51 protein-coding genes, 1 tRNA gene and 1 riboswitch (2 of these 53 cut by a window edge) are annotated in these 57,671 nt (G+C 41.4%); of the genes, 26 read left to right on the top strand and 26 right to left on the bottom strand.

Features of this window, described 5'->3' with window-relative positions; genetic code table 11:
• On the top strand, positions 1 to 1,732 hold the 3' end of the coding sequence (gene nifJ, locus AACU33_RS34060; RefSeq protein WP_096594669.1) for a pyruvate:ferredoxin (flavodoxin) oxidoreductase. The gene continues 1,835 nt to the left of window position 1, outside the view; only the last 1,732 of its 3,567 coding nucleotides appear in the window; its start codon lies beyond the left edge, outside the window; the stop codon is at positions 1,730 to 1,732.
• A gap of 203 nt (positions 1,733 to 1,935) precedes the next feature.
• On the opposite strand, the gene pyrE is transcribed toward nifJ, so the two are convergent.
• Entirely contained in the window at positions 1,936 to 2,556 is a 621-nt protein-coding gene (gene pyrE / locus AACU33_RS34055) for an orotate phosphoribosyltransferase (RefSeq protein ID WP_096594668.1), read from the bottom strand.
• Between the two features lie 101 nt (positions 2,557 to 2,657).
• On the opposite strand from pyrE, the gene AACU33_RS34050 reads away from it, so the two are divergent.
• On the top strand, positions 2,658 to 3,071 hold the full coding sequence (locus AACU33_RS34050) for a hypothetical protein (protein ID WP_096594667.1): 414 nt from the start codon (positions 2,658 to 2,660) through the stop codon (positions 3,069 to 3,071).
• Between the two features lie 279 nt (positions 3,072 to 3,350).
• Here AACU33_RS34050 and AACU33_RS34045 read toward each other — a convergent pair.
• Positions 3,351 to 3,423: transfer RNA gene (locus AACU33_RS34045), tRNA-Ile, on the bottom strand.
• A gap of 322 nt (positions 3,424 to 3,745) precedes the next feature.
• Between AACU33_RS34045 and AACU33_RS34040 the strand changes: the two genes are divergently transcribed.
• The gene (locus AACU33_RS34040; protein ID WP_096594666.1) at positions 3,746 to 4,447 is read left to right on the top strand and encodes a hypothetical protein; all 702 of its coding nucleotides are present in this window, start codon (positions 3,746 to 3,748) and stop codon (positions 4,445 to 4,447) included.
• Between the two features lie 295 nt (positions 4,448 to 4,742).
• The gene (locus AACU33_RS34035; RefSeq protein WP_339376439.1) at positions 4,743 to 6,104 is read left to right on the top strand and encodes a hemolysin family protein; all 1,362 of its coding nucleotides are present in this window, start codon (positions 4,743 to 4,745) and stop codon (positions 6,102 to 6,104) included.
• Between the two features lie 153 nt (positions 6,105 to 6,257).
• On the opposite strand, the gene queC is transcribed toward AACU33_RS34035, so the two are convergent.
• Positions 6,258 to 6,935 carry a 7-cyano-7-deazaguanine synthase QueC gene (gene queC, locus AACU33_RS34030; RefSeq protein WP_096594665.1) on the bottom strand — a complete coding sequence of 226 codons (678 nt, stop codon included), beginning with the start codon at positions 6,933 to 6,935 and terminating at the stop codon, positions 6,258 to 6,260.
• Between the two features lie 615 nt (positions 6,936 to 7,550).
• Here queC and AACU33_RS34025 point away from each other — a divergent pair.
• The 6 genes from AACU33_RS34025 (at position 7,551) to rdgB (ending at position 13,798) form a co-directional block, all read left to right on the top strand.
• Complete coding sequence (locus AACU33_RS34025; protein ID WP_096594664.1) at positions 7,551 to 8,633, top strand: Gfo/Idh/MocA family protein; 1,083 nt, start codon at positions 7,551 to 7,553, stop codon at positions 8,631 to 8,633.
• Positions 8,634 to 8,859: 226 nt separating this feature from the next.
• A complete protein-coding gene (locus AACU33_RS34020; RefSeq protein ID WP_096594663.1) occupies positions 8,860 to 9,474 on the top strand; it encodes a DedA family protein in 615 nt (204 codons plus the stop codon).
• A 210-nt stretch (positions 9,475 to 9,684) separates the two neighbouring features.
• Positions 9,685 to 10,833: a ParM/StbA family protein gene (locus AACU33_RS34015; RefSeq protein WP_096594662.1), complete on the top strand. Its 1,149-nt coding sequence runs from the start codon at positions 9,685 to 9,687 to the stop codon at positions 10,831 to 10,833.
• A 5-nt stretch (positions 10,834 to 10,838) separates the two neighbouring features.
• On the top strand, positions 10,839 to 11,336 hold the full coding sequence (locus AACU33_RS34010; RefSeq protein WP_096594661.1) for a plasmid segregation centromere-binding protein ParR: 498 nt from the start codon (positions 10,839 to 10,841) through the stop codon (positions 11,334 to 11,336).
• A 360-nt stretch (positions 11,337 to 11,696) separates the two neighbouring features.
• Positions 11,697 to 13,133 (top strand): phosphoglucomutase/phosphomannomutase family protein, encoded by a 1,437-nt coding sequence (locus AACU33_RS34005; protein ID WP_096594660.1) that lies wholly within the window; start codon positions 11,697 to 11,699, stop codon positions 13,131 to 13,133.
• 80 nt (positions 13,134 to 13,213) lie between these two features.
• Positions 13,214 to 13,798 carry an RdgB/HAM1 family non-canonical purine NTP pyrophosphatase gene (gene rdgB, locus AACU33_RS34000; RefSeq protein WP_096594659.1) on the top strand — a complete coding sequence of 195 codons (585 nt, stop codon included), beginning with the start codon at positions 13,214 to 13,216 and terminating at the stop codon, positions 13,796 to 13,798.
• A gap of 128 nt (positions 13,799 to 13,926) precedes the next feature.
• On the opposite strand, the gene AACU33_RS33995 is transcribed toward rdgB, so the two are convergent.
• The 4 genes from AACU33_RS33995 to AACU33_RS33980 all read right to left on the bottom strand — a co-directional run bounded on the left by AACU33_RS33995 (position 13,927) and on the right by AACU33_RS33980 (position 16,815).
• Positions 13,927 to 14,265 (bottom strand): P-II family nitrogen regulator, encoded by a 339-nt coding sequence (locus AACU33_RS33995; RefSeq protein WP_086686886.1) that lies wholly within the window; start codon positions 14,263 to 14,265, stop codon positions 13,927 to 13,929.
• A gap of 329 nt (positions 14,266 to 14,594) precedes the next feature.
• A complete protein-coding gene (locus AACU33_RS33990) occupies positions 14,595 to 15,209 on the bottom strand; it encodes a hypothetical protein (protein WP_096594658.1) in 615 nt (204 codons plus the stop codon).
• 205 nt (positions 15,210 to 15,414) lie between these two features.
• On the bottom strand, positions 15,415 to 16,248 hold the full coding sequence (gene thiD, locus AACU33_RS33985; protein WP_096594657.1) for a bifunctional hydroxymethylpyrimidine kinase/phosphomethylpyrimidine kinase: 834 nt from the start codon (positions 16,246 to 16,248) through the stop codon (positions 15,415 to 15,417).
• Positions 16,249 to 16,380: 132 nt separating this feature from the next.
• Positions 16,381 to 16,815 carry a hypothetical protein gene (locus tag AACU33_RS33980; protein WP_096594656.1) on the bottom strand — a complete coding sequence of 145 codons (435 nt, stop codon included), beginning with the start codon at positions 16,813 to 16,815 and terminating at the stop codon, positions 16,381 to 16,383.
• 110 nt (positions 16,816 to 16,925) lie between these two features.
• Between AACU33_RS33980 and AACU33_RS33975 the strand changes: the two genes are divergently transcribed.
• Together AACU33_RS33975 and AACU33_RS33970 are read left to right on the top strand one after the other, a co-directional pair.
• On the top strand, positions 16,926 to 18,779 hold the full coding sequence (locus AACU33_RS33975) for a S8 family peptidase (RefSeq protein ID WP_096594655.1): 1,854 nt from the start codon (positions 16,926 to 16,928) through the stop codon (positions 18,777 to 18,779).
• 83 nt (positions 18,780 to 18,862) lie between these two features.
• Positions 18,863 to 19,096: a hypothetical protein gene (locus AACU33_RS33970; RefSeq protein ID WP_096594654.1), complete on the top strand. Its 234-nt coding sequence runs from the start codon at positions 18,863 to 18,865 to the stop codon at positions 19,094 to 19,096.
• Here the strand turns inward: AACU33_RS33970 and AACU33_RS33965 are convergent.
• Positions 19,083 to 19,406, bottom strand: coding sequence for a thioredoxin family protein (locus AACU33_RS33965; protein WP_096594653.1), 324 nt, complete (start codon positions 19,404 to 19,406; stop codon positions 19,083 to 19,085). The genes AACU33_RS33970 and AACU33_RS33965 overlap by 14 nt on opposite strands.
• A 1,442-nt stretch (positions 19,407 to 20,848) precedes the next feature.
• Between AACU33_RS33965 and AACU33_RS33960 the strand changes: the two genes are divergently transcribed.
• From AACU33_RS33960 to AACU33_RS33950, 3 genes are all read left to right on the top strand, one after another.
• A complete protein-coding gene (locus AACU33_RS33960) occupies positions 20,849 to 21,064 on the top strand; it encodes a hypothetical protein (RefSeq protein ID WP_339376438.1) in 216 nt (71 codons plus the stop codon).
• Positions 21,065 to 21,474: 410 nt separating this feature from the next.
• Positions 21,475 to 23,976, top strand: coding sequence for a cell division protein HetF (gene hetF / locus AACU33_RS33955; protein WP_096594652.1), 2,502 nt, complete (start codon positions 21,475 to 21,477; stop codon positions 23,974 to 23,976).
• Between the two features lie 275 nt (positions 23,977 to 24,251).
• Entirely contained in the window at positions 24,252 to 25,049 is a 798-nt protein-coding gene (locus AACU33_RS33950; protein ID WP_339376437.1) for an LmeA family phospholipid-binding protein, read from the top strand.
• Positions 25,050 to 25,134: 85 nt separating this feature from the next.
• Here AACU33_RS33950 and AACU33_RS33945 read toward each other — a convergent pair whose 3' ends face one another.
• The 8 genes from AACU33_RS33945 to AACU33_RS33910 all read right to left on the bottom strand — a co-directional run bounded on the left by AACU33_RS33945 (position 25,135) and on the right by AACU33_RS33910 (position 34,536).
• Positions 25,135 to 26,526 carry a UDP-glucose dehydrogenase family protein gene (locus AACU33_RS33945; RefSeq protein ID WP_096594650.1) on the bottom strand — a complete coding sequence of 464 codons (1,392 nt, stop codon included), beginning with the start codon at positions 26,524 to 26,526 and terminating at the stop codon, positions 25,135 to 25,137.
• A gap of 146 nt (positions 26,527 to 26,672) precedes the next feature.
• The gene (locus AACU33_RS33940) at positions 26,673 to 27,623 is read right to left on the bottom strand and encodes a UDP-glucuronic acid decarboxylase family protein (RefSeq protein ID WP_096594649.1); all 951 of its coding nucleotides are present in this window, start codon (positions 27,621 to 27,623) and stop codon (positions 26,673 to 26,675) included.
• Between the two features lie 370 nt (positions 27,624 to 27,993).
• The gene (locus AACU33_RS33935) at positions 27,994 to 30,129 is read right to left on the bottom strand and encodes a cation:proton antiporter domain-containing protein (RefSeq protein ID WP_096594648.1); all 2,136 of its coding nucleotides are present in this window, start codon (positions 30,127 to 30,129) and stop codon (positions 27,994 to 27,996) included.
• A 142-nt stretch (positions 30,130 to 30,271) separates the two neighbouring features.
• The gene (locus AACU33_RS33930; RefSeq protein ID WP_096594647.1) at positions 30,272 to 30,922 is read right to left on the bottom strand and encodes an HAS-barrel domain-containing protein; all 651 of its coding nucleotides are present in this window, start codon (positions 30,920 to 30,922) and stop codon (positions 30,272 to 30,274) included.
• Between the two features lie 94 nt (positions 30,923 to 31,016).
• Positions 31,017 to 31,211: an NAD(P)H dehydrogenase subunit NdhS gene (locus AACU33_RS33925; RefSeq protein WP_096594646.1), complete on the bottom strand. Its 195-nt coding sequence runs from the start codon at positions 31,209 to 31,211 to the stop codon at positions 31,017 to 31,019.
• A 95-nt stretch (positions 31,212 to 31,306) separates the two neighbouring features.
• Complete coding sequence (rodA, locus tag AACU33_RS33920) at positions 31,307 to 32,623, bottom strand: rod shape-determining protein RodA (RefSeq protein WP_096594645.1); 1,317 nt, start codon at positions 32,621 to 32,623, stop codon at positions 31,307 to 31,309.
• A 101-nt stretch (positions 32,624 to 32,724) separates the two neighbouring features.
• Complete coding sequence (locus tag AACU33_RS33915) at positions 32,725 to 33,795, bottom strand: Mrp/NBP35 family ATP-binding protein (RefSeq protein ID WP_096594644.1); 1,071 nt, start codon at positions 33,793 to 33,795, stop codon at positions 32,725 to 32,727.
• A 216-nt stretch (positions 33,796 to 34,011) separates the two neighbouring features.
• The gene (locus AACU33_RS33910; protein ID WP_096594643.1) at positions 34,012 to 34,536 is read right to left on the bottom strand and encodes a polyketide cyclase / dehydrase and lipid transport; all 525 of its coding nucleotides are present in this window, start codon (positions 34,534 to 34,536) and stop codon (positions 34,012 to 34,014) included.
• A gap of 480 nt (positions 34,537 to 35,016) precedes the next feature.
• Between AACU33_RS33910 and hemF the strand changes: the two genes are divergently transcribed.
• The 3 genes from hemF (at position 35,017) to AACU33_RS33895 (ending at position 37,058) form a co-directional block, all read left to right on the top strand.
• The gene (gene hemF, locus AACU33_RS33905; protein ID WP_096594642.1) at positions 35,017 to 36,060 is read left to right on the top strand and encodes an oxygen-dependent coproporphyrinogen oxidase; all 1,044 of its coding nucleotides are present in this window, start codon (positions 35,017 to 35,019) and stop codon (positions 36,058 to 36,060) included.
• Between the two features lie 410 nt (positions 36,061 to 36,470).
• Positions 36,471 to 36,839, top strand: a complete 369-nt coding sequence (locus tag AACU33_RS33900; RefSeq protein WP_086688946.1) for an STAS domain-containing protein — start codon at positions 36,471 to 36,473, stop codon at positions 36,837 to 36,839.
• 21 nt (positions 36,840 to 36,860) lie between these two features.
• Positions 36,861 to 37,058, top strand: coding sequence for a hypothetical protein (locus AACU33_RS33895; protein WP_339376436.1), 198 nt, complete (start codon positions 36,861 to 36,863; stop codon positions 37,056 to 37,058).
• Here AACU33_RS33895 and AACU33_RS33890 read toward each other — a convergent pair.
• Entirely contained in the window at positions 37,049 to 37,645 is a 597-nt protein-coding gene (locus tag AACU33_RS33890) for a chromophore lyase CpcT/CpeT (protein WP_096594641.1), read from the bottom strand. The genes AACU33_RS33895 and AACU33_RS33890 overlap by 10 nt on opposite strands.
• Positions 37,646 to 37,870: 225 nt before the next feature.
• Here AACU33_RS33890 and psb29 point away from each other — a divergent pair, with 225 nt between their 5' ends.
• Entirely contained in the window at positions 37,871 to 38,578 is a 708-nt protein-coding gene (gene psb29 / locus AACU33_RS33885) for a photosystem II biogenesis protein Psp29 (protein WP_096594640.1), read from the top strand.
• A 95-nt stretch (positions 38,579 to 38,673) separates the two neighbouring features.
• Here the strand turns inward: psb29 and AACU33_RS33880 are convergent, their stop codons facing one another.
• The 5 genes from AACU33_RS33880 to AACU33_RS37700 all read right to left on the bottom strand — a co-directional run bounded on the left by AACU33_RS33880 (position 38,674) and on the right by AACU33_RS37700 (position 41,689).
• Positions 38,674 to 39,039, bottom strand: a complete 366-nt coding sequence (locus AACU33_RS33880) for a phage holin family protein (RefSeq protein WP_096594639.1) — start codon at positions 39,037 to 39,039, stop codon at positions 38,674 to 38,676.
• Positions 39,040 to 39,504: 465 nt separating this feature from the next.
• Positions 39,505 to 40,170 carry an ExbD/TolR family protein gene (locus AACU33_RS33875; protein WP_096594638.1) on the bottom strand — a complete coding sequence of 222 codons (666 nt, stop codon included), beginning with the start codon at positions 40,168 to 40,170 and terminating at the stop codon, positions 39,505 to 39,507.
• Positions 40,171 to 40,220: 50 nt separating this feature from the next.
• Positions 40,221 to 40,973 carry a MotA/TolQ/ExbB proton channel family protein gene (locus AACU33_RS33870; RefSeq protein WP_096594637.1) on the bottom strand — a complete coding sequence of 251 codons (753 nt, stop codon included), beginning with the start codon at positions 40,971 to 40,973 and terminating at the stop codon, positions 40,221 to 40,223.
• A gap of 211 nt (positions 40,974 to 41,184) precedes the next feature.
• Positions 41,185 to 41,448: a sensor histidine kinase gene (locus AACU33_RS37705; protein ID WP_445291777.1), complete on the bottom strand. Its 264-nt coding sequence runs from the start codon at positions 41,446 to 41,448 to the stop codon at positions 41,185 to 41,187.
• On the bottom strand, positions 41,426 to 41,689 hold the full coding sequence (locus tag AACU33_RS37700) for a hypothetical protein (protein ID WP_445291776.1): 264 nt from the start codon (positions 41,687 to 41,689) through the stop codon (positions 41,426 to 41,428). The genes AACU33_RS37705 and AACU33_RS37700 overlap by 23 nt, the downstream gene beginning before the upstream one ends.
• 84 nt (positions 41,690 to 41,773) lie before the next feature.
• Here AACU33_RS37700 and AACU33_RS33860 point away from each other — a divergent pair, with 84 nt between their 5' ends.
• Together AACU33_RS33860 and AACU33_RS33855 are read left to right on the top strand one after the other, a co-directional pair.
• Complete coding sequence (locus AACU33_RS33860; RefSeq protein ID WP_096594636.1) at positions 41,774 to 42,808, top strand: IS701 family transposase; 1,035 nt, start codon at positions 41,774 to 41,776, stop codon at positions 42,806 to 42,808.
• A 498-nt stretch (positions 42,809 to 43,306) separates the two neighbouring features.
• On the top strand, positions 43,307 to 43,618 hold the full coding sequence (locus AACU33_RS33855) for a YkvA family protein (protein WP_096594635.1): 312 nt from the start codon (positions 43,307 to 43,309) through the stop codon (positions 43,616 to 43,618).
• Between the two features lie 374 nt (positions 43,619 to 43,992).
• Here the strand turns inward: AACU33_RS33855 and thiC are convergent, their stop codons facing one another.
• Complete coding sequence (thiC, locus tag AACU33_RS33850; RefSeq protein WP_096594634.1) at positions 43,993 to 45,366, bottom strand: phosphomethylpyrimidine synthase; 1,374 nt, start codon at positions 45,364 to 45,366, stop codon at positions 43,993 to 43,995.
• A gap of 6 nt (positions 45,367 to 45,372) precedes the next feature.
• A riboswitch (TPP riboswitch) is annotated at positions 45,373 to 45,469 on the bottom strand.
• A gap of 477 nt (positions 45,470 to 45,946) precedes the next feature.
• The gene (locus AACU33_RS33845; RefSeq protein ID WP_096594633.1) at positions 45,947 to 46,819 is read right to left on the bottom strand and encodes a phosphodiester glycosidase family protein; all 873 of its coding nucleotides are present in this window, start codon (positions 46,817 to 46,819) and stop codon (positions 45,947 to 45,949) included.
• Between the two features lie 140 nt (positions 46,820 to 46,959).
• Here AACU33_RS33845 and AACU33_RS33840 point away from each other — a divergent pair, with 140 nt between their 5' ends.
• The 4 genes from AACU33_RS33840 (at position 46,960) to AACU33_RS33825 (ending at position 53,343) form a co-directional block, all read left to right on the top strand.
• Complete coding sequence (locus AACU33_RS33840; protein WP_096594632.1) at positions 46,960 to 47,535, top strand: rRNA large subunit pseudouridine synthase E; 576 nt, start codon at positions 46,960 to 46,962, stop codon at positions 47,533 to 47,535.
• A 360-nt stretch (positions 47,536 to 47,895) separates the two neighbouring features.
• Positions 47,896 to 49,626, top strand: a complete 1,731-nt coding sequence (locus AACU33_RS33835; protein WP_096594631.1) for a sensor histidine kinase — start codon at positions 47,896 to 47,898, stop codon at positions 49,624 to 49,626.
• A gap of 336 nt (positions 49,627 to 49,962) precedes the next feature.
• Entirely contained in the window at positions 49,963 to 51,948 is a 1,986-nt protein-coding gene (locus AACU33_RS33830) for a serine/threonine phosphatase (RefSeq protein ID WP_096594629.1), read from the top strand.
• 144 nt (positions 51,949 to 52,092) lie between these two features.
• Positions 52,093 to 53,343 carry an FHA domain-containing serine/threonine-protein kinase gene (locus AACU33_RS33825; RefSeq protein WP_096594628.1) on the top strand — a complete coding sequence of 417 codons (1,251 nt, stop codon included), beginning with the start codon at positions 52,093 to 52,095 and terminating at the stop codon, positions 53,341 to 53,343.
• A gap of 56 nt (positions 53,344 to 53,399) precedes the next feature.
• Here AACU33_RS33825 and AACU33_RS33820 read toward each other — a convergent pair whose 3' ends face one another.
• The gene (locus tag AACU33_RS33820) at positions 53,400 to 53,618 is read right to left on the bottom strand and encodes a DUF4327 family protein (protein WP_096594627.1); all 219 of its coding nucleotides are present in this window, start codon (positions 53,616 to 53,618) and stop codon (positions 53,400 to 53,402) included.
• Positions 53,619 to 54,522: 904 nt separating this feature from the next.
• Here AACU33_RS33820 and AACU33_RS33815 point away from each other — a divergent pair.
• A complete protein-coding gene (locus tag AACU33_RS33815) occupies positions 54,523 to 54,942 on the top strand; it encodes a tetratricopeptide repeat protein (RefSeq protein ID WP_096594626.1) in 420 nt (139 codons plus the stop codon).
• A gap of 161 nt (positions 54,943 to 55,103) precedes the next feature.
• On the opposite strand, the gene AACU33_RS33810 is transcribed toward AACU33_RS33815, so the two are convergent.
• Positions 55,104 to 57,671, bottom strand: partial view of a glycosyltransferase gene (locus AACU33_RS33810; protein WP_096594625.1) — the 3' portion only. 150 nt of this gene lie beyond the right edge of the window; 2,568 of the gene's 2,718 nt are visible here — the last part of the coding sequence; its start codon lies off the right edge, out of view; its stop codon occupies positions 55,104 to 55,106.

Here is a 57,671-nt window from a genome sequence, read left to right as displayed (position 1 = left end):
CACTCTAGCTAATCTACATAAGGTAGACATTCCCCAAATAATTCACCAGCCCAAAACCCTAAACGAAAATACACAACTTGACAGCGCACCAGAATTTGTCCGCGAAGTTCTGGGTAAAATCATGATCTGGGAAGGTGATGATCTACCTGTAAGTAGCCTACCAGCAGACGGTACATTCCCCACAGGTACAACTAAATGGGAAAAGCGCAACGTCGCCCAAGAAATTCCTGTCTGGGATGAAGATGTCTGCGTACAATGTAGTAAGTGCGTGATGGTATGTCCTCACAGCGCCATCCGCGCCAAGGCTTATCAGCCGAGTGAATTGGTTAATGCACCACCCAGCTTTAAGTCAGTTGATGCGAAAGATAGAGACTTCGCCAACCAGAAATTTACCATTCAGGTAGCCCCAGAAGATTGTACAGGCTGCGCTATTTGTGTGAATGTCTGCCCAGCCAAAAATAAAACTGAGCCATTGAAAAAAGCGATTAACATGGCGCAGCAGCTACCTTTGAGAGAACAAGAACGGAAAAACTGGGATTTCTTCTTAAGTTTGCCTCATCCCGACCGCAGACCACTCAAACTCAACCAAATTCGCCAACAACAACTGCAAGAACCATTATTTGAATTTTCTGGTGCTTGTGCTGGTTGTGGCGAGACACCCTATTTAAAATTATTAACCCAATTGTTTGGCGATCGCTCCGTGATTGCCAACGCAACCGGTTGTTCTTCCATCTACGGCGGAAATTTACCCACAACTCCTTGGACAACCAACGCCGAAGGAAGAGGCCCAGCTTGGTCGAATAGCTTATTTGAAGATAACGCCGAATTTGGTTTTGGCTTCCGCCTTTCCTTAGATAAGCAAGCCGAATTTGCGGCGGAATTGCTGCAACAATTCCGTGGTGAAATTGATGATAACCTCATTAACTCCATCCTCAACGCCACGCAAAACACCGAAGCTGATATTTGGGAACAACGGGAACGGGTAGAATTGCTGAAGAAACGACTAGATGAAATCAGCAATTGCGTATCCGACCCCAATCTTATATCCCAACTCCAAAATCTCAAATCTCTTGCAGATTACCTAGTCAGAAAAAGCGTCTGGATTGTCGGCGGTGACGGCTGGGCGTATGATATTGACTTTGGCGGTATCGACCATGTTTTAGCCAGCGATCGCAATGTGAATATCCTGGTGATGGATACAGAAGTATATTCCAACACAGGCGGACAATCATCAAAAGCCACCCCCAAAGCCGCCGTCGCTAAATTTGCCGCTAGTGGTAAGCCTGCACCGAAAAAAGACCTAGGCTTAATCGCCATGACCTACGGAAATGTCTACGTAGCGAGTGTAGCTTTAGGCGCAAGAGATGAACATACTCTGAGAGCATTTTTAGAAGCCGAAGCCTTCAACGGCCCATCCTTGATTATTGCTTACAGCCATTGCATCGCCCACGGCATCAATATGACCACAGGCATGAATCACCAAAAATCCTTGATAGAATCAGGGCGTTGGCTGCTTTATCGGTATAATCCTGAATTGCAGAAACAGGGTAAGAATCCCTTGCAATTGGATATGAAAGCACCGAAGCAATCGGTAGAACAATCAATGTATCAAGAAAATCGCTTCAAAATGCTTGCTAAGAGTAAGCCGGAAGTTTCAAAACAACTGCTAGAACAAGCACAAGCCGAAGTAAATTCGCGTTGGCAGATGTATGAATATTTAGCAAATAGATAATGGGTTTTCAACTACAGCAGATTGCAACTTGATCAGGTAAAGATTACCGTAGACGAAATCTATCTAGCAGTCGAATTAGATAGTATTCATGAGCGAACTTGCTGAGAACAGCAAATTATGGTTCACAGTACTTAGTTATATCTTTGTAGGTGAAATGAAGAGGAATGCGTACACTGAAGGTGTACGCATCTTTCAATACCTAACTATTTTCCTAATTCCCGATACCGCTTTTGAATCTCCTCAATCGAAAATAACGCTTCAAAATTTAATCCAGCAGATTGATATAACTCTCCACCTCCTTGCAAACGGTCTACTAGTGCAATTACTCTATCTACGGTATAACCTGCTTCTTGTAGACGGTTAACTGCCTTAAGAGCAGATTGTCCTGTCGTGACCACATCTTCCAAAACTACAACCTTTGCGCCTTCTGGCAAACTAGGCCCTTCAATATAAGCCCTGGTTCCATAACCTTTAGCTTCTTTACGAATAATCAGCGCTGGAATCGGTCGATTTTCATAGACAGAAACCACGCTGACTGCGGTCACAATTGGGTCAGCACCTAGCGTTAAACCAGCTACCGCTTGGGTATCAGCAGGTAACAGAGGGAAAAGTAAACGTCCTACAGCTAAAGCGCCTTGGGGATGTAGCGTTACCTGTGTCTTGTTAACGTAATAAGTGCTACGTAACCCGGACGAAAGAACAAAATCACCCTCTTGATAAGCAAGTTGACAAAATAAATCCAGTAACTTACTACGCAGGGTGGACAAATCAGCAGTAGCTGCCCAAATATCTGATTGATTGAGGGTTTCAGTAGAATAAGTCATTACAAGACGTTAAAAATTGTGCTACACCAAAGGTTGAACCGATCGGAGTTCTGAATTTAAGCATAAATTAAGATTCGCCCAAAAGTTGAGGAGTAATGAATATGGGTATAAACCTTAAACCCCTGAGTGTTTTCTGGGTATTGCTAGCTACTGGTATCGCTTTTCCTTCTGTAGGTAACGCCCAAACGGCAACACCTAATTATGAAGCCCCAAATGATGCTATTGAGCGTGCTTTTTTTCGACACGATCCAAATTTCTATGAAAATCGCAGTTTGAAGCGTCAGCTAGACTCTTTTCTGGGCGCTGGGTCGTTTTCAAATTCTTTTCCTGAAAATGAAATTGCCCGCGATGGTGAATTGGTAAACGGTGTTTATCGGGATATGCTGACTCAGCAAGCTACCAACGATCCGTATCTTCGCACCCCAGATTTACCTAATCCTTACGGCACATCACTACTGATGTCTCCCCGTGTCAATGCTGAACAGATGAAAGTGGGTACTGAGTTCCGCTTTTAAAATTCACTACCATAGTAAGAGTGCTGAGTAATGAGCGATCGTCTCACTCATTGATGCTGTTTCGGTGAAAAGGTTGATACAAGGTGGAGTTAGGTGGCTAGAATAAACTACCTAGTCTCTCATAGCTAGTCTCTCGAACCTTTTCCAGGATTATTTAGCTCCAACCGATATCAGAATTATTAGTAACTCATGACTCAGCAACGCCAGTTCGCTCAAGTCGGGAGACCCGCCCACGCGACTGGCTCCTTAAACTTCATATTTAACTTAATATTTTTTTAATCCAGGGTGCAGGAGTTGAACCTGCCTTGGGCGAATTATGAGTTCGCTGCCTCAACCGCTCGGCCAACCCTGGTCGAATTTTATTGTAGCTTGATTTTACTAGCTCGTATACCCTCGAAGCTAGTTTACCAGATTTTTTTACTACATAATTTGATTATGAGATAGTGCAGACTAATATTGATTAAGTTCTTATAAGGATTGAGGTTCACAAATTTTAGTTTTGGGTTAACCCCACCGATCAATGAAGGGGACTTGAGGATACGTAGATACGCTAACTTTGAACTTGTTTCACCCACGGTTGGGTGAGGCATAAACCAAAAAAACTAAACTTGACACAGTCAATAGCCTAAATACGTTTAAATAAACTAGCCTGATTCCGCAATAGCTCAAGAGCGATGAAATTAAATTCCACTGTACTTCTTACGTTAATTTTGTTAACCCTGATGTTGGGAGCAGGGTCTGTCAGCGCATTTTGGGGCTTCACTTTAGGGAGTTCAGCACTCAAAGGCGTCAGCACACCAGATGGCCGTCCCACAAGTAAATTTACTAGCAGTAAGTCCTCTAACTCACAATCGGGAAACTTAGCGTTATTAAAAGAAGAAGAAATCCTCAAAATTGTCAAGGCACGAATTGAGGGTAAGACCAAGGCCGCTAAGTCCGAAAAGCTAGATGAAGATGATGAGGATACCAACACTAATAAGCAGAAGCCTGAAGAAAAGCCTACAGAAGTGGCTGAAGAAAAACTCCAAAAAGGATTTCCTGTCACTGCTGAAAATAAAGGGGTAACTTTTTCTGTGCAATCTGCTCGCTATTCGGGTGGAGATTTACTACTGAAAGTGAAAATGCAGAATAAAGGTGCTGATTCTGTACGCTTCCTTTATAGTTTTTTGGATGTCACCGATGACAAAGGACGAACTCTCAGTGCTAGTACAGAGGGTTTACCAGCAGAATTACCAGCTAATGGCCCAGCTTTTTCCGGTACAGTAAGTATTCCTACAGCTCTACTCGATGATGTCAAAAAGGTTTCTCTGGCGCTGACAGATTATCCTGCTCAACAATTAAAGTTGGAAGTGACGAATATTCCTGTAGAAAAATAGGTGAGGCAATTGTGAATTGTGGGTTTTGAAATTTTAGATGAGATCTAAAGAAGCAAAAGCTAGTAGTTGGATTAGCTTCCTTTATCAAGCAGAACTCGCTGCGAAGCATTCGTGAGATACTGGCACTGCGAAGGCTTCCGCGAACAATTTGCTCTCGTTAAACAATCCAGCTACGCAAATCCCTACCGTAGTTGAATACGGGGACTGGGGAAAAATTGCAACCACTATCCCTAATTCCCGAATCCAAAATTGTAAATCTAAGAGTGGGTGCATAAGTTGTACACGAGCTTTAGCCGTGAGTGGTTTTCCTAGCTTAATTTGGACAGATGTGGGGCTGCGATTGTTATCAGTGCTGCTACTGATTGCCATCAATGCTTTTTTTGTCACAGCTGAGTTTTCAATGGTGACAGTGCGGCGATCGCGTATCCATCAGTTAGTCCAAGCTGGTGATATTCCTGCGATCGCCGTAGAAATGTTGCAACGTAGTATTGACCGACTGCTCTCTACCACCCAGTTAGGCATTACGCTTTCTAGTTTGGCACTGGGATGGATTGGCGAAAGCTCGATTGTTGTCTTAGTGGATGCATGGCTAAAATCCTGGCCTTTACCTAGAGAAATGAGCCTATTTATCGCTCATTCTCTATCGGTTCCTATCACCTTTTTTTTGATTGCCTATCTGCAAATTGTTTTAGGAGAACTTTGCCCCAAATCAGTAGCAATGCTGTACTCAGAACAGCTAGCCAGATTTTTGGGGCCGTCAGTCAAAGCGATCGTGCGTTTTTTTAGCCCTTTCATCTGGATTCTTAACCAATCCAATCGCTGGCTTTTAAGACTGTTTGGCATTGAATACACAGGACAAGGTTGGAGACCACCTGTAACTCCAGAAGAATTGCAGTTAATTATTTCTACAGAACGAGAATCAACTGGTTTACAGCTTTCAGAGCGAGAACTATTAAATAACGTTTTTGAATTTGGGGATGTGATGGTACAAGAAGTCATGATTCCCCGCACTAGCATTGTCGCTTTGCCCAAAGATGCTAACTTTCAGAGATTTCTCAAAGAAATGTCTGCTAGCGGTCATTCCCGCTATCCAATTATTGGCGAATCTTTAGACGACATTCGTGGCATAGTTTACTTTAAAGATTTGGCACAATCTTTGGCTGTAGGGAAGCTGACTTTAGAATCGCTCATTCAACCTTGGATGCGTCCGGCGCGCTTTGTTCCAGAACACACTCCCTTGAGCGAACTATTACCAATGATGCAGCAGGAAAAACCAGCGATGGTGATGGTGGTGAATGAATTTGGCGGTATCGTGGGCTTGGTAACGCTGCACGATGTAATTGCCGAAATCATTGGCGATGCAGGCGTACTGGACAGCGCTGAAGATTTACTCATCCAGATGTTAGACGAGCAGACATTTCTGGTACAAGCGCAAATCAACTTAGAAGACCTCAACGAAGTTTTAGACCTGAATTTGCCTTTGACTAAGGAATATCAAACATTAGGCGGCTTCCTGCTATACAATCTTCAGAAACTTCCCGCCAAAGGTGAAACTTTCTTGTTTGAAAATCTCGAATTTACTGTAGTTTCAGTCATTGGGCCCCGGTTGCACCAAGTCCAACTCCGACGCCTAAAAGCAGACACGACAACGGAATAATTGGGGCATTTGTCAAAGGTCAAAAGTCCACAGTCAAGGGTCAAGTGTCAAAAGGCAATAGTCATGAATGATTTCTTCTCATCTCTCTTGTCTCCTCTATCTTCCTTGTCCCCTTTCTCCCCACACTCACCACACTCCCTCATCTCCACCACTCTACTGGGCATAGAGAATAGGATCTTTTAATCCTAATTCTGCAAAAGCTGCTAACCTTAAGCGACAAGAATCACAAACACCACAGGCGACATCAGCACCTGCATAACAAGACCATGTGAGTTCCCAAGGAACACCCAGTTGATTACCTAGCTGGATAATTTCGGTTTTTTTCAGGTTAATCAAGGGTGCAGCGATAGTAATAGGTTCTCCCTCCCGTCCTTGTTTTGTTCCTAAACGAAAAACTTCTTGCATCGCCTGGATATAGTCTGGGCGGCAATCAGGATAACCAGAGTAATCTAAGGCATTAACGCCGATGTAGACCCGCTGTGCAGCGATCGCTTCTGAGTAGGCGAGGGCAAAACTTAAAAAAATAGTATTTCGGGCAGGTACATAGGTTACAGGTATGTTTTGAGACATTTCATCTAGAGAACGCTCCTCTGGTAAATCAATGCGATCGTCTGTGAGTGCCGAACCACCCCATTGTCGTAAGTCGAAATTCACTACTTGATGTTTTGCCACCCCAGCTTTTTGCGCTACCAACAAGGCAGACTGTAACTCCCGCTGATGTCGCTGCCGATAATCAAAGGAAAGGGCGTGACACTCATAGCCCTCAGCTTTAGCTTGGTACAAGATTGTGGAAGAGTCCAATCCCCCAGATAAGAGAATTACAGCTTTCATTGTGGTTGTAAATTTTGGATTTCTAATCGCTAAATCTGATTCCTAGAGGCTTTGTAGACCTGTTGGCGATCGTAGTCTCAATGACTTCCTAAAATCGGTAAGCTCAATATTTTAGTGTGTTCTAAAAATTGCACAGCACAATCTGCAAGAATTGCGGTTAATTATGTAAAAATTATTAAAGTGTATCAGTGGCGATCGTTATTCATAAATTCTTAAAATTTTCATGCAGACAAATCTCAGTATGACGTTTTTACTTTTCTGTATTTTTACACACAAAAAAATTGATAAATTCTAATTTTATCAATCAGATATCGATCCAGGTAATTAATTACTTAAATACCATCTGGCTAATTTCCTCTTAAGTATTACTTAGATTCTTAAGTTAATAAGAAGACATATTAGATTTTCTGTAAAGTGTAAAAAATTAAGCAATGGCGAAGTGAATATACAAAACATACTCAGATTACGGGAACCCATAACAAACTTTGAAATTCTTCATAAATAGAACCTCTATGTTACCATCTGGATGGTTTTAGACGGATCGTAACTGGCAGTTAAGTATAAAGGCCAACGACCGTAGCGTCTCTAAATTTGGTGGTTGAGGAGAGAATCATAGTGCAAGATAGCATGTCAGTGGCAGAACCAAATCTATATACACAGCGCAACCAACCACGACCAATTCGCATAGGCGTAATTGGAGTGGGTAACATGGGGCAACATCATACCCGAGTCTTGAGTTCAATGAAAGATGTTGAACTGGTCGGTGTTTCAGATATTAACGTCGAGAGAGGATTAGAAACAGCTAGCAAATATAAGGTCAAATTCTTTGAAGATTATTGTGACCTACTCCCCCATGTGGAAGCAGTTTGCATTGCTGTTCCGACTCGTCTGCATTATGCCGTCGGTATCAACTGTCTACTCGCAGGAATTCACGTTTTAATTGAAAAACCAATTGCTGCCAGTATTTCTGAGGCAGAATCCCTAGTTAACGCCGCAGCCGAATCTCAGTGTATTCTTCAAGTAGGTCATATTGAGCGCTTCAATCCAGCATTTCGTGAATTAAGCAAAGTGCTAAAAACTGAGGAATTGTTGGCAATAGAAGCCCATCGGATGAGTCCTTATTCAGATCGGGCTAACGATGTTTCTGTCGTACTTGATTTAATGATCCATGACATTGACCTACTTCTAGAATTAGCTGCCTCCCCAGTAGTAAAGTTGACTGCTAGCGGTAGCCGGGCACTAGACTCTGGTTATTTAGATTACGTAACTGCCACCTTAGGATTCGCTAATGGGATTGTAGCAACTTTAACTGCCAGCAAAGTTACCCATAGAAAAATTCGTCGGATTGTTGCCCATTGTAAAAATTCATTCACTGAAGCGGATTTTCTCAAAAATGAGATTTTGATTCATCGACAAATGAATGCCAATTCTCTAAACGATCATCGGCAAGTACTTTATCGCCAAGATGGTTTGATTGAGAAAGTTTATACAACTAATATTCAACCTCTAAGTGCAGAGTTAGAACATTTTGTCAACTGCGTCCACGGTGGCAATCAACCATCAGTCGGTGGCGAACAAGCCCTTAAAGCTTTAAGATTAGCAAGTTTAATTGAGCAGATGGCTTTAGAAGATCGGGTTTGGAACCCATTAGATTGGCAATCGGAATCAAGAGTGCAATCATTAACCCCAACAGTCTAGATACGTAGGGGAAGATAGAAATCAAAAGGCAAAAGTCAAAAGAATTTTTGATTTTTGCCTTTTCTCATGAGCCTTAGATCTTTTGCGCCTAATTTCTTCAGTGTAATTGGCACTGTTATTCACGCCAAATTATTTTGGCTCCAGTCAGCGCAGAAAATTAAATTTTGAAAAAGCTAACGCCAAATTTAGCCAGCAAATTAATTTAGCAGTTACAAGGAATTGACTGATGCTTGAATGGATAGTTCACACCATCAACTCCCTAGGATATTGGGGTATTGCTCTGTTGATGTTTTTAGAGAATCTGTTTCCCCCGATTCCATCAGAGCTAATTATGCCACTGGCAGGATTTACTGCGAGGGCAACTCCAGAAAAATTAAATATTTTTGGCGTATTTTTCGCCGGACTTTTCGGTTCTGTATTAGGTGCCCTCATCTGGTACTACCCAGGAAAGTTTTTAGGTGAAAAGCGTTTGAAAACTTGGGCTGACAAATATGGTAAATGGATTGCTATATCTAGTAAAGATATTATCAAAGCAAAGCACTGGTTTAATAAAAAAGGTAGTAAAGCTGTACTTATAGGGCGTCTGGTACCAGGAATCCGTACTTTAATTTCTGTTCCGGCAGGTATTAGCAATATGCCCTTGCTTCCTTTCCTAATTTACACTACGCTGGGTAGCGCTGCTTGGGTATGTTTGCTAACATACTCAGGATACTTGTTGGGTAGTCAGTATGAACTTGTGGACAAGTACCTTGCTCCCGTATCAAAAATCGTTCTTGGGAGCCTGGTTCTGGCATTTGCTGTTTGGGTGTTCAAACGCAAGCGTAAAAGCACTAGAAAATAAAATACATAGGCTTTTGGCGGCAAAATAGGTGTTAAATATACATAATATTGGCCTAAACTATCCCCAATAATGCTAGATTCGCGATCGCCTGACTTAATTTTTTGCGTATTTCTAGCTACACTTGACGCAGCCTGAAATTTCTGGTAATTCCCATTTTTGTACGATTGAGCAGGATAACTTTTTACAGTTAAGTTAGGACTAGGAGCTTTTATGACAGACCAACCTTCCGCCGCCACCCCAATTAATGCCGCTGCGATACCCATGAATAGGGTATCAGCATCCACCCCGATCAATGCTCCTACTACTCCCAAGCCAAGTACCTTTTCCGGTAAGGCTATTCTCAGCGTTGATTTAGGCAGAACTTCTACCAAAACTTGTGTCAGCCGCGAACCAAATAATGTAGTGTTCGTACCTGCAAACGTTAAGCAAATGTCAATAGAACAGGTACGTGGAGGTGTTTTTGAAGCTAGAGCTACCGATCCTTTAATGGATTTATGGTTGGAATATCAAGGTAGTGGTTATGCCGTCGGTCAGTTAGCAGCAGACTTTGGGGCTAATCTAGGAGTCGGTCAATCTAAAGTAGAGGATGCACTAGTAAAGGTATTAGCATGTGCCGGCTATTTTAAACTCAAAGACGATATCTCCGTCGTACTGGGTCTACCTTTTCTGTCTTTAGAACAGTTTGAAAAAGAAAAAGCACAGTTGATTAGTGCAGTCACTGGCCCCCATGTTTTAAACTTCCGCGGCGAATCTGTAAACTTAAATATCAATAAAGTTTGGGTAATGCCAGAAGGCTATGGTAGCCTGCTCTGGTCGGAAGCTCAACCTCAAAAAGGTGCAGCTGTTCCCGATTTTACGAAAATCTCAGTTGCGATCGTCGATATTGGACATCAAACCATCGATCTTTTGATGGTAGATAACTTCCGCTTTGCCCGAGGCGCTTCTAAGAGTGAAGATTTCGGGATGAATAAGTTTTATGAACTCGTAGCCGCTGAAATCGAGGGGGCTGATAGCCAATCTCTAGCATTGATTTCTGCTGTCAATAAACCAAAAGGCGAAAGATTCTACCGTCCCAAAGGTGCAAGTAAGCCTACTAATCTAGATGATTTTCTCCCTAACCTTACAGAGATGTTTTCTAGAGAAATTTGTAGTCGCGTACTAGCATGGTTGCCAGAGCGCGTTACTGATGTGATTATCACCGGAGGGGGTGGTCAATTCTTCTGGGAAGATGTACAACGTCTGCTAAAGGAAGCTAAAATTAACGCTTATTTAGCTGCGCCTACCAGACAAGCTAATGCCTTGGGGCAGTATATTTATGGAGAGGCGCAATTATCAGCCGTTCGCTCTTCTAGGGCTTAAAACTGATGTTCCAATGGTCAAAAAAAGTAGTGAAATCGGTCACGTTCAATCCAGGGGTTGCTGATGAAAGCTTGTTGGCTCTTGTAGAAAGCTATTTGGAGAAACAAGTCGATAAAACTTTCAGCGACCTCTGCAAAGAGGCTCTATGGCAATCTCTATGTGTACCGGAATCAGTAAAACCTGGTCCGCAAACAGCATCAACAGAAGCGGTTGAACAACAAATCGGTAAACTGCAAAATCAACTGGCTGACCTTGAGGAACGCTTTTTTGCCAAGGAATCTCATCGTTTGGAGTCAATGGAACACCAGATTCTACAACTGACTCAACAGGTTGCTCATTTGGCTATCATGGTCGCTGAACGACCAGTAGTGATTCAGTCTCCAACCCCAGCAACATCAGTACCAGAAGTAGTCCATAATACGACTTATTCTGCGCCTCCCCCTCCTCCTCAAGAGGTTGACCCGGTGATTAGCCGACTTAGTCAGTTTCTCGATGATTTTTAAGGAAAAATCAGGGTGTTGAGCATCTTTTGCTCCTACGTACAATCCTTAATAGCTAACACTATTAAGGATTATTAATATTTATATATTTCCCAGTAGGCGTAATTTGATCTGGAGTCGATATTATTACTGATATTTGAGATAATTCTAATCAAGCTGTTTTAGGGCATATTTCTTAAAATTATTCAGCAAAAACAAGAGTAATACAAAGTTTTACTAGCACTTAGCTGAATCTAAAAGCAAATTTGTTCGCTTAGATTTTGTAACTGCTGAGTAGCAATTATACCCATAACACTATATTCTTTTTTACACAGGCTACTGTATAAATGGTAGAATCCTCAGGTAAAAATTTAGGAAACCTCCATGCCAGTTGTAGCGAACTCCATCAAATTTGGTACAGACGGCTGGCGAGGTGTGATTGGTGATGAATTCACCTTTGAACGCCTAGCCTTGGTTGCCCCAGTCGCCGCAAAAGTATTATATGATACTTATTTTTCTATTGTAGGTAGCCGGAAAATTATTGTCGGTTACGATCGCCGATTTATGGCGGAAGACTTTGCCCGTACTGTGGCAAATGCTGTCACCGCCGTAGGATTTGATGTGCTACTCAGTGAAAGCTATGCACCCACTCCCGCTTTTAGCTGGGCGGCGAAACAACTCAATGCTTTGGGGGCGCTGGTAATTACCGCTAGCCATAATCCGGGTGCATATCTAGGCTTAAAAGTCAAGGGATATTTTGGGGGTTCGGTATCGCCAGAAGTTACCAAAGAAATAGAAACACTGTTACCTGAAGGAGTAGCAGAGGCAGCTACACCAGGGAAGTTAGAGAAGTTTGACCCCTGGCCCAGTTATACCGCAGGCTTAGAAGGCAAAGTTGATATTGCTAAAATTCGCGATGCCATAGCTGCTGGTAAACTGACTGTCTTTGCTGATGTGATGCATGGGGCAGCGGCTAGCGGATTGGCAAGACTATTAGGCGATCGCATTCATGAAATCAACAGCGATCGCGATCCTTTATTTGGTGGTGGTGCGCCAGAACCCTTGCCTAAATATCTGTCACAGCTATTTACAGTCATCAAAAATCACCGAGAAAGCAATAAAACTGATTTAGCGGTGGGGTTAGTATTTGATGGAGACTGCGATCGTATAGCAGCCGTCGATGGCAACGCCAACTTCTTGAGTTCGCAAGTCTTAATCCCGATATTAATTGACCATTTGACCTTACGGCGTGGTTTTACTGGTGAAATTGTCAAAACAGTCAGTGGTTCTGACTTAATTCCGCTTGTAGCAGCACTACATCACCTGTCAGTGTATGAGACACCTGTTGGTTACAAATACATTGCTGACAGAATGTTAGCAGCAGAGGTATTGCTAGGCGGTGAAGAGTCAGGCGGAATCGGCTATGGTAGCCATATTCCCGAACGGGACGCACTGCTATCGGCATTGTATGTACTAGAAGCTATTGTCGAATCTGGCTTAGATTTAGGTGAATATTACCAGCACTTACAGCAGCAAACAGGGTTCACTTCCGCATACGATCGCATCGATTTGCCGCTAGCGAGTATGGAAGTGCGATCGCGTCTTTTACAACAGATGCAAACTCAACCTTTAACGGAAATTGCTGGACAAGCTGTAATTGATTGCCAAACTATTGACGGCTATAAATTCCGGCTGGCTGACAAAAGCTGGTTAATGATCCGTTTTAGCGGTACTGAACCAGTTTTACGCCTTTACTGCGAAGCCACCACACTCGATCGCGTACATCAAACTCTTGCGTGGGCGAAACAGTGGGCAGAGTAAAATTAGTCAATAGTCTAGAGTCAATAGTCAAAAAACAAATGACTAATGACAAATGACCAATGCCCAATGACAAATGACCAATGACTAAACTACTTGTAGTAGCCACAGGAAACCCAGGTAAGTTACGAGAAATGCAAGCTTATCTGGCTAATTCTGGTTGGGAATTAACCCTGAAACCAGACGAATTAGAAATTGAAGAGACAGGCGACACATTTGCCGCCAACGCTTGTTTGAAAGCCTCCCAAATTGCTCAAGCTACAGGAAACTGGGCAATAGCAGATGACTCTGGCTTACAAGTAGATGCTTTAAATGGCGCACCAGGGGTGTATTCTGCCCGTTACGGTAAAACTGATTCAGAACGCATTGCTAGGGTGCTAAACGAATTAGGCCCCGAAGTAAACCGACAAGCACAATTTGTTTGTGTCGTAGCGATCGCTAGTCCTGATGGTAAGATTGTTCTCCAAACCGAAGGTATTTGTCGGGGCACAATTCTTCATGCGCCTCGCGGTAATGGTGGTTTTGGCTACGACCCGATTTTTTACATTCCTGAAAAACAATTGACCTTTGCTGAGATGACACCACAGTTGAAGAGGTCGCTTAGTCATCGAGGTAAGGCTTTTACAGCTTTAATCCCACAACTGGAAGTGCTGAGTTTTGAGCTTTGAGTCAATCAACTCTTTTCTCTTACCACTCAGCAAAGCCAATTGCTACAAATATGGGTCAGCATGACGCCAGTCACCTGCAACGGTAAAGCCGTCTTTAGTGCTGGCTCCTCACACCTCAGCTTTTAGTTTTAAACTGCTTCTGTATTCTTTTCTCCGGTGCGAATCCGAACAACTTGTTCGACAGGGGAGATGAAGATTTTACCATCACCAATTTCACCAGTGCGGGCGGCAGCAATAATTTTGTCTACCACCATATCAACTTGGTTATCGTCAACGACGATTTCTACTTTGAGTTTTTGTAGAAACTCTACGGTGTATTCAGAACCGCGATAGCGTTCTGTTTGGCCTTTTTGTCTGCCAAAGCCTCGAACTTCAGAAACAGTCATGCCAACAATACCCGCATTGACTAAAGCAATTTTTACTTCATCAAGCTTAAACGGACGGATAATAGCTTCTACTTTTTTCATGTATTGGACTCCTTGCATCTACTAGCTTTGTTTATTTATCTAACCAGATCCCTTGTCAGACACTTTAACTAGTAGAACTATTTTAAAAACATATGTAATAATTTACGATTTTAAATGACCTGTTGTAACAGTTGTGAAGCGGATAGCGGCAAGTCTTTAAAATTCGATAGTATTCGAGGTTATGACATGAAAAAACAATCCTCAATTTTACATGAGAATATGTATTTTTGATGATAAAAAATAGGTAAATTCCCTGATTGAGTTTAGGATTTTGAGAGCAAAATTTTTTGAGAATCTTTAATTTATAGCCAAAACATAGAGTTTTTTAACTAACGACTCTGATGTTCAAACAGGGGTCGTACAACCAAATATCCAGCACTAAAAGCGGCTAGCATGATTAATAAAATGGTAATGACCAACCACCAACCACTAACTTCCTTTGGTTCAGACTCAGTAGAACCATAAGATTTCACCTCCTGTTCTTCTATGAATACAGGTCGCGGGATCGGAGGCATCATTTCCACTACAGGCACAGAGGCTGAAGAACGGCGGCTTTTACTCTCTAGAACTTCAGAAACAGCAGGTGGACGCGGACGCGAAACTTGCTGGCGCGGACGTGCTTCTGTAGCAACCTGAGATGCATTTTTGGTATTTGGAGCAGTATGGGCTGCTGGACTGCTAGGTGCATTAGGCGGCGCGGCTGGAAAATCCACCAACTTTTGCAACCGCAAACAAGATTGAATAAGCTTAGTCATTTCTTGACGTAGCAGTTGATTTTCTTGTGTTAGTTGCTGATTTTTCGTAGTCAACGCATCTAACCTTGCCTGTGCTGTTTGTAACTCAGTTGCTAATTCCCGGTACACAGAAAGCGGGACAGATGGGGGATAGGCTGGAGCCTTTGGTGTAGGCGGATGGTTGTAAATGGGATTTGTGCTTGCTTGCATAGCTGGCTTGGTATGAAAAATAAAAGTAACTTATTGTTTTAGAGATAGTAACAGAGATAGTCAACCGTGAAACTATGCCCAAGAATAATAGAAAAATCCCTACAGGGCAAAGATTTTTTATTTACATTATGGAATAAGTACATATAGCTAACCTACAACAGCATTGCCATTGGAGTTTAGGAGTCAGTTATTTGATAAAAGATACTTACAGACTAGATTTATTCTCTAGCAAAGGAAAGAAGTGTCCCACAGGGCCTTGTCCTTGACCAATATCAAGGGCGTAAGTAAGTGCAGTTGTAACATAGTCTTTTGCTTGCTGCACTGCTGTTAAGAAGTCTTTTTTCTGAGCTAGATTGGCAGCGATCGCAGCTGATAAAGTACAACCAGTACCGTGGGTATTTTTTGTATCTACTAGCTTGGTTGCCAAAGTAGTCAACTTTTGCCCATCAAACCAGATATCAATACCACGCAAATTTCCCTGCATACCTCCACCTTTAACTAAAACAGCTTTAGCCCCTAATTTCTGATGAATAATTTGGGCTGCTGCTTGCATATCATCAAGGGAATTAATCGATAATCCACTCATAATTTGAGCTTCATAGCGGTTTGGCGTCACTATAGTTGCCAATGGGATTAAAGCATGGCACAAAGTTTGTATTGCGTCATCATCAATCAATTGTGCTCCTGTACGTGACACCATTACTGGATCGACTACTAAATTATCGATTTTCCCAGCCTCTACTTGCTGCGCCACAGCCGAGATAATTTCTTGGTTGAGTAACATTCCTGTTTTGGCAGCTTGTACGCCAATATCCTCAACTACCGCTTGAATTTGCGCCACCACAGCCTCAGGTGGTATCGCATCTACTCGCGTTACTCCCAAAGTATTTTGCGCCGTGATGCAGGTAATAGCACTAGTTCCGTGAACACAGTGAAAGACAAAGGTACGTAAATCAGTTTGAATCCCCGCACCACCACCACTATCTGAGCCAGCAATAGTTAAGGCAACAGGTATCCGTGTTTCTGTAACAGCATTCATAATGAATTATCTGATAGCTGGGCTGATTGTTAATAATTACCACAATCAACAGCCATCTTGGGATAATGACTCAAGAGTCAAGAGTCCAGAAAATTTCTTACTTTTGAATTTTTTGTCCTCCTTGTCCCCTCATTATCCCTTTCCCTGAGAAGCCAGGCTTTGCAATACTCCCTGCAAATACTTACCCCATTCATCTGCTAAAGGAATCTCTGTAAAAGGAACACGAACTGAGTTAGCAGGTTCGGGAAAGATAAATTCTAATTCAATCTTCCGAGCTTTCTCTGGTGAATTTCCTATTTCTACTAATTTGTCATCTACTAAAAGATTTATTTTTTGAACATCAAGCAAAGAAAAAGTTTCTAGTTTAACAGGCCCTTTTGGTGTGGGTTTTCCCCAGGTTATATTGTTACCTTTTTGACCCAAAACTGCATAAATATCATACTTAGCCCTTTCAAATTGCTCTGCCCAAGCGCGGTAAGCTTCAACTTTTTGATACTCCTTTGAGCCTTGCCAAGCTAACCAGAAAAACATAACTAATAGAGGCAACCACAAAAGACCACGTTCCATAGTTTCAACAGTCCTGAGTGAAAGTTTTAACTAAAGTGCAAATTACACCAATCAGAGGCTCAGATAAGTTATGGTAGTGAGCAACTGGCAAAAAGCGGTGATGAGTTTATATGAGAAGGCTTATATTATTTTGCTTGTTTGTCATTGGGCTAGGGGCTGCTGTATTTGGGTTTGTTAATTTTCAGGGACTAGCAGCCAAAGGTGAATTTGAGACGATTCTGCTTGATTTTCGGGAAGATATACCCAAAGAGATAGTAGAGAAAGATTTGCAAGCGATCGCTCAACAATACCAGGTTACACCCCAATTGGATAATAAATTTTCGGCGAAAGATAATGTGTATATTATCAAAGGCGATCGCCAACGGCTGAAAGAACTGCAAAAATCGCAATTTAAATCAGCTACAGAATTTATTGAGCCGAATTATATTTACAAAAAAATTCCCCAACCGGGTGAAGTTGCTTTTTTGGGAGAATTTTTAAAACCCAACGCAGATGAAGACGAAGTTACCCCTTCATTAACTGGCCCCAACGACCAGTATTACAGCAAGCAGTGGAACTTCCACAACATCAACATTGAAGGCGCATGGAGTCAAACTAAAGGCAGTGGCATTACGGTTGCTGTCATCGACACTGGTATTACTCGCGTACGGGACTTGTATGAGACGAAATTTGTCAAAGGCTACGATTTCGTTAACGATCGGGAAGAAGCCACGGATGATAACGGGCATGGCACCCATGTCGCAGGTACTATAGCTCAAGCTACCAATAACAAATATGGTGTAGCTGGCATTGCATATGAAGCCAATCTCATGCCATTGAAAGTCCTAAATGATTATGGGGGTGGTACTATTGCCGATATTGCCGAAGCCATCAAATTTGCTGCCGATAAAGGCGCAGATGTAATTAATATGAGCTTGGGTGGTGGCGGTGAAAGTCAGTTAATGAAGGAAGCCATTAACTATGCCCACAATAAAGGTGTTGTGATTGTGGCAGCAGCTGGCAATGAAAACGCTAATGGGGCCAGCTATCCAGCCCGTTATCCTCATGTCATCGGCGTTTCGGCATTTGGCCCCGATGGAGAAAAAGCTCCTTACTCTAACTTTGGTGCTGGGGTAGATATCTCCGCTCCTGGTGGTAGTGATGCTGGCAAGATTCTGCAAGAGACAATCAACGAAAAGGGTGAAGGAGTGTTTCTTGGCTTCCAAGGTACAAGTATGGCATCTCCCCATGTTGCTGGTGTCGCTGCACTCATCAAAGCTAAGGGGATCAACGACCCTGATGAAGTGTTGAAAGTCCTCAAACAATCTTCCAGAGTTATCCAAGATGATGGTTTGAATTACTATGGCGCTGGACAACTCAATGCCGAAGCAGCAGTGAAACTTGCCACTGAAGGTCAAATTAGTTTCTCTGACTTCTTCCGCTGGTTAAGAGATAATGGCTATCTCAACCCTGGATTTTGGATTGATGGCGGTGCTGTAGCACTATTACCAAAGATTTTGATGGTACTAGGTTCCTATCTCCTAGCTTGGTTTTTACGGGTTTACTTTCCCTTTACTTGGAGTTGGTCTTTATCCAGTGGTTTAATTGCTGGCAGTTCTGGACTATTCTTCCTTAAGGGATTCTATATTTTTGACCTTCCCCAGTGGCCTTTCCGGCTTTTGGGTAGTTCTATTCCCGAATTGGGTAACACTATCCAAGGAACCGATGCTTTAAATCCTTTATTTGCCAGTGTACTGATTCCTATTGTTCTGGTTGCATTCTTCCTGGGACATCCTAGTGGCAAATGGTTTGCAATAGGTTCTACCCTTGGTGTGGCTGCGTGTTTGACGGTGAGTGCAGTTTACGATCCTATGGTTTGGGGATTAGGCAGTAGTTATTTGGCGCGTGTCTTTCTCATTGCTAATGCCCTACTCTGTTATGGATTAGCTCGTTTAGCGTTGAAAAATGAAAGGCAAGTAGCTTAAGTTAAGAGGGAAACTAGGGAGAGTAATTGAAAAATATTGCTCTTCCTCGCAATCTTTTATCTCCTCAACGATCGGCAATAATTATGAGTATTACAGTTACTGGCACTATCCAACACCGCGATCTTGGTACTGGTGCATGGGCACTAGTTACCGATGATGGTGTTACTTATGAATTACCTAGAAGTGCAGACAAAAAACTCCTCAAAGCAGGGCAAAAAGCTAAAGTTACAGGAAAGGTGCGTGAAGATGTCATGACTACTGCCATGATTGGCCCCGTCCTGGAAGTAAAATCTTTTGAGGTAATTAGTTCTGACTAGCTGTGGAATTTAGCACTTCTTGTAGACGACTTCTAAACTCGCCTTTGGGATGACCCCCTTTGACCTCACCGATAATCTGAAACTCTCCTTCGGGAGAATCACAGAGAATATAAGTAGGCCATCCCATTTCTGATTTATCGGGATACTGAGTTAACAAAATCTTGCGATACTTGCGGTAAGTAGCTGTATCCTGCATTTTTACATCAATAAATTGCAAACCCAGTTCTTCAGCTACCTTTTTGTCATAAAAAGACATTTTGTGACAAATGCCACATTCTTCTGAGGAGAACTTAATTACCGCTAAATTCATCTGACTTTGCGACTCTTTGGATATAAGCAAACTACATCTAGTATAAAACATTCAAGATCTGCATAGAGAAAATTAGCAACGCAAATGTTGCTAGACCAGAGAAGGTATGTAAAACTGGGAGAATATTTATTCGCAGATGTTGTTGAAGAAGGAACATACCTAACAAAGTAACGTCCGATCGCGCTTAAAGCTCCTTCTAACTATAAGATGGAACAATGTTGGAGTAATTCACCAAGAAAAATTATAGAGAAATAATTAAAAATTTTTAGCAAGTATACAATGGAATAACTATTGCATAAGCCTTCTAGCAGATACAAATGTAAAAGTTAGTCAGAGACTGCACATCGAGAGCTAACAAAATAATGATAAGATATACTTAATTAAAATAACTGCTAGTTAGGCGATTGCTCGGCTGCAAGATAAAATAATTGATTTAGATCGTGGCAAGAGTGGTGACAGCAGATTTGTTGTGTTAGAATAATGCCCTTACTACCTAACTAGTGGGCAGCTAGGGGCAAACTATCCTCCTCAAAAAAAGCCCCCTGTAAATTGCTAACCTACTAGGGGAGTTAGTTATCAGGGTGCATCTACCAATTCATTGTTCTCAGGTTAAATACGATCTTCCGGATAGATTTATCTTCAGGAATATTGTTATTTTTTACAACATAAAAAACCCTAGTAGGTGTTAGCCTACCAGGGGAGTTAGTTATCAGGGTGCATCTACCAATTCATTGTTCTCAGGTTAAATACAATCTTCCGGATAGATTTATCTCTAAGGAATATTGTTATTTTGTGCATCATAAAAAACCCCAGTAGGTGTTAGCCTACCAGGGGAGTTAGTTATCAGGGTGCATCTACCAATTCATTGTTCTTAAAAAAATCGATCCGCTCCGGATAAAATTGTCACAAACGGGATGAATATTCGCTAAATGGATAAAACACCTAATCGTGGTAACTATCCAGGGGAATTGAGGATGGGGGTGCATCTACTAACTTCTGTATTCTCCACCCCGTTTTGAAAATCTGGACAAAATTATCACTTAGAGGTAGCTAGTGGTTAATGAAAAACCCCTAGCAGTCTGAACCAACTAGGGGAGCAAATTATCAGGGTACACTTATTACTTAATCATTCGCAGGGCAACTACCATCATCTGGATAAAATTATGACATTGGGAATGACTATAAAAAACCCCTAATTGGTGGCAGCCAACCAGGGGAGTTAGTTATTAGGGTGCATCTACCACTTAACTATTCTCGGTGCGACTACTATAATCCGGATAAATTTCTTGTAGAGGTGTGTGTTACTAGTAACAATAAAAAAATCCCCTAATGGGTACCAACCAGCTAGGGGAGTTAGTTATCAGGGTGCATCTACCATTTAATTGTTCTACAGAAAATAAGTAAGCTCCGGATAAAATGGTCACAATCGCGATTATAAATTTGTGTCAAACCAAAAAAATTCCCCAGTAGGTGGTAGCCTACCAGGGGAGTTAGTTATCAGGGTGCATCTACCATTTAACTGTTCTCCAGGTAACTTCTATAATCCGGAGAAATTTCCTTATGTATTGAGTTCGTTAGGGTCTAGCAAGCATAAAAAAGCCCCCAGTTGGTTTGAGCCAACTAGGGGAGTTAGTTATCAGGGTGCATCTACCATTTAACTGTTCTGAGGTGAACTACCATCCTCCGGATAAATTTACTAAGATGTGTATTTTAGTTTCGTGCCAAAACATCTAAATGGATTCTAGCTGCTAAGGAAACGATGCTGGGGTGTTTAACTCCATACCTCACTTGAGAATGCCTGAATTAGTATTGCTATTTGCCAGCATAAAAAAATCCCCAAGTCAGCATTCGCTAGCTTGGGGAGTCGAAGATCAAGGTGCATCTACCAATAAAGTGTTCTACTCCAATGCCAGTAAATCCGGATAAACTTGTAAAAGCTAAAAAAGTAAAATAACGAGAAATCAGAAACATTCAGTGGCAAGATGCATCTAAGGTATCAGAAGAAGCGAAAAATCGACTTGAAACTTTCGCGTTTCAAACCAGATTTAGGAGGCGAATAGGAAAAGTTGTGACCCAGGAATTTCACATTTCCGTAACCCCAGTAGGGCAAAGTGACTACTTGGTGCGGACGGAACAAGTCGCGCCTGGGGTGCCATTGGCAGAAGAACTGGTGACTTGGCCTGTAGGTGATTGGTTGGCGGCTGCTGGACATCTGATGAATGACCCGTTGAAGTCAGTATTGCAAGGAGATGCGTTCGCAAGAAACTCTGTAAACCTAGTGGCGTTGGGTCAGCAACTTTATAATGCACTGTTTCAAGGCACTCTCAGAGATAGTTGGATTACAGCACAAGGTATCGCCCAGAACCACCAACAGGTACTGCGTTTACGTTTAGGGCTAAAAGACACGAGGTTAGCGCGTCTGCCTTGGGAAGTAATGCATGCAGGAGATCGTCCGCTAGCCACCGGGCCTTATGTCGCTTTTTCTCGCTACCAAACTGGAATTCTGCCACCTTCTCGTTTGCCATCGAAAAACATACCCCAACCATTAGAAGAAGGCGGTGTCAAAGTATTGATGGTGATAGCCTCTCCTACAGATCAAGCTCGTCTCGATCTACTCAAACATGAGGCCATCAAACTCCAAGCTGAACTTAACCGCCATGTACCAAGAGTTGCTGAAAGCGGCAATTATGTTCCAGATATAGAACTAACTCTGCTAGACCAACCAGGTCGAGAAGAATTAACGCAGGCGCTAGAACAAGGGCGATATCATGTTCTGCACTACTCTGGTCACAGTAACCTAGGTGCTAATGGTGGGGAAATTTATCTGGTCAGTAGCAGAACTGGTTTAACGGAAACCTTAAGTGGCGACGATCTGGCAGGCTTGCTAGTCAACAATAATATCCAAATGGCAGTGTTTAACTCCTGTTTGGGAGCATACAGAGCTAACTCGGATACTACTGAAGAAACAGGAGAACGTAACCTCACAGAAAGTTTGGTGAAACGCGGTATCAGAAGTGTGTTAGCTATGTCAGAGCGAATTCCTGATGAAGTAGCGCTAACACTTACACAACTGTTTTACCGCAACCTAAATCAGGGTTATCCTGTAGATTTGTGCGTAAGTCGAGTCCGCCAGGGATTAATTTCTGCCTACGGTTCTCACCAGATGTACTGGGCGTTACCAATTCTCTATCTGCAACCGGAATTTGATGGTTTTCTCAGCCCAGAAATTTCTGAAAGTCCAGAACATTTGAATGATTACAATCCAGCTTTAAGAGCAAATCAAACTGCGATGTACTCTGCTGTAGCAGATGAGTCGGAGATGCCTTTAGCACTGGAAGATATGATTCCTTCGGGTTTACCAAGGGAATCTTCAGGGCTGGATTGGCTAGGAGAGGAAACTTGGGGCGATCTCGTTGATGAAATTGAGTATGATGACCCAACTTATGCAGAAGATTCAGCTTTAGTTTCAGATTTGTTCCGCCAGCTAGATCGTCAAAATGAAATATCCGAGCAATCTCCGATGACTGCGGAACTTGTGCAACAAGTGAATGAGGGTAGTCTGCGGTCAAGACAAGTTTCTCAAGAGATGAATTTTACGGAGCAAGAAGCCAGCTTTTGGGAAGAAGATCCGATCGCATCAACTGAAACCTCGACAAATTTTGCAGGCGATTGGCATGATTCTGCTTCTGGACGATCGCAACAATTCTCGTCAAAACGACGCCAGCGACGTCAGATTTGGCCGATTGTCGGTATGGTGGGAGCAAGTGCGATCGTAGTAATTTTAGGTCTAAATTGGTGGCAAAATTACCAAGTTTCCAGATTACCTAATATCCCAGCAATTCCTACCCAGTCACTTACAGCCGAAAATCATCCCCCCATCGATTTGAAGACGGCTACAACAGGAATTGTCAGCGCTACTGCTACGGAAAAATTGAGCCAAGGTGACTTGCAAAGTGGATTAGAGGCTGTGGAAGAACTACTTAACCGTGGCGTACTTCCGGCTGCGCAAGCAGCTTTAAATCTTATCCCGCAAAAGCAAGCTAATAATCCTGCTGTCAACTTCTTTAAAGGAAGATTAGCTTGGCAATCAGTCCAACTTAAAGAAGTTAAAGATAAAAAATATAGTATTGATGATGCTCGGCGTTACTGGGAAAGCGCTGTCAAAGCTGACCCAGATTCATTTTTATATAACAATGCTTTGGGATTTGCTTACTACGCCGAAGAAAATTTAAATCGAGCTAATGACTCTTGGTTTAAAGCTTTAAATTTAGCTTTGAAACAACAGAATATTGCTAGTGCTACACCAGTAACTATCAAATCAGCGGCAATACCTAAGGATGCTTTAACTTCCTATGCTGGCTTGGCTCTAGGGCTATATAAATCTGCATCTAAACAACCGAATGATAAACAATCTCAATATTTGAATGAAGCTATCAAACTTCGCCAAATGGTGATCCAGGACGATCCGGTAAATTTCCAAGTAGATAAATTAAGTAATAATTGGTTGTGGACGGAGAAAGCAATTGCCGATTGGCGATCGCTTCTTCAAGAAAAAAGTCAGCAACAGTAAATAGTTTATTGATTTAAATTATTTAAGTTTTTTATCGCCTCTATGAGAAACTTCAATAGCAAAGAGGTGTTTTAGGGTAATTTTTGCTCGTCCTCAGGTGGTAATAATAGATTGATAGCTAATTTTATTGAATAAAAAGTATCATTAAATACAGTTGGGTATTACCCATCAGTTATTTTACCCCTAGCTATCAGCACAATTAATAGGGGATCGCTTGCTGTATTGTTCACATTTTGTTACAAAAGTACAAAGAACTTCTAGAGACCCAAAACCTCATGTTCGGCGGACTTACTGGTTTAACAGATCCTAAAGGCACAGATTGGGGAGAGCGAATGCTCAACACAGTCGCCAGCCAAACGATTCGCCACCTGTTTACCCAAAGCGAGTCAGTAGAAGTCTTTGTGCGCTGCTATCCCTCCAGCAAACTGTTGCAAGGCAGCATTGATAGTTTCAAAATGAGTGGACGTGGCTTAGTCATCCGTAGAGAATTCGCGGTAGAGGAGATGTCCTTTGAAACGGATGCAGTGGCCATTGATTTCGGCTCGGTTTTAAGTGGCAAATTAACTCTCAAACAACCCACCCAAGCGATCGCCCAAGTAATATTATCAGAAGCAGGTATTAATCAAGCTTTTAACGCCGAACTGGTGAAAAAGCGGTTAGTAAACCTTTCTCTACCTGCCTTAACAGCGTTATCTGGCGGTAAACCAGTTTCTTTCCCAGAAATTCAAGTACAACTATTGCCAGAAAATCGCCTACGGATTTTGGCAAAGGCAGATTTAGATAATGGCGAACTCGTACCCCTGAATATGACTGTCAGCCTAGCTGTGGAAAGGCGGCGACGGGTTTCTTTCCAAAATCCCCAAATTGAACTTGACCTTGTACCAGAAGCACAACGGGAAATCTCAAGAACCTTGAGTTTAGCACTGGTAGAAATTTTAGATAATATGGTTGATTTAGATCGCTTCGATCTAGATGGAGTAAAAATGCGACTTAACCGTTTAGAAACTGAGGGTCAAAAATTAATTTTCAGTGGATATGCGGAGATTGAGCGTATACCTAAGAGTTCTTCATAACTAGAAAATCAATTAAAAGCTGCCTAGAATAATCTAGACAGCTTCATGATTAACTCATTGAGAATTTGAAATTAAAAACTATTTTCTATCGACCAATACCTACATATTGGAAACCAGCTCTTACCATTGTTTCAGGGTCAAGGAAGTTACGACCATCAATAATCACTGGATTATTCATTAATGTTGCCATCTTTGCATAGTCCAGAGTATTAAATTGCTGCCATTCTGTCACTAATACCAAAGCATCGCAGCCGTCGGCTAGTCTTTGAGCATCGGTTTCTACTAACACACCGGAAAGACCGTGACGTAGACCTGTTTGAGAAACAATTGGGTCGTAGGCCTTAACTTTAGCTCCCAATCGATTCAACTGTTCAATCAGGTTAAGTGCTGGAGCATCGCGTAAATCATCGGTATCAGGCTTAAAGGTCAAACCAAGTAGACCTACAGTTTTGCCTTTGAGGATTTTTAAGACTTGTTGGAGTTTTTCTAAAGCAATCAGCCGTTGGCGTTCGTTGACGCTAACAGCAGATTTCAGTAGCTGGGCTTCATAGCCATAGTCATCAGCAGTATGAATCAGCGCTGCAACATCTTTGGGGAAACAAGAACCACCCCAACCAATACCAGCTTGTAAGAATTTGTTACCAATGCGAGAGTCTAAACCGATACCTTTTGCTACTTGGGTGACATCAGCACCGACGCGATCGCAAATGTTAGCAACTTCGTTAATAAAACTGATTTTGGTTGCTAAAAACGCATTAGCAGCATATTTAATCATTTCTGCTGAACTAAGATCTGTCACCAACACTGATACAGGTGGTAAAGATTTATCCTCGGCAAACTGACGTTCAACAATCGGAGTATACAGTTCTTTCATTAAAGCGATCGCTTTTTGGCTATTGCCTCCTAACACAATGCGATCGGGGTTAAAAGTATCGTAGACTGCCGATCCTTCACGCAAAAACTCTGGATTGCTAACTACATCAAAATGAGATGCAATCTCTGGCAATTTATCCTCAGTTGCAACGCCACCTGCTGGTACTAGTGTTTTTTGGCGTTCAGCAATGCCATCCAAAACAATCATTCTTACCCAATCACCAGAGCCAATAGGCACCGTAGATTTATTCACGATTACTTTATAACCACCGTTGAGATGATTGCCGATACCACGCGCCACAGCTTCTACATAACGTGTATCGCTTTCGCCAGTTGGTAAAGGAGGTGTGCCTACAGCAATAAACAGAATTTCACCGTGGGCAACTCCAGCCCCCAGATCTGTAGTAAATTCAATTTTGCCGCTATTGATAGCAGTTTGCATAATTTCCGAGAGTCCCGGCTCGAAAATTGGCGACTGCCCAGACTTCATTAACTTGACTTTTTCTTCGTTATTATCAACACAAATAACATCATGCCCAATATGAGCCAAGCAAGCGCCTGTAACTAAACCAACGTAACCAGTACCAATTACGCAAACACGCATTCTTTTTAACTCCTCGTTTTTTCTATTTATTTTTGAGTTCGGAAGTTTTCCGCATAATATCTAAGTACAGGTAAAAAACACCACAATAGGATCAACTATATAAGGGGTCAACCTGCACGAAAGTTCTGAGTGATGCTTGGCACCGATCAGGAAACTAGCTGCTTTTGCTCAGTTTTGATCCGATTGCGGAAATCTTCTATTGTCAGTTTTAACCCTTGTTGTAGCGGAACGGTAGGTTCCCAATTTAACAAGGTTCTGGCCTTTGTAATATCTGGACGGCGGCGGCGTGGATCGTCAGAAGGTAGTGGTTCAAATTTAATCTTGGCATCTGGATTAATCTGATTTTGCACTGCTTGTGCCAATTCTAAAATCGTGTATTCATCAGGATTTCCCAGATTTACCGGCCCAACATAATCGCTATTCATGAGCCGGATAAAGCCTTCTACTAAGTCAGATACGTAGCAGAAACTACGGGTTTGCGAACCATCACCGTAGACGGTTAAAGGTTCACCTCGTAAAGCTTGAACTATAAAGTTGCTGACTACCCGGCCATCGTTTTCTAACATCCGAGGACCATAGGTATTGAAAATACGCACAACTCTAATATCAACTTTATTTTGTCTGTAATAGTCAAAAGCTAAAGTTTCAGCAATGCGTTTGCCTTCGTCGTAGCAAGAACGCAGTCCAATTGGATTAACATTACCTCTATACTCTTCGGTTTGGGGATGAACTTCCGGATCGCCATAAACTTCACTGGTTGAGGCTAAGAAAAATCTGGCTTTCACACGTTTAGCCAGTCCCAACATATTTAGTGTCCCCATCACATTAGTTTTGACAGTTTTGACGGGATTGTACTGATAGTGGACTGGAGAAGCAGGACAAGCTAAATGATAAATTTGATCTACTTCTAACCTAATGGGTTCGGTGATATCGTGGCGGATGAGTTCAAAGTGTGGATGATCCCTCCATTTCAAGATGTTTTGCTTGTTACCTGTATAAAAGTTATCCAAGCAAATTATTTCATGCCCATCACCTATTAAGCGGTCGATGAGATGGGAACCAATAAACCCGGCACCGCCCGTCACTAAAATTCTCATAGTTTCCCAAATAATTACAGATAATTTCAGCAGTTATCACCTGTATATTTTAATACCTGTATTTAGGTAAAAAATACTTCAGAAGAATATGGTTAGCTCAACGATGTTGTGAGATTTACCAAATTTTCTACCGATATAATTTTGTTACAGGTTGTTTCAATTTTTGAACAATTACATTAGCAAAATAACAAACATCGTCTGAAGATTGTAGCTTCAGAGTCTAGAATTCATCAAATCTTCAACAATATTAAGTATTTTTAGAATTAAGTATCTCACCTGTTATAGCTCAGAAAAAAGGTGATTTGGCAATATCTCTCAGGATAGGCAAGAGATGGATCTAAATAAATTAAGTGTAATTTTTTAAGTAACTTTACTGTGTAGATGTGGTACTAGGAACTCCGGTTGGGAGAGCTACTGTTTGCATCCGCTGCGGTTCTCCAAGCATGACGATAGAGCATGTAAGTTGGCTAGCTAACTGTGTTGTTACATCACTAATAGCTAAACCACCAGGGCTTGTACGATTGCGTATAAAGGGTAACACTACTAAATCATATAATCTTGCTGCTTGTAAAATGGCTTGGGCAACATTCTCATGGGCAATAATTTGAATTTCTGGTGGATTGGGCAAAGCCAATTTAGCCACTAATAGAGCAAGATGCGATCGCCTAGCAGCTATTTTGCTAGAACTTGTACGTCGCTCGCAGACATTCAGTACAGTCACTTGAGCTTGGTTAGAGTCTGCTAACATTTGGGCAAAATGCACAGGCTGTAGCGTTGGTGCCATTAAATTTTCGATTGGCACTAAGATCCGTTGGATTTTTTTAGGAGAGTCTACTAAACGAGTCACCGCTACAGGACAGTGGGATGCCCAAAGAACGTTATCGATGACGTTACCAAATAAACGCGCTCTTAACCCAGTACGTTTACCCCAACCCATAACAATCAAACTAGCCTTTTGTTCGCGAGCTGCTCTGCTAATTCCCTGAGCAAAAGCATCATCAATGCGTAGCAGGGGTTCGGCTGCGACACCCAAGACTCGGCTTTGTGCTGTAGCTTTTGCTAGCAACCGTTCGCTTCGCTGCAAAGAAGCCTCTAACTGTGGTGCATCCATATGCGCAGCAGCAGTAGCGATCGCCAAAGGTACAATTCTTCCCTTGGTTTGGCGTGCTAATAATGTCGCCAATTCAATCAGATACTGCTGAGTTTGGGGATTGTAGATGGGTACAACAATAGTAAAAGCAGTATCCGTGTCTTCGATTTTTTGCTCGGGTTGTGTTGTTGGTGCTGGCTCTGGAGTAGCTGATGAAGCCAAACCCACAGCTACCCGACTGGTAACTAATGGCCCTAGCGTTGAAGTCACGAGCATGACAGCAACAACGCTATTTAATACTTCCGATGACAACAATCCAATCTGATACCCTACTAATGTTACGGCTAATGTTGTCCCTACCTGAGGAAGCGATAGCGACCACATTGTTAACATTTCCTGCCAATTGTAGCGGCATAACAGTTTCGTTAACAATGCTGCAATCAATTTGCTGGTAATTAAACCAAACACAAACAGCAGGGTTAATTGGAGATTGGTAGTATTTTTGGTAAAAGCAGGTAAATCGATCAGTAAACCAAGATTAATAAAGAAAATGGGAATAAATAGCACGCTACCAACAAACACCACCTTTTCTTTAACTGGCCCTTCGCCCAAAACTTCATTGACTGCCAAACCTGCTAAAAAGGCTCCAATTATTTTTTCTACGCCAATCAATTGAGCGCCTACAGCAGCGAGAAACACCGTCAGCAGTACAAATAAGAATTGGTTGCCCTCTTCACCTCCCGATCGCCGGAAAAATTCTTTACCTATCCAATCAAATCCGACTAAGACAACAACAGAGTAAATTGTTAACCACCCCAACAAAGTAAGTAACTTTGCTAAGGTGAATCCTCCAGCATTAGTGGATGCTACACATAAAGTTAATATCAACAGAGCGCCAATATCTGTAAAAATCTTGGCTCCAATAGTGATAGTAACTGCTTCATTCTTCATTACTCTCAGGCGATTAATAATTGGATATGCCAGGAGAGTGTAGGAAACAAATAATGAGCCAATTAATATTGATGTTACCCAACTAAAGCCGAATATCTGCCCTAACAAACTTCCCATGACTAGGGAAATAATTAAGCTGAAGCTGCCAAACCCTAAGGAGCGATTTTTCTGACGATAGAACTGTTCTAGGTCAACTTCTAATCCTGCTACAAACATTAAGTAAACTAGCCCAATATCTGCTAGCAGGTTTATAATCGCTGATTCTGTTTGGAATAAATTCCAGCCTGACGGGCCAAGTACTACCCCAGAGAACACCAAACCTACTAATCCCGGTAGTCTGAGCCTCTCAAACAGAATCGGCACTACTAGGATAACTATCAGCAAAACAGCAAAGGGAACAATAGGTTCCTTGCCCAGAAGTTGGGAGGTTGGTTCCAGTGCCAGAACTTGTAAGATGAGTTCCATAGGTAGAACTTGAAAGGGCGATAATTAAAGCTGCGATTACCTCAAAGGCAATCGCCCGCTCAATATAACTGCAAAAACCACCTTGAGAAAAAATTCAAAAAAACTTAACTTAGCAAGACTTAGAAAATTGTCTAAAAACTACCTATGGATGAACCTGACTCAAAATAAACCGTAAGCGATCGTAGTCATCTTTCAGCAGCAAGTTGAGGGTGCGTCCAGCTTTGACTAACCATTGGCGATCGGCTTTTCGTAACTGATAAACCTCTCGAATGGCAGCTGCGGTCAAAGACTCTATCGGCGCACCTTTGAGAGCAAGTAGTGTCTGCAAAAAATTCAGTTCTTCAGTAAATTTAACGATTGTTTCTGGTTCACAACGATAAACTGCTTGATGAATTTGTGGCGGACGGGGCGGTAAATATTGATATACTCTTGGGATTTGGGCATGAGAAGGCTCTTCAAACCCCACGATCGCAGCACGAAATTCAGTTTTGAGCATGGCAAATATCTGGGGTTGTTCCTCTCGCAAGTCTTGCAAAGACAACCCTAAAGCTACTGCACGGTGTACGGAATCTATAGGCATTGTTGTGGCGTAATATACCACTGCATAAATTTGGTTGCCCGATTCTTCATCAATAGAACGCACCCAACTACCAAAAGCAGGCATCGGGGGAAAACTTAAGTCTTCCGGTTCCAAACACTGTGCCAGGAATTCGGTAGTACTGGTTTCGATCACCTCAGCAATATGGTTAGGATGGCGATCGCTAGTAGCAAACTGTGGTAAAGGAAGGCGCATAGTATTAAGAGTCAAAGGTCAAGGGTCAAAGCTTAAGGGTTAACAGTCAAGAACCTTTGGACTATTGACTATGGACTCTTGACTCTTAACTAAGTTATTTGCCTTTTTTCTTGCCTGTGGTCTCTACAGCTTCCAATTCGCTTAAGCGAAAGGTAATTAATTTATCCCAGTTACCACCTTCAAACAATACCGCTACCTTGCCATCACTCACTCGTTGTACGAGTCCTTCATAGCGATAATAGGTATCTGCGGGATTTTTAACCCGAACAGTTGCTCCAGGCAGGATCATGATTTTTATCCTCGCTTATTTCCTGTTATATAGCTTAATACTTCTTAGGAGTCCAAAGTCAAAAGTACACAGTTGAGACACACTTGAATGTTGACTTAGAAATAATACTTCTGCCGTTGGCGAAAGTTTGCTACCGATTCTACTATTCCTAAGGAAATGAAATTAGTCAACATTGCAGAGCGACCGTAACTCATCCAGGGTAGGGGAATTCCAGCTACAGGTGCTAAACCTACTGTCATGCCAACATTCACAATTAGCTGAAATACAATCATCGACAAAACACCAATAGCCAATAAAGAACCAAAATTATCTTTGGCAGTTTGAGCTACATGCAGTAGGCGTAAGCAAATTAAACAGAAGACAAAAAGTACCACCAAACAACCAACAAAACCAAATTCTTCACCGACGGCTGAAAAAATAAAGTCTGTATGCTGTTCGGGCACAAAGTTCAGCTGAGTCATTGGGCCTTTGAATAGACCCCATCCCCAAATTTCACCTGCACCAATGGCAATCCGAGATTGGATGAGATGATATCCAGCACCTAGGGGGTCGTGTTCGGGGTTGATAAATACGCTAAGTCTATCTTTTTGATATTCTTTGAGTACATGATTCCAAGCAAAAACACCTAGTTCACCACCAAGCATATTGAGAATCCATGCACCTATAGCTCCCAGTCCAAATTTTCGCCACGGTAGAGTCTGCCAACCAACAATAGCCATCGCTCCCGCCCAAAATAATCCTAATGGACTGAAGGATAATTCTTTCAACAAAACTATTGGTTCTGATAAGGGCCAAGCGATACTAAATAAAATAGCGGCAACTATAGGAGAAATCATTAATATCAACCAACCTGGGTTGGCATTTGCCCAATAAAGCATCCCTAAGACGATCGCACCAAAGACCAATGATGTTGCCAAGTCCGGTTGCAAAAACACTAATCCCCAAGGAATAGCAGTAATTGCTAAGGCTCGAAAAACACTCTCAATGGTGGACGCTGTGCGTTTGTGTAGCAACGCCGCTAGGGTAATAATGATACCTATTTTGGCAAACTCTGAAGGTTGGACGTTAAAACCTGCAATACTAATCCACCGCTGTGCCCCTTTAGCGCTTGTACCAGCGAGCATTACGGCAATGAGGCTAAAGTTTGTCAATCCATAAGTTACCCAGTGCCATTGCAGCAGATTTTCGTAACGGATACGAGCCAAAAATAATGCAATCACTACACCAATACTAGCTACCAGCCAGTGCCACCACCAGTCAGTTACTGGCTGTTTTAATTCCGTACTGAGAATCATGACGCCGCCAAAGATACTAACGGCAATAGGCAAACAAAATAATAACCAATCTACTTGTTGCCAAGGTTTTACCCAATACTTCCAGCGAATTTTGGGGAGCGAACGTTTTAATAACATTGTGTGAGTTGAGACTTTAACTTGTAAATTTTAAATTTAGTGACTACTAAAAATCTGTATTCCTAGGCTGTGGCCTAGGAACCAGATAGAATTGGAATTTCTTATGTCAAGGCTGCAACTGATACTTTACCAGCAATGGCCAAGGCGATCGCAGTTAATGCTTTGGCGGAAGCGGAATCTGGGTCAGCTACGACTATTGGTACACCGCTGTCACCACCAACTCTTGTAGAAATCTCTAGGGGTACGCGCCCCAACAACGGGACTCCCAGTTCAGCCGCTGTTTTTTCACCACCACCAGAACCAAAGATATCGTACTGCTTATCTGGCATATCTGGGGGGATAAAATAGCTCATATTTTCCACGATTCCTAATACTGGGACGCTCATCTGCTGGAACATCCGCAATCCCTTACGGGAATCTAGTAGAGCTACGTTTTGGGGTGTAGTGACAATTACGGCTCCTGCCATCGGTACTGCTTGGGTTAAAGTTAACTGGGCATCCCCCGTTCCGGGTGGCATATCGACAATTAGATAGTCCAGTTCTCCCCATTGCACTTGATAGAGAAATTGACGAATTACGCCATTTAACATTGGCCCCCGCCAAATTACTGGCTGATCTCGCTCAATCAAAAAGCCCATTGAGACTAATTTCACGCCGTGATTAAAAGCCGGTTCGAGTATTTCACCTTTGTCACTAGGGCGTACTGTGATTTGGGCATCAGTCAGTCCTAGCATGGTGGGATCGTTGGGGCCGTAAATATCGGCATCAAGTAAACCGACTTTTGCACCTGTCTGCGCTAAAGCAACTGCGACATTGACTGCTACAGTACTCTTACCCACACCACCTTTGCCACTGGAAACTGCAATGATATTTTTCACACCAATAACGCCAGTGCGATCGGGTAAGCTTTTTTGTTGGGGTGTTTCTGCTGTCACCTCAACGCTGACATCTGTCACACCTGGCAGCTGTTTCACTGCTTTTTGACAGTCTTCAACAATAAATTCCCTTAAAGGACAGGCGGGTGTAGTCAACACTAAAGTGAAACTCACCTTGCCACCATCAATTTTGACGTTGCGAATCATATTCAGTTCGACCAGACTTTTCTGGAGTTCTGGATCTTGTACTGGTCGCAACACTTCTAGAACCGAGCGAGAATCGAGAACATCGTACATAAAAATTCAAACTTCAAATTTCAAAAACAAGAAATGCATTTGTGGCAAGTAACTTAACTACTAACTGGATACTTTCTTGTGCCGCGATCGCTGTAATAAAACTTAAAAAAAATACATATTTAATCTATGGTAAATATTCAGTTTTTTGATGGAGTTGTCAAGAATCCAGAGTCAATAGTCAAAATTAAATCCTCATCTTCCCCATCCGCCTATACCTTAAAAATCAAAACAGCTGTCATTGAGATTTTTTTTCTGGTTGGGAACTGCTTGCAATGCGGCTTTTTCTACTGCTTCTACTAGGGAACGAGCCACGCGATCGACGTAAGGACGAGACAAGGACCAAATTAAGGGTGACAACCAACCCCTTAGGGTGACAGAGTAGGATAAACAAGTACCACAAACTGTGGACTCTACTCGGTAAGTGATCCGTTCCTCAATTCCAGGAATCGCCAGCACTCTGATACTTAACATTTCTTGAGGATTAACACGCTCCACAAAAATCCGAATGGGAATTGGCGAAAAGCGCGTTACTGCTTGAAAAATTAATCCGGGTTTAGGTACTAATCCATAAGGTACGTTAGTACTCTTGAGTAATGGGTGCCAAGAAACGTCTGTGAAGTTTACCACCTGTTGCCAGAGTTCATCTACAGAAGCAGAACTAATTTCTCGATATGTTCGCACCAGAGAAGCGCAAAATCGGCGACGTTTACGTTGAATAAATTTTGATAAACAACCTCGCATTTGCCTAATCCTCCTAGCTAAACACTTTCTGGGAACTCTGGTATGGTGGGCAATAATACTCAGCCCTCAAATCGAACTTTCTCAAAATTGCCCTAACTATAGCAAGCCCCTTAGGTTGCAAAGACTAGTACGATTATTGGGAGTTGACAAGCCCCGAATTGTGGAAAACTATCCTGGTTCAGGTGTTAAATTCTTCAGGAGTTTAATCAAAACCTTGAAATCTCAAGGTTAAGAGTGCGAGTAACTCATCCGCCAGAGTCTGGTACAAATACCAAAATATTTCCATCAAGAAATTAAAAAAAAACTTCGTTCAATATACAAGCCTATACGCATTTGAGGGAAAATAACTCTAGTCTTGCTAATCAATCGTATAAATGCTTGACAAGTAAGAAAAAACGAATTTTACCTCGAATTTGGTCAGAAATTTTTTAATTAAAAATTTCTGATTTTTTGGAAACTGTAATTTAGGTTCGGGAATCTATGTTGATCAACTCGCAAACCCCAACTCTGGACGTAGAATCATCTAAGTTTCTACCAGCAACTGACGCTAAACAAAGAGTCAGTCAGTTCATGAAACAGTTACAAGACGAAATTACTCAAGCTTTGATGGATTTGGATAGTGTTGGTAAGTTTCATGAAGATAGTTGGGAACGGCCAGAAGGTGGTGGAGGGCGATCGCGTGTTCTGCGTGATGGCGCAATCTTTGAACAAGCTGGTGTAAACTTTTCTGAAGTTTGGGGTTCCCATTTACCAGCGTCAATTTTAACCCAACGTCCAGAAGCAGCCGGACACGGTTTTTATGCCACGGGTACTTCATTGGTGTTACACCCGCGTAATCCCTACGTACCTACCGTGCATTTAAACTATCGCTACTTTGAAGCTGGGCCAGTTTGGTGGTTTGGCGGCGGTGCGGATTTAACACCTTACTACCCATTTGCTGAAGATGCCAAACATTTCCATCAAACACTCAAGCAAGCGTGCGATCGACATCACTCAGAGTATTACCCAGTATTCAAGCGCTGGTGTGACGAATATTTTTACCTCAAGCATCGCGGTGAAACTAGGGGTGTGGGCGGTCTATTTTTAGATTACCAAGATGGTCAAGGTGCTATCTATCGCGGCCCAGACCCGAATGGAGAAGCAGCTAAATATAGCAACCAGGTCGGAACAATACCTCAAAGAACTTGGGAAGAATTGTTTGCTTTGGTGCAAGACTGCGGTCGCGCCTTTTTGCCAGCTTACGTACCAATTGTAGAACGGCGTAATGGAATAAATTATGGCGATCGCGAACGGAATTTCCAACTGTATCGCCGAGGAAGGTACGTAGAATTTAACTTGGTTTATGACCGGGGTACAATTTTTGGTCTGCAAACCAACGGACGTACAGAATCGATTCTTATGTCCCTACCACCTTTAGTGCGTTGGGAATACGGGTATCAACCAGAAGCTAATACCCCAGAAGCCGAACTGTATGAAACTTTCTTGAAGCCTCAAGATTGGATAAATTGGACACCGACTAAATAATGCTGAATGAGCGTTGACAAGTATGGAGTTCGGCGTAAAACATCACAAAACAATCCCATAAAGAAAAATAGGAATTTTTCTGTTCTTTGCTTTGCATCTCTATAGTTCGCTAGCATTTTCTTTGATTCTTGACTCAGCACTTACCTGGGCACTCACCCTTGTGTTAGTGAGTTAAACTACTAAAGAAAGCACCTAGTAAAAAAAGGTGACATTTTTAGCTGTAGCTTGTTAATCTCAAGTATCAGCACTAAATTGTTCTGTTAGTGGTGGGTCAATTAATTTACTAAGTTACTGGATTTCATCCTAGTCACAGGAGCATTGAAATTTCCAGACAAGCAAGTCTTTTGACTCACCACTAACAGCCTTAAATACAGTAGTTAACTTTGACAGGACTGCCGCAGGGAGGCTCAGTGATTCAAATAGAGCAAAAAACCCACATCACCCAAGATGGTAATACCGTTATTGTCTTGGCACCGACAGGGCGCTTAGACATCACCACCGCTTGGCAATTTCGGCTGAAGTTACAGGAATGTATTTCCAAACTCAGTCGCCACGTAGTTGTGAATCTTAGCCAGGTAAACTTTATTGATAGTTCTGGTCTTACTTCTTTAGTAGCGGGGATGCGTGACGCCGATAAACTCAAGGGTAGCTTCCGGATATGTAATGTGCATACAGAAGCAAAACTTGTGTTTGAAGTCACAATGATGGATACAGTATTTGAAATCTTTGAAACTGAAGAGGAAGCTTTAGAAGGTGTACCTCGGAGCATCGCCAGCTAAAACTGTTCTGAGTTGTAAGTTTTGAGAAGCCAGCGTCTTCCTTTGGTTGCCAAAGTTATAGTCACTGGTATTGCTGAATTGGAAGAATTAAGAAAAGGTAAAAAATATAACAGTATAGATAGTAGCTATTTTCTGCAACTTCGTACTCAGCGAGAAGTTGCAAGGAGGGTTTCCCTCCGGGCAAACTTCGGTGACTCAACACTCAAAACTCAGAACTGATTTCGCTTAGTGTAGCGATAAGGGCCTAAAACAGCGCCCCAAGTAGCTTTGCCAGTTTCTCTATCAATACCTTTATCGTAGCTGTGAAATTCTGCGGCAGAGGCTTCAAAACCTAAAGAAACTTGCACAGTGTTACCTAAATAAGTAAAAGTACAACTAGTATCTGGTAGAGGAGTGGCGACAAACTTATAGCCGTGAGGCGCTATTTTTTGCTGGGTGACAGTAAGTACGCAACCTGGTAATAACTCTAATTGGTCAGGAGTCAAAGTATCGAGTAAAGCTGGATTGCGACCTGCACCTTGTAAACTGCCTGGATCTTTAGGCATATAATATTGAATTTGCAGGGGTGCTTCAATGTCAGACCCTGCCTTTAACCGCATAATTCTCTGGCGGTAAGGATTCTCTAGGTTAATAATATTAGCTTGTTCGGCAAACAAAGTCATACTGTCTTCGGAAAACAAATTAACTGGCCTGTGCCATAGGCGCAAGTGAACGTACCAAACAGGATCGGCGATCGCTTGTTCTTTATTGTCAAATTCACCAGCCAGGTATTCAGCTAGATCTGTTAGCTGTGAAGGTAAGCTCATAGATTTAGATGCACAATTTATCAATAGTCCAGAGTCCAGAGTCAATAGTTATAAGTTATTTAGCTAATGACTATTGACAGCCTCAACTAGACCGCAAGATATGCAGCTTTAGAGGGTGTTTGAGTGAAAATATTGTAAACCGCCCACTCACAAGTTGAAACCCGAACTTGGCAAAGTAGCCCTTAAGCGAGACAATAAAAATACGTCGCCCTTAACATTTTCTTTGTGAATAACGTCCGTACTGTTTCTGATACAAAGCGAACTTTCTACACGCTTCACACCCGTCCAATCAATACGATTTATCGTCGGGTAGTGGAAGAATTGATGGTGGAAATGCATCTGCTGTCAGTAAATGCCGATTTTAGCTACAATCCGATTTATGGCTTGGGCGTCGTCACTACCTTTGACCGCTTCATGCAAGGCTATCAACCGGAACGGGATAAGGAATCGATTTTTAGTGCCTTATGTCAGGCTGTAGAGCAGGATGAGCAACGCTACAAGCAGGATGCTGAAAGATTACGAGAATTGGCTAAAAGTTTGCCAGTTAACGATCTAATTGCGTGGCTCAGTCAAAGCACGAGCTTAAATCGAGATGCTGACTTGCAAGACCAATTACAAGCGATCGCCAATAATCCTAACTTTAAATACAGCCGCTTGTTTGCAATTGGGTTATTTTCTTTATTAGAACTGTCAGATCCAGAATTAGTAAAAGACGAAAAACAACGCAACGAAGCTCTAAAAAATATAGCTAGTGGCTTGCATCTGTCTGATGAAAAATTAAGTAAAGATTTGGATCTGTATCGCTCAAACCTAGACAAAATAGCACAAGCACTAGTAGTGATGGCAGATATGCTCTCCGCCGATCGCAAAAAACGCGAACAGCGCAAACAACAATCAACTACTTCAGTTGCTCCTCCAGGTGCTAATGAATAGTTAATAGGCAATAGTCCATAGTCAATAGTAAGGAGCTTTATACTATCAACTGTGGACTATTTACTTTGGACTTGAGAGTGGTTTTTATTTAAAATTTATACACCTAATAAACGATAGATCAAATTGTTGATAATGGTGAGTGCAAACGCTCCTAAGACAGCACTCCAAATACCGAAACGTAAGCGAAAGCCTTCTACTAACCAAGCCGCAATACTAAAACAAACAACGGCAATCATAAAGGTGAATAAGCCGGATAATAAGTTAAAGGTCAACAAACTTGGTACTGCAAATAAAAGACGCAGAATTGGCCTTACTAATGTCGTGACAATGCCAAGCACGGCGGCTGATAGGAAAGCTTTATTAGGAGTATCAATTTCTACTCCTAAAGGTAGCTTGCTAATAATTAACAAGCTAATAGATGTTACCAGCCAAACAATTATAACTGTCCAAATTTCATTCATTGCCACAACCCCTGAAACGTGAATGGCGAACAGCGTAGAAACTAAGGCAGGAGATATCGAAGAAAAACTTTGGAAATTAACTAATTACTTGTAAATTAGCAGATTTTTTTTATTTATTCAAAATTTATTTTGGTTATCTTTAGGTTTTAGAGCAGATAACAAAAATATCTCCAGTCATTGCGAGCGAAGCGAAATAAAGCAATTAAATTGTGTATTAATTCTGCTTGAATAGTTACCAATTACAAAAATGATTGCATCAGATGGATTGACACAACTCAGATGCAGACTGCAATTCTCACTACACAATCTCAAAGCCAAAATGGTATTACAAGGAGGTTAGCTTGCCAAATACGCAGGAGTAGCGCCTATACAAGAAAATAGGTTTTTCCTCCTTGTCTTTCCATCTTTATTTGTGTAGAAGCTTCTAGGGTAAGGGTTACTTTCTCTGTTGAGTCAGTATAACCTTTAAGGAGTAGAGTTATTTTTTCCTGGTGCTACAGGCTGGTTGGGAACTCTAGGAGCAATCTCTGGATTAACAGGATTAAGATTACGCCCTGTTTGAGGTTGATTAGGGTTAATGGGAAAGTTGGGATTAATGTTACCTTGGGGATTGATTCCTGGTACAGGTGCGTTATTTGGTACAGGATTAGTACCAGGATTAATGGGGAAAGATGGAATCACTGGCTGAGTTGAAGAAGATGTTTGAGATGGCCCCGGTATAATTCCCAAAGATACGCGATCGCCTCCTACTTGTCGCAGTAAATCCAATGTCTCAATTACATCGTTGTATGTTGCTGTCCGCGACGCATTCAGCACCAAAACACCATTGGGGTTTTCTTGAACATACTTCTTTAAAATATCTGCCAATTGATCTCGTCTGACCATTTGTTTTTCCACGTAAGTTTGACCAACAGCATCAATAGTCACAGGTAATATATTGCTAGTACCCTGTAAACTAGCTGTGGGTGAGGTGCCAGTGTTGGCTTTAGGCAAATCAATATTTATTGCTTGTTGGCGAGTGAATTGCAAAGCTGCTAACAGAAAAAATGTCAGGATACAAAAAACGACATCAATTAAGGGAATGAGTTGAATTTGGAAATCTTCAACCGGAGTATGCAAATTAACTTTCATTGTCTTACTCTTATGTGTGTTTGGTTCCAGGATAAAATTCTTAAAAATAGTTAAGAATCTAAAGAATCAGTTCCATCGGAAATTTCTGGTGAATCAGAAAATTTGTTTCTACCTCGTTTTCGGGGTGGGGTAAAATTTTCCCGTGAAGGTTCCCGCGTAATTATTGATGGGCTATTGCTAAAGTCAGGTGGCGACTGACGGTAGAGTAGCTCCAGATCGTTCCCAGCTTTCCGAAAAACTTTTACCTGGTTGACGACAAAACTTTGAAATAGGCGGTAAAATACCAAACTTACAATAGCCACAATTAGACCAGTTGCTGTACTAATTAGGGATTCACCAATACCTGTAGTCACCCCAGCTGTAGATTCAGTTCCCAAGTCGCCAATCCGAATTGCGCGTAAAGAACGGATTAAGCCTAAAACCGTACCTAACAAACCTAACAGTGGTGCGAGAGCAATTACAGCTTCTAAAAGTTTTTCACCTCGCCGCATTCCCGCTAACTCATCTTCTGCGGTGGCTTCCAATGCTAATCGAAAAGTCTCTGGATCGGGTTTCAATAAGCGTAAGGGAGCGAAGAGAAACCTACCGATGGGTTGATTAGTTGCTTGTTTGGCAATGTCCGCGGCTGTTTCCCAATTATCAGCAGCAGCATCCAGAACGCGATCGACTATTTCTTTTTCTTGAGTAAGAATTCGCAGCCAGAACCACAAACGCTCAAAAATTACGCTTAAAGCTAAAATCGATAGCGCTAGCAAAGGCCACATTGCTGGGCCGCCCTTGTAAAACAAATCTAAAATATCCACTGTTTCAATCTCCTCCCGCCATATCTAGAGCAAATTTGCTAAAGCATTTTAATTCTAGAGATTAATGCAAAATGAGGGGCTTCCAAAAAATAAATTTCTCGAAAAACTGAAAAGGTAATGTGGGCTAGAGAATTGTGCTTAGTAAGTTAGAGGCAAGAATATCAGGATTTGAGAGTTAGTTTAGCTGTAAAAGTTTTAATAAAAAATGGCGTTAAGTCCTTGAGGCTGCTGTGCTAACTTGCTGCTGGATAGGCAATTGAATGACAAATTCAGTTCCTTCACCCAGGATAGAAAAACACAACAATTTGCCTTGATGTTTTTCGTTAATAATTTGATAGCCGATTGCCATGCCCATACCTGTGCCTTTACCCACGGGTTTAGTGGTGAAGAAGGGATTGAAGATGCGGTTTTTCACGTCTTCTGGCATTCCTAAGGCGTTATCAGCGATGCCTTCAGCGGGGCTTCGCCAACGCAATTTCCACCCATTGCGAATCGTTAACTGAGGTGCGAATGGTAATTTGCCTGGGATTTTCTTCTATCTCTAGATCGGTGCGCTTGAGATTTAATTCGTCTAAAGCATTTATGGCATTCACCCAAATATTCATCAAAACTTGATTGAGTTGTCCGGGATAGCATTCTACTTGGAGCAAGTGACCGTAATCGCGAATGACGGCAATTGCTGGACGTTCTAGTTTGTCTTTGAGACGGTGTTGCAAAATCAACAGCGTACTTTCATCCCTCTTTTGTTACTACGGGAGGAGTATAATCAGGAAGGAAATCGGAAACAGTAATTGAAGGGGATGGTTACGCCACGCAGACAGGCAGCAAGCACAGTCGCATTCATCGATAACTACTGTCAACACTATGATTCATTATTTGAGGATGTAAGAAATTTTGAAGCATTCAAATATTTACACTTGGGAATGCTCTCAGAAATCCGGAATAAATCGCTACCAGAGATAGCGAAAATAGCAGAGTTAAAAGACGGTCAATCACTACATCATTTTTTGAGAGATGCACTGTGGGATGTCAAAAAGTTAAGAGAAATTAGGCTGTGGTTAACAAAAATATTGATTGGAGAAAGAGAAATAATTTTATGTATTGACGAAACAGGAGACAAGAAAAAGGGGAAAGCAACAGATTATGTAACTCGCCAATATATTGGAAATTTAGGCAAGACAGAGAATGGAATAGTATCAGTAAATGCTTATGGGGTAGTAGATGGGATTACTTATCCATTAATGTTTAAAATATTTAAGCCTAAAAACCGCATGAAATCAGGAGATGAATATAAGAGTAAACCCCAAATAGCAATAGAGATTATTCAAGAGTTGAAAGAATGGGGATTTAAAATCAAGTTAGTTTTAGCGGATAGTTTGTACGGAGAAAGTGGAGCTGTAATCAGCTATCTAGAAAAGTTAGAACTGGAGTTTATCGTTGCAATTCGCTCCTGGGCTGATTTCCGCCTAACTGATTATGCTAGTATTGAACGGTGGTGGGAAATTATTTTTAGTGCCTATCTATTAGTCAGTATTCAAGCCAGTTACTTCCAATTTCATCAGCAATCAAGCACAACATCTACTGTGGGAGTATCAACTTGTACAGACTCTAATCTTGCTGTATATAGCAAACATCCTTACTGGGAATCCGGCACTACATGGAAGAGTGCCTTAAATAACCTAAGATTGATTATTCAACCATATATTTTTTACTGTTTGATTCAACCTTGGCTCACAGTCTTTAACATTCCTGGCATGAAACGTTGCTTTTTGAAATTAATTGGTTTCATGAATGATTTTCGTGCTTCTCCAATCAGTTTCCCCATCGCCAGTTGAATTTCTGACTATTTTTCTTTCCCTGAAGTAACAAAAGCGTCTGAGGAAAGCAATCGCATTCCCAATGGATGTAAAGAAACATTTCTGTTTCTTAGAAGAGGGATAAGTCGTTGACAGCTTTTTGTCCATTCATTAAATGACAAGTAGCTTACTAAATCCATTGCTGCAAAGATTTGCAAGACAAACGGCATAATGAGAACCATCTGTAGAGGAAACGTTTTAAATATGCCGAAATCATGCTTGTTCATCGTTAAGTTACGTTTTTCTCTAGCTTAAATTAAGTAAATTTACGCTCAATAAGCAAAATAAATACTTAGGTTGTTAGTATTCTCACATAAGATATTCATACAATATTTGTGAAAAATTTTACGTTAAAAAAGAACAGCCATATTTCCTGAAAGATGAGTGTCGCATCTTCCAGACTAAGTTGGGCGGTTATTCCCACCAGGATTTTTAAGAATAATTTGTCAAAATTAAAGGTAACTGGAGGTTAAAAACATGAAATTTTCAATCCAATCAGTTTACACTTGGTATCGCGATCTGCTTCGGAATCCAAAGTACCGTTGGTGGGTAATTTTAGGAACTATTGTTTATATTCTCAGTCCTATTGATATCGCCCCAGATTTTATACCCATTGTGGGAGAAGTTGATGATGTTTTACTGTTGACCCTGTTAGTTACTGAGGTGTCTGGATTAGTTATTGAAGGCTGGAAAGCCCGTAAGGGTATCAACGTTGATAACCCAAACACTTCTGAGGATTCTACCTCCACCGCAAGCACTATCGATGTTGATGCTGTCTCTGTTAAGTAGTTTTACAAAAGATATAAAATTCACTAAACCCCCTACCTTGAATGGGGTAGGGGATATTTTTTTATGTCAAAGTAGGAAAAGCCTATCGGTGAAAGTCTTTTGGAGCTTGAATTTTCCGTTTTTGGCTAGAAATTTTAGTTTTTATTAGCAAATAAAAGTTCAATGCTTGATTAAATCAAGATTCCAATGTTTAACTAAGATTATTGTTTTGCGAAAATGACAGAACAGGGATATCTCAAGAGAGGGTTTAATGTTCAAAAAAAGTGAGTAGGATTTATTTTACCGCTTGATATCAAAGCAATTTTTGACGTTGCATTATTGTGGAACATGAAAATTAGTAGTAGGGTCGGCAACGCCCACCCTACTTGAGTAATTTAAGATTGGGTAACAGCTTCTTTTGCCAAGAATTTTTCTAACTCTGTCAATGCATCAGCATCAACTTTAGTTTGCATTGGACAGAACTTAGGCCCGCACATCGAACAGAACTCAGCAGTTTTATAAATATCTGCTGGTAAAGTTTCGTCGTGGTATTCTTTAGCTCTTTCTGGGTCGAGTGCTAATTCAAACTGACGGTTCCAGTCAAAGTTATAACGGGCTTTGGAGAGTTCATCATCTCTATCCCTAGCCCCTGGGCGATGTCTTGCGATATCAGCCGCGTGTGCAGCTATCTTATAAGCTATTAACCCATTACGGACATCTTCGGCATTCGGCAATCCTAGGTGTTCTTTAGGTGTGACATAGCATAGCATTGCTGTACCGTACCAACCAGCCATTGCTGCGCCTATAGCTGAGGTAATGTGGTCATAACCAGGAGCAATATCTGTCACCAATGGCCCCAGCACGTAGAAAGGCGCTTCAGAACACTCTTCCATTTGCTTGCGGACGTTAAACTCAATTTGATCCATTGGTACGTGTCCAGGGCCTTCTACCATCACCTGTACGTTATCTTCCCAGGCTCTACGGGTGAGCTGTCCAAGGGTTTTCAATTCTGCTAATTGCGCAGCATCTGAGGCATCATGAGTGCAGCCAGGGCGTAGGGAATCACCTAAACTAAAGGAGACATCATACTTCTTGAAAATTTCAATAATGTCCCGGAAGTGGGTGTATAGAGGATTTTGTTTGTGATGATATAACATCCACCTTGCCAAAATACCACCGCCACGAGAGACAATTCCAGTGATGCGGCTTCTCACCAAGGGCAAATGCTCTAACAAAATTCCCGCGTGGATAGTTTGGTAGTCTACTCCTTGCTGGGCGTGTTTTTCGATGACATGAAGAAAGTCATCAGGGGTAAGTTTTTCAATAGTGCCGTGGACGCTTTCTAAAGCCTGGTAAACTGGTACTGTCCCAATCGGGACAGGTGAGGCGTTGATAATAGCGGTACGAATTTCATCCAAATTACCGCCGCCTGTGGATAAGTCCATCACAGTATCAGCACCATACTTCACTGCTAGTTTCAGCTTATCTACTTCTTCTTGAAGATTGGAAGAGTTGGGTGAAGCTCCAATATTGGCATTTACTTTACATTTAGAAGCAATGCCAATGCACATTGGCTCTAGGTTAGTGTGATTAATATTAGCTGGGATAATCATCCTTCCCCGCGCCACTTCCTCACGAATGAGATCGGCGGGAAGATTTTCCCTCTGGGCGACATAGTGCATTTCTTCAGTGATAACACCCTGACGCGCGTAGTGCATTTGAGTCACATTGCTCTGCCCACGCCGCTTGGCAACCCATTCTGTCCGCATATTGAATTCCTCGATAAACAGCTTCCCTCCGCTGGTATTACCCAGACTCAGGTGTTAAGGGTGTGATCTCAGCCTTGTTATTCCGGCACCCCTAGCATGGATGTAGATTGTACCATTTTGCTTACGGCTAGGAGCAAGGGGGTTAACAAATCCTGAGGTGAGTGGGTCGCCTATCCCTTCCATGTTGAGAATGAGCAAGCTGCCATCGGCAAGCAGATCATCCTTAGACCTCACATTTTCTTCACATTTATCTGTTAAAAAAATAATGTCTAAAAATAAGACGGAATTAGAATATTACCCCGATTGCCCGATCGGGGTTTTTATTTTGATAGAAATATCTGGTTGCTCATCAATCCTCAGATTTTCTTCATTTTTACTTGGTACAAAGAATACAGGTATACATTGAACCTACACGATATTCCCCGACTCTTGGGTCGGGGTTTTTTCTTATCATAGAAGAGACGACTGCTGTTGATTAAATGTCATCAGGTTCAATCCCCAACTGACGCAACTTTTGAGGCCAGCGTTCAGCCTTTTGCTGTTATTGTTTTTGCTGCGATCGCAATCTTGTACCTCTAAGTTAACCACCAGCGAGTGCCGAGCGATTGCCTTTTTGAAACCTGACCCATGCTTGTTGTAAAGTTCTTGGCGCAGGATTCTTAGTATCATAGACCACAATTACATTCGTCAGTGGCCTTCCAGCAGGGACTAAAATTTTACCATTGGCAGCTAAAGCTTTCGATGCACCACCATCTAAATTCATTGCTTCATAACAGCCAATGGCTTTCATCGCTTGCGCTTCTTGCTGCAAATTTAAGGCAATATCAAAATTTACCAAAAACAGCTTTTTTCCATCAACAGGAAACCCAATTGCTGTCCGCGCACCAGTGCCTAAAACAGCAGGATCTTTGAAGCCTTCAATAGTTGGTTGCAGCCAAATCTCTCCTTGGCGTAAAAGTCTAGGGCCGCAGGTGATTGAAAACCAATGTTGATGCCATTGAGGTTTACCATCAACTCTTGCTGTCACCATTTCTGGTTGATTCCCGACTCGCAACCCTAAGGTTGTACCAAAGTTTTCCCACTGGCTGTATTTCAGAAATCTACCTTCTGCCACCATATTACCCATGACTGTTTTTTGGGCATTTTTCGCAAAAAAAGTACCATTAGCAATGACAGCAGCACGATGACGGGCTACTAGGTTGTTAAATTCTTCATCACCACTGGTTTTCTGCATAGTGTTAGCAAAAGTTGCATTATTTGCTAATCCAATAGTCATGAAAGTATTGGGATCAGTGAGATCGATAATTGTTTGATAAAAAGAAATACCGTTAACCTTACCCTTCTTCACTTGTACAGGTTGAGCTGTAACTGGTAGTGCTAGTGTTAATCCGTATGCCAAGGCAGCACCTCCCAAAAACAAGAAAGACCGCCGACAGATTTTGGAACTTGGCATCATTCACCCTTGACTGTATTCTTGTTCTTAGAATGCCCAAGCTCTTGCTTAATTCTGTCAGTCGGCGCGGGGTGTGGGAAATAGGGAAGATAGGGAGAACAAGGAAGCAAAGGAACAAATAACAAAATGACCAATGCCCTATGTCCAAATACAGATATATTATTTTTCACAAACCCTATGGCGTTCTGAGCCAATTTACGCAGGAAACTCCCAAACACCGTACCCTGAAAGACTATATTCCCGTGCCTGATGTGTATCCTGTAGGGCGTTTAGATTGGGATAGTGAAGGGTTACTACTGTTGACGAACAATGGACAATTGCAACATCGTCTTGCCAATCCTCGATTTGGGCACGAACGTACTTATTGGGCGCAGGTAGAACGAATTCCGGATGCCGAGGCTATCAATAAATTGCAAACAGGTATAAAAATTCAAGATTACCGCACTCGACCAGCAAAAGTCCGCTTATTATTAGAAGAACCATCTGTAGGCGATCGCAATCCCCCAATTAGGTTTCGGAAAAATGTACCTACAGCTTGGCTAGAAATAACTTTAACTGAAGGAAAAAATCGTCAGGTGCGGCGAATGACTGCGGCTGTAGGGTTCCCAACTCTGCGATTGGTTAGGGTAAGTATCGCTCACTTACAATTACATAATCTACAACCAGGGCAGTGGCGTGACCTCACCCGTGCTGAACTAGAAATTTTTCTTGGTTGAATAGCTACAAATTAGTGAATCGATCGAATATTTACCTGCTAAATTACTGACTCAAATAAGTAATATTGCTTATTCTTTTTTAAGAGATTACTAAGAAAGATAATCCGATCTAAACTGCTTTTAAACAGCAGTTCTGAGATGAGTTTGGATTTTTAAATTAAAAAAATAAAATAATGTATTTTACTAAACATATTTATTGATTACTTTGAACTAAAAATTACAAATGACAAAATAGTGATTATATTTGTTACATAAGTTTTTGGTTCTTTAGAGCAAAAAACAATTTAGAAACAGTATAATAATCTTTTTTTATTCCTGCCCTTGTCTGTATCAGTCTTTGGGTGCAAGTTATTCAGTCTTATGAGCCGCAATCAGCAATCGGTATGGCATAACACTCGCGAACAACAAGATATCTTGTATGCAACGCCTGCACACTTGGAACTTGTACCTGAACGAGCCTGTGATTTAGAAATTTCTCCATCAGAAACTCTGTATCCTCACCAAGAGGAACTTAAGTTCTACCGTAGGCTTTATGAAAATATTCCTTCTGTATATTTCAGTTTGGATACCAGTGGAATAATTTTATCTGTTAATCAGTTTGGTGCCAAATGTCTCGGCTACACCGTAGAAGAATTGATTAATACGTCTGTTTTTAACTTATTTGAACATTCAGATAAACAAAGATTATTTGATGCGTTTAGAGACTTATTTAATAATTCATCTCATAGTGAAACTGCCAACTGGGAATTTCGTTTAGATTGTCCTGCCAGTAAGATTTTGTGGGTAAAAGTTGTAGCGCGGTTTTTACTTGATGAGGATGAAAAGTATCTTATAGATGCTGACTCTATTGAGAAATGTCCGCGAAAAAATCCCCATATTCTCATGGTTTTAGAAGATATTACTGCGCACAAACAGGCAGAAGATGCTTTACGAGAAAGCGAACAACGCTTTCACACGATGGCTAATACTGCACCAGTAATGTTATGGATGGCAGGAATTGATGGACTGTTTACCTTTTTTAATCAATCTTGGTTAAAATTTACGGGACGTAGTATGGAGCAGCAGCAAGGATTAGGCTGGCTGGAAGGAGTACATCCACAAGACCAAGAATTTTGCCAAGAAATCTATGATTCTGCTTTTCATGCAAGAGGCAAATTTGAGATGGAATATCGCCTCAAACGACATGATGGAGAATATCGTTGGATTTTAGATAGTGGCGTTCCTAGGTTTACGCCCAATGGCAAGTTTGTAGGTTACATTGGATGCTGCATAGATATTACAGAGCGTAAGTTAGCAGAAGTTGCTTTAAAAGATAGCCAAGAAGCTGTGCAGGCGCAATTAGAGGAAATGGAAAGCCTCAATCGCCTCAAAGATGAATTTCTAAGTACGGTTTCCCACGAATTACGTACACCATTAACTAATATGAAAATGGCGATTCAAATGCTGGGAATTGCACTAAATCAAGAGCAAAACTTTTTGTCAGAAATGACAAAGCCACAAGCAGAACGCTCGAAAGCATCTCGCTATTATGAAATTTTAGATAATGAGTGCGATCGCGAAATTAATCTCATTAGTAACTTCTTAGATTTGCAAAGGTTAGATACAGGTGCAAAGCCTTTAGTACTTGAAACTATTCAAGTACAGCAATGGCTGTGGCGAGTGGTAGAAGTCTTTAAAGCACGCAACCGTAATTCTTGCGAGCAAAAGTTGCGTCTCAGCGTAGCAGCTAATCTTCCTTTAGTAGCCTGCGATCCATTCAGCCTAGAACGTATTTTAATAGAACTGCTCACCAATGCCTGTAAATTCAGCCCTCCAGATGCAGAAATTACTATTTCCGCCCAATTAAAAGCTCACAATATCCAATTTCAAGTGATTAATTCTGGTGTAGAAATTCCTAGTGCTGAAATACCCCGAATTTTCGATAAGTTTTACCGCATTCCCAGTAACGATCCCTGGAAGCAGGGTGGTACTGGATTGGGTTTAGCATTAGTACAGAAACTTACCAAACACTTAGGAGGAACAATCGAGGTTGAAAGCGGGTCAAACCGTACCTGTTTTGCAATCCAAATACCGCTGAGTAATGAAGTGTGACACGAAAAGCCCAAAGTCAATGGTCAATAATCATTGGACATTGGGCAAGGAGGAGAGATGGTGGGGAGAGGAAAGATGAGGAAATGGGGAAGAAAACTCCCGCCACTCCCTCATCCCTCTTTACTTTCTGCTTCTCTACCCTCCTTTTTAAAGAAATTGACTTGCCGATATCTGAAATATTTAGCTAATATGCGTCACAATTAATACTGCCAGCAAAATTCACAAGTGAAATCACAATTTTTTATGATGTCTACTTTAGGCAGGGGTAGCCAGTTGTGAAACTTTGGATATTTGATGGCTAGAAGCACCTTGGAACGGGAATGAGGAACTTCCACTATGCTGATTTGCCCTCAGTGTAAATTTGAAAACTTCAATACCAATAAATTCTGCCAAAACTGTGGTGCATCCCTGACCCAGAAGATCTGCCCGGAATGTAGTACCTCCGTACCTGTCAACGCCAAAAGTTGTCTTAATTGTGGCGCAGACTGCGGAACAGTGTGGTTGGCAATTATTGGCAAAGTAGCCACTGGTAGCGAGGAAATAGGAACTGGGGGCGATCGCGAAATTCAGGAAGCAGGAAAAGATGAGGATGTCATACCTTCTCTATCCTCTACAGCTAGTAGCTCCCAGCTTGTAGTAGGCTCTTATTTAGACCCAGAGCAACGCTATCAAATATTAGACCCGCTACCAAGTGTAGAAGAACCTGCTGCGAATACTGAAGTGTGTATTCAAGTCTTAGATTGCCAACCATATCAAATCTCACCTTTTTTGGCGATGTTAGAAAATCGCCAAAAGGGACTAGTAACACCATCAGTAGAAGCAAGCGCAATTCCCCAACTGGCTAAACCTTATGTAGCCTTACAACCACAGGGACATCCAGGAATTCCGCCAATTCATGATGCATGGCATAAAGATGAGATGCAGGTCGTACTCATCCAAGATCGCTCAAATTGGCCGCGTTTACTTGACTTGTGGCAAGAAAACACTACAAGTTCATTGCAAATTTTACACTGGTGCTATCAGATGACCCAATTATGGGCAGTCCTAGAACCCGTAAATTGTTGTCAAAGTCTTTTGGATTTGTCGAATTTGCTTTTGGATGAAGACCAAACTCTAGCCCTAGGACGCTTGTATTCGGAAGAATTTCATCCTGTGCTAGCGAATTTAACAGAGCAAACATCTGTTGAACAAGAGCAACCTTTAACAATCAAAGCTTTGGGGCGTGTTTGGCAAGCTTTATTTAGACAGTCTCAACGCACTCAGTTTGGCTCGGTAGTCCAGATGTTAGGTGATTTGGAACTGGGTAAGATTGAAACCATTGCCCAATTGCGATCGCGTTTGGAAGAAATGTCTACCGAAATCGTTGCACCGACAATTGAAACTTTGCCCCCAACACAGGAGCAGTACAACACTGCACCAACTATGCTGCAATTTGATGAGTTAGACGATTTCAACGCCAAAAACGACGATATGCCTACAGTGGTCTTGCCAATGCAGTTAAGCAGCTTGCAAGATACAGGACAAACTGATGTGGGTCGTCAACGTCATCACAATGAAGACTACTTTGGCATTGAAACCAACATTAACAAACTAGAGTTACCTAGAACTAGAGTTCTACAAGCCCGTGGTTTATATATTCTCTGCGACGGTATGGGGGGACACGCGGGCGGCGAGGTAGCTAGTGAGTTAGCAGTCAATACTTTGCGACAATACTTTCAAGAACATTGGATTGCCAACCAACTGCCAACAGAAGATGAAATCCGGGAAGCAGTATATCTCGCAAATCAGGCAATTTACGATCTGAATCAAAAAGAAGTGCGTTCTGGAGTTGGGCGCATGGGTACTACCCTAGTAATGCTCTTAATTCAGGACAGCCACGCCGCAGTTGCTCATGTAGGAGATAGCCGCCTTTATTGCGTAACTCATAAACGAGGATTGGAACAAATCACAGTCGATCACGAAGTCGGTCAACGTGAAATTACGAGAGGAGTAGAAGCCAGCATCGCTTATGCTCGTCCCGATGCTTACCAACTTACCCAAGCCCTAGGGCCCCGTGACGAACACTCAATTAATCCTGATGTAGAGTTTTTCGAGATTAATGAAGATACTCTCTTTATACTAGCCTCGGACGGTTTATCGGATAATGATTTATTAGAAACCCATTGGCAAACACACTTACTTCCTTTGCTTGGCTCTGGTACTAATTTAGAAGCTGGTGTTACAGACCTAATTGATTTGGCAAACCAATACAATGGTCATGACAATATCACCGCTATCCTAATCCGAGCAAAAGTGCGTCCCAATCTGGACAGTTCAAAATAAGTATGAAATATGAAGTTTGACTTATCTATCTTTATAGACTGCAACCACCCTAATGGTAGGTTGTTAATACCTAACAAAACTATGGCCAATGATAGTTGCATCTCAATTTTTTAACCTTTATCCTTCATCCTTTAACCTTGTATTGTGGTTACTCTGACACTGCTAGAACCGCAACAAAAAACGCCACTCAAGCAATGGTATTTTGAAAACTCCTCCGCGATTAAAGTGGGACGCGCGGCGGATAATCATGTGGTATTAAATGATAGTTTAGTTTCCCGCTATCATTTAGAACTTAAGCCAGTCAATTCTGCCAAAAATGGCAATTCATGGCAGGTAATTAGTCATGGTACGAATGGAACTTTCCTCAATGGCGTCCTTGTAACTCAGAGCCAACTACCAGATAATTCCCTGCTGCAACTAGCACAGGGAGGCCCAATCCTAAAATTTCAACTTCAGGAGGTAACAACACCAGAATCTTGGCCGCGGCAAAAAGAAATTCCCGGCTCAACGGAAAAAACCTTTGCGCCTTCATCTTCTAGCTGTACTCATGAAGGGAACTCTCCCAACAATCTCTTTTGCATCCATTGCGGTCAACCTTTATCGGTGCAAAAGACTATTCGCCAGTATCAGGTTTTACGAACTTTGGGGCAAGGAGGCATGGGTACTACCTATCTTGCTTGGGATGCAGCAGGTGCGATCGCCGGACACCCACAACTGCTGGTGTTAAAACAGATGAACGCCGATATGGTGAAAATAGCTAAAGCCCAGGAATTATTTGAACGGGAGGCTTATACTCTCAAATCGCTTCATCATCCGGGAATTCCCAAATATTATGACTTTTTTGTTGAGGGCGGCAAAAAATATTTGGCGATGGAATTAGTCCACGGACAAGATTTAGAAAAACGTATTTATACCACAGGGCCAGTTATCCCAAGTCAAGCGATCGCTTGGATGATTCAGACCTGCGATATTTTAGATTATCTCCACAGTCAGCAACCACCATTGATTCACCGGGATATTAAACCCGCTAATCTTATGGTGCGAAATTCTAACAATCGTATAGTAGTACTTGATTTTGGTGCGGTTAAGGAAATTGGTACGGCCCCAGGTACTCGGATTGGTGCTGAGGGCTACTGCGCTCCCGAACAAGAACGAGGACAACCCCTCACCCAATCAGACTTATACGCCATTGGCCCTACCTTAATTTTCCTGCTGACTGGTGAAAATCCTTTCAAGTTTTACCACCAGCGAGGGCGACATTTTCGGTTTGATGTAACTAGTGTTCCGACAATTACTCCTCAATTAAGAGCGATTATCGATCGCGTTACAGAGCCATTGCCACGCGATCGCTATCAGACTGCTCAAGAATTAGCTGCGGCACTAGCTACCTGCTAATGACATATACAAGCAAGTATGAAGGCTGAAAAATTTCATCTCCCATACTTCAAACCTTACTCTTCGTCCCAAGCTTCTACTGCTAACAATTCACCGATCGGATCTTGCATACTAAAGCCAAAATCCAACAGTTCTTGTTTCCAGTACTGCCATTCATTGCCATAGAGCAAAGCAATTTTCCAAATGCTATCAGATGGCTTGATAATATTCGATTCTACGAGTGATTGCACGTTAAGCTGCAATTTCACCATTGGGTGAATTACTTGCTGAGTCATAACCTCGATTCAATTCAGATTTTGTTTAGTAAATGCTTAATCAAAACTGCTTTCCGTCTTGCAAATGTCACCGATGCGTAGAGCGTTTTACTTTTGGCAAAGCTAGTCTTAACTTTTTAACTATACCATAACTAACTCTACAAAGTTGCTGCGTAATTCGGTTTTGTACGGTAATTACCACCACAAAATACTAATTACATCGAACACTCATCATAGGCACCAAAAGCAACTATTAGTCGTCTCCATAGATGCATCAACAACAAGGGTAAATACGACTAGTAAAATTGTATTTGTTTTAGTCAACGGAATATGTGCAGAGTGTGAAACCCATATAATCTGGGCTGTTGGGAAGTTTTGTGATTTAACGGTTCAATTATTTCCCGTATTTGAATCTTATATAGAATATCGCAAACATCTGAAACTAAACAATCTTCTTGCAAATCTTTATATAAATTTTATATTGCCATCAACGAGGTATCTCTGTAGTATTTAATTTTACGTCTTTAGCAAAGATAAAATAGTGCTTTAGATAGATGAAGCTACAAAAAATCTAAATTTATTGCTTATCTAGAAATTACTTTATTCGTAAATTATTTTTCTTTAGTTTTTTGATTTGCTCGGTTAAGGTTATAAAGAATACAGGCTACTTTGGTAGCCTGGGCATTATGAACACACTCTACCTGCTATGCTTGCCTGCATGTATGAGAACCAATACGACGGCAGGCGATCTCTGCTGAAAGGGTAAGTCCTGTATTCGCATTCCATCAGACCCTACAGAGCTAGGTTTTGAATTTTGTGTCAAAAGATATTTCTTTACAGGATGATAAGTCCTGTCAAGGAGTGGGTACCCTTGTAACAGGAGGGTTGCTATTACCTAAGTATTTACCATAGCATCATATAAAGTATGGGTTCAGACGAACAATACCTAATTAACCGTCGCAAGCAGATTGAGCGGCGACAAAAGGTTTTAACATTAGTATCAATTGTGTCATTCTTGGGTTCTATCGTCTTTTCAGTGGTTCCTGCCATACAACAGGCTATTCACTCACCTAAGGCAGTAGTTACATCTCCAGAGAATTCATTAGAAAAACAGGCAAAAGGTTTTGAAATGGTATTACAACGGGAACCAGAGAACCAAATGGCCTTGGAAGGGTTAGTAAATGTGCGGCTAAATTTGAAAGATACTCAGGGGGCGATTCAACCTTTAGAAAAGTTAGTGAAGTTACGCCCAGACCGCCAAGATTACAAAGTTGTTTTAGAAAAATTGAAAAAGGAAGAAGGTAACACTAATTCGCAGATAAATAACCAGTCCAAGCCTAATTAATATCTTGTGACCTGCTTGAGCAAATTAACCAAAAAACTGTTACAAGTATAAAGTAATGGTGGCTATAAGACATTCGATTGTGATGATGCGATCGCACAACAGAAGGTCAGAGCTACGATTCTACCTCGCTCCCACACCAAGATTCAATTTTACTTTAATAGTTATAAACTTTCTAGAGAGCATAAAGGAATTTGTTTGATTTGCTGATTGACAAATATCTGTTTATTTTCATGTTCTAAGACGAATCTGGCCTTAATACAAGAAATTAAACTTTGCCACTGGCTCTCACTCAAATCCCTCAATAAAGAAATTGTCAAATTCTCAGTTATATCTATTGCTGATTCCAGCATCAGATTCATAGCTATACCTTGCAAGAAAAAATCAGCATCTTCTTTTGCAATATCATTGATATCTATCAGTAGGGTAATTTGCTGATGATTTGGATGGGATGCAATTAATTGCATAACATCCATCAATTCTAATCCTAATTTTTCTTCATCTGCTGACCAATCGGGAAAAATAATTATATTAATTTCTTTGAGGTTCAACTCTGGAAATGTGGCTTTAATTAAAGCAATTTTAACAATATTAGCCATTTCTTTCCAAGAAAAATGCTTCGCTTGTTCTAAACCTGCATTAATTAATAAGTTTCTGCAATCAGGTTTTTGCACTTCGCATAAAGCATTAACCATACCCTCGATATCATCATCTTTGACATAAATTACAGCCTCTCCTCCAACTTCTGGTAAAGACGCATTAGGAGTAGTAATTACAGGACAGCCACAAGCCATTGCTTCAACTACTGGCATTCCAAAACCTTCATACTGAGAAGGATAAACTAATGCTACTGCTCCAGCATAAGCTAATCTTAATTCTTCATCGTTTAGTTGAAAACCGTGAAAAGTGCATCCGGCAGTATATTCTCGCCATTCAGAAGGTAATAGAATACCTGCACCAGTAGCTACTATATCAAAACTTTGTTTATTGTAGAGTTGGGCAAATGCTTGAAAAAAGAGAATTGCGTTTTTATATCCTCCTAATCCACTTAATAGAAAATAGGGTTTATTTATCCCATATTTATATTTAAAAGCGTTTATTTCAACATCAGAAGCTGGGCAAAAGAGAGAATCTACCCCACAATGGGCAACAGTAATAGATTCTAATGGTATAGCTGGGAAAAATTTACTTAAGTCTTTAGCTGTGTTTTCTGATATCGCAATAAAAGCAGAAGCGTGTTTAATTCCGTTATGCTTTTCCCTCCACATTGGCTCATTTAAGTTACCCCCTAATACTTCTGGTATCATGTCATAAGCCATAAATACAGAAGGTGTATTAATAGGAGTGGTATAGTAGGTTGAAATAAATAATTCTGCTTCTTCTTCATCACAAATTTGTTGAAGAATCTGGCGATCGCTCTCAGTATTGTTATAGTCGTAGAATTGAATATTGCGATAATGAATACCATTAATTATAGGTGCTGTATTAGCGCGATCTAAAACCAAAATATGATTAGCAAAATCAGTATTCGCCCATTCTTTTAATAGGGATTTCCATACTCTGGCAATTCCCGTGTTAAATAGTTGGAAAAATACCCCGTCTATTAAAATTTTGGGAGTTAATGATTTATTATCTCGATTATTAATATTTAAATTATTATGGAGTTTATCTTTATAGAGATTAACATTATAAATAACAATATTTTCCAGTTTAGGCAATATTCCATGAGCTAGTTTAACAGCGTCAGCAACATTTGATATACCTACTTGCTCGCAATTAATAATTAGTTCGTTGAGCGAGCCATCTGTATTTACAATCACTCCTTGATAAGGTTGTATATTATTTAATTGATCGGTTGTAATTTTCTGCGGTATATTTAATGTAGAAACAGATATATTATGTTTGTTAGCTAAAGCCTCAATATCTTGTAATATACTTTGATATTGGCTTGGATCTCTATTTATTGATGAAGCTATATAATTTAATAATTTATTTATATCTATATCTAATTCATTATCCTCTGGGAAAAATAATTCTTTAGTACGAATTTGTCCATCAGCAAAACCTATCTCCTGATTCTTGGTTGGAACTAACCTGGGATGAGATTCTATAGTAAAAGACTTTTTTTCTTCTTCTAGAAATGCTTTCATTGGTTCTGCATTAAAACCAGGAAAACATACTGATGCACCTATACTATTCGCCGAACTTCCTATAATAGATATAGAGCGAAACGAATATAGATAACTATCTGAAAAGTAAGCATTAACTATCCCAGAGTAAGCATCCGCCCCAATACCCATATTAGATGACATAAAATATTTCCCATGTATCGACTTGATTTTATCAATTAAGTCTTTATGCACAAAAGAGTTGTATATCATGGGCAAATATTCATGAGAAAGCTGATAATTATAAAATTGTTTCAGCTTTTCTCTAGAGTTCCAAAACTCCGCCACTTGCAATAAACCAAGGTATAATCTGTTGCGAACCCAAGGCACTATTGCATTCGGCCATCCATAAGAATATCGCCGCCAAGACAGGATATTGACCGCATATTCACTTATTAGTTTTTCCGCCAGTTCAAGCCCATCTGGCATTAAGGCATCGTCATCTCCTAAAATAAACATATATTCTCCGGTAGCATGGGATAAACCCATTTCCCAGTTATCAGACATTGATAATCGCTCAGGGGCGCGATAATACTTTATTCTTTTATCTGCAAATGATGCGAC

This window comes from Calothrix sp. NIES-2098, from assembly GCF_963875125.1.
GTDB lineage: Bacteria > Cyanobacteriota > Cyanobacteriia > Cyanobacteriales > Nostocaceae > Aulosira.
This window is presented reverse-complemented; position numbering and strand designations above follow the sequence as displayed.

What these genes read in the sequence shown, in the direction of transcription:
- pyrE (WP_096594668.1), bottom strand. Translation starts at nt 2,556, where the DNA reads ATGACTTATTCTACTGAAACCCTCAATCAATCAGATATTTGGGCAGCT.
- AACU33_RS34050 (WP_096594667.1), top strand. Translation starts at nt 2,658, where the DNA reads ATGGGTATAAACCTTAAACCCCTGAGTGTTTTCTGGGTATTGCTAGCT.
- AACU33_RS34040 (WP_096594666.1), top strand. Translation starts at nt 3,746, where the DNA reads ATGAAATTAAATTCCACTGTACTTCTTACGTTAATTTTGTTAACCCTG.
- queC (WP_096594665.1), bottom strand. Translation starts at nt 6,935, where the DNA reads ATGAAAGCTGTAATTCTCTTATCTGGGGGATTGGACTCTTCCACAATC.
- AACU33_RS34020 (WP_096594663.1), top strand. Translation starts at nt 8,860, where the DNA reads ATGCTTGAATGGATAGTTCACACCATCAACTCCCTAGGATATTGGGGT.
- AACU33_RS34015 (WP_096594662.1), top strand. Translation starts at nt 9,685, where the DNA reads ATGACAGACCAACCTTCCGCCGCCACCCCAATTAATGCCGCTGCGATA.
- AACU33_RS34010 (WP_096594661.1), top strand. Translation starts at nt 10,839, where the DNA reads ATGTTCCAATGGTCAAAAAAAGTAGTGAAATCGGTCACGTTCAATCCA.
- AACU33_RS34005 (WP_096594660.1), top strand. Translation starts at nt 11,697, where the DNA reads ATGCCAGTTGTAGCGAACTCCATCAAATTTGGTACAGACGGCTGGCGA.
- rdgB (WP_096594659.1), top strand. Translation starts at nt 13,214, where the DNA reads ATGACTAAACTACTTGTAGTAGCCACAGGAAACCCAGGTAAGTTACGA.
- AACU33_RS33995 (WP_086686886.1), bottom strand. Translation starts at nt 14,265, where the DNA reads ATGAAAAAAGTAGAAGCTATTATCCGTCCGTTTAAGCTTGATGAAGTA.
- AACU33_RS33990 (WP_096594658.1), bottom strand. Translation starts at nt 15,209, where the DNA reads ATGCAAGCAAGCACAAATCCCATTTACAACCATCCGCCTACACCAAAG.
- thiD (WP_096594657.1), bottom strand. Translation starts at nt 16,248, where the DNA reads ATGAATGCTGTTACAGAAACACGGATACCTGTTGCCTTAACTATTGCT.
- AACU33_RS33980 (WP_096594656.1), bottom strand. Translation starts at nt 16,815, where the DNA reads ATGGAACGTGGTCTTTTGTGGTTGCCTCTATTAGTTATGTTTTTCTGG.
- AACU33_RS33975 (WP_096594655.1), top strand. Translation starts at nt 16,926, where the DNA reads ATGAGAAGGCTTATATTATTTTGCTTGTTTGTCATTGGGCTAGGGGCT.
- AACU33_RS33970 (WP_096594654.1), top strand. Translation starts at nt 18,863, where the DNA reads ATGAGTATTACAGTTACTGGCACTATCCAACACCGCGATCTTGGTACT.
- AACU33_RS33965 (WP_096594653.1), bottom strand. Translation starts at nt 19,406, where the DNA reads ATGAATTTAGCGGTAATTAAGTTCTCCTCAGAAGAATGTGGCATTTGT.
- AACU33_RS33950 (WP_339376437.1), top strand. Translation starts at nt 24,252, where the DNA reads ATGTTCGGCGGACTTACTGGTTTAACAGATCCTAAAGGCACAGATTGG.
- AACU33_RS33945 (WP_096594650.1), bottom strand. Translation starts at nt 26,526, where the DNA reads ATGCGTGTTTGCGTAATTGGTACTGGTTACGTTGGTTTAGTTACAGGC.
- AACU33_RS33940 (WP_096594649.1), bottom strand. Translation starts at nt 27,623, where the DNA reads ATGAGAATTTTAGTGACGGGCGGTGCCGGGTTTATTGGTTCCCATCTC.
- AACU33_RS33935 (WP_096594648.1), bottom strand. Translation starts at nt 30,129, where the DNA reads ATGGAACTCATCTTACAAGTTCTGGCACTGGAACCAACCTCCCAACTT.
- AACU33_RS33930 (WP_096594647.1), bottom strand. Translation starts at nt 30,922, where the DNA reads ATGCGCCTTCCTTTACCACAGTTTGCTACTAGCGATCGCCATCCTAAC.
- AACU33_RS33925 (WP_096594646.1), bottom strand. Translation starts at nt 31,211, where the DNA reads ATGATCCTGCCTGGAGCAACTGTTCGGGTTAAAAATCCCGCAGATACC.
- rodA (WP_096594645.1), bottom strand. Translation starts at nt 32,623, where the DNA reads ATGTTATTAAAACGTTCGCTCCCCAAAATTCGCTGGAAGTATTGGGTA.
- AACU33_RS33915 (WP_096594644.1), bottom strand. Translation starts at nt 33,795, where the DNA reads ATGTACGATGTTCTCGATTCTCGCTCGGTTCTAGAAGTGTTGCGACCA.
- AACU33_RS33910 (WP_096594643.1), bottom strand. Translation starts at nt 34,536, where the DNA reads ATGCGAGGTTGTTTATCAAAATTTATTCAACGTAAACGTCGCCGATTT.
- hemF (WP_096594642.1), top strand. Translation starts at nt 35,017, where the DNA reads ATGTTGATCAACTCGCAAACCCCAACTCTGGACGTAGAATCATCTAAG.
- AACU33_RS33890 (WP_096594641.1), bottom strand. Translation starts at nt 37,645, where the DNA reads ATGAGCTTACCTTCACAGCTAACAGATCTAGCTGAATACCTGGCTGGT.
- AACU33_RS33880 (WP_096594639.1), bottom strand. Translation starts at nt 39,039, where the DNA reads ATGAATGAAATTTGGACAGTTATAATTGTTTGGCTGGTAACATCTATT.
- AACU33_RS33875 (WP_096594638.1), bottom strand. Translation starts at nt 40,170, where the DNA reads ATGAAAGTTAATTTGCATACTCCGGTTGAAGATTTCCAAATTCAACTC.
- AACU33_RS33860 (WP_096594636.1), top strand. Translation starts at nt 41,774, where the DNA reads ATGGTTACGCCACGCAGACAGGCAGCAAGCACAGTCGCATTCATCGAT.
- AACU33_RS33855 (WP_096594635.1), top strand. Translation starts at nt 43,307, where the DNA reads ATGAAATTTTCAATCCAATCAGTTTACACTTGGTATCGCGATCTGCTT.
- thiC (WP_096594634.1), bottom strand. Translation starts at nt 45,366, where the DNA reads ATGCGGACAGAATGGGTTGCCAAGCGGCGTGGGCAGAGCAATGTGACT.
- AACU33_RS33845 (WP_096594633.1), bottom strand. Translation starts at nt 46,819, where the DNA reads ATGCCAAGTTCCAAAATCTGTCGGCGGTCTTTCTTGTTTTTGGGAGGT.
- AACU33_RS33840 (WP_096594632.1), top strand. Translation starts at nt 46,960, where the DNA reads ATGTCCAAATACAGATATATTATTTTTCACAAACCCTATGGCGTTCTG.
- AACU33_RS33835 (WP_096594631.1), top strand. Translation starts at nt 47,896, where the DNA reads ATGAGCCGCAATCAGCAATCGGTATGGCATAACACTCGCGAACAACAA.
- AACU33_RS33830 (WP_096594629.1), top strand. Translation starts at nt 49,963, where the DNA reads ATGCTGATTTGCCCTCAGTGTAAATTTGAAAACTTCAATACCAATAAA.
- AACU33_RS33820 (WP_096594627.1), bottom strand. Translation starts at nt 53,618, where the DNA reads ATGACTCAGCAAGTAATTCACCCAATGGTGAAATTGCAGCTTAACGTG.
- AACU33_RS33815 (WP_096594626.1), top strand. Translation starts at nt 54,523, where the DNA reads ATGGGTTCAGACGAACAATACCTAATTAACCGTCGCAAGCAGATTGAG.